We start from the raw sequence: 57,671 nt of genomic DNA, 5'->3' as shown, positions 1-57,671 counted from the left end.
CCGATTGGCCGTGTCTTTAAGCTGCTTCAGGCTTGCCTGTAAAGGATTAATTTCCAAACGATCCTGAAACGCATGTTTATAACTGAGAACAACAGGACGGATTTCGCCAAAGCGATGCGCCAAACAGCTTTCTAACAGATCAGCAGTTTCATGCATTAATCCTTTCAAATCGAGCCCCGGTCGATACCATTCCAGCATGGTAAATTCACTATTGTGCTTACGACCATGCTCATCATCGCGGAAAACTTTACAGATTTGATAGATCGGCCCACTGCCACTGGCCAATAAACGCTTCATTGGAAATTCGGGAGAGGTCTGTAAATACTGGGTATTTAATTTGCCATGAATATGGCGTTGCACCTGTACTGAAGCCAAATGCACATCGGTTACCCCTGCCTGTGACAAAACTGGTGTTTCAACCTCAAGGACTTGCCGCTCAGCGAAAAACTGGCGAATCTTACGATACATTTCTGCACGCGCTTTTAAAGCATCGATTGAACAGGTCGGTTGGTAGGTTTTCATTGCTTGACTCATGCTTTTGGCCCACCATGTGCAGCCCACTCACGGCGCAAAGGATAGTTTTTACGAAGTAAATCAAATGCTTTTTGCTCAACCTTTCCATTTTGGACATAGGCACGAAGTTGCTGATCATCAGCAGCGATATCATAAATCTGCGTCAAATACCGCTTAAGTACCGCTTTTAAATCCTGTCGCTCAAAATATTGTTCTACTGGCGGCAATTGACTTTCAAAACGCTTGGAGATGTCATATTTAAAGCTATGGCAAAAGGCTTCATAAATCATTTGCGTCCCTCTGGCCTTACCTTCCAAGCTATAACCTGCAATATGTGGAGTCGCCAAAGCCAGCATGTCTAAAAGCAGTTGCGAAATCTCTGGCTCAAACTCAAAGACATCCAGTACCACTTGGCGTTTCGTCTTTGCAATATCATCCATTAACGCAGTTTGTTGGATCACAGGACCACGTGCACTATTGATTAGAATCGCAGATGCCTTCATCTCAGCAAATGTGGCCGCATTAAATAAATGCTGTGTTGGATAATCACCCGATACAGTTAAAGGTACATGAATTGAAATGGCATCGGCACGTTTTAACAGCTCGTCAAAAGAGACATTTTCAATACCAGCCAACTGCACATAAGGATCATAGCCAATCACATGCCAGCCCAGTAATTGTGCCATCACAGCCAGACGGCTTCCGACATTGCCTAGCCCCACGATGGCTAAAGTAAACGCTTTATTCTGTTCTAAAAGATCGCAATCTAAATGGAGTAAGGCGGTAATTACATATTCTGCGACTGCCTGAGCATTACAGCCTGGTGCGTTGCTCCAAGCAATATGTTGTTGTTCTAATGCTTGCAAATCAAGATGATCTGTTCCAATGGTGGCACTGCCCACAAATTTTATTTTGCTCTGATCAATCAACGCATGATTCACTTTGGTCACCGACCGAACCAAAAGTGCATCGGCATCCTGCACATCACTGTGTGTTAGCGTTCGCCCTGCACGATGCTGTATTTCTGCAAATTCCGCAAAGAAATAATCGGTAAATGCCAAATTTTCATCTGCGATAATTTTCATACAGAAGCTTCCATCAATAAATCTCAGCCTATTATCCTTAGCAGACTCCCAATTGACAATTCATAAATACAACTCTGTAGTGATTAAATGACCGAAAAATGCTGCTCTTGCTACACGCATGCGACATATTGCCAATTTACTGCAACATCTTTGCTCTTATACTAGAACTTTCCCTAATTCCTCCATCGTAATGACGCAATACTCTCCTTATAAAGGCAAAAATGGCATTAAACGGATTCTCAATGCCACAGGCTATTCAGTTGCTGGTTTTAAAGCTGCTTTTCGCTATGAAGCTGCTTTCCGACAAATTCTATTACTCAATGTAATTTTGATCCCGCTCAGTTTCTTCTTGACTGTCACCGCAGTTGAGCAAGCGCTGATGGTCGCTGTCTGTTTACTGGCGATTATTGTAGAACTATTTAACTCAGCCATTGAAGCCGTAGTTGATCGCGTTTCCTTGGAAAAAAATCCACTGTCTAAAAATGCCAAAGATATGGGCAGTGCTGCACAATTTGTCTCTTTAGCCATTATCTTCTTTACATGGATGATTATTTTATTTCGATAGAAATTCGATCTTTTTACATAAAAAAATCCCTGCATATGCAGGGATTTTTTGATCTAGACGAAGATGTATTACATCATGCCGCCCATACCACCCATACCGCCCATATCTGGAGCAGCTGGTTTATCTTCTGGGATATCAGTAATCATACATTCAGTTGTCAACATCAAACCAGCCACAGAAGCTGCGTGCTCAAGTGCAGAACGTGTTACTTTCGCTGGGTCAAGAATACCCATTTCCAACATATCGCCATATTCGCCAGTAGCAGCGTTATAACCGAAGTTACCTTCGCCCGCTTTAACTGCATTGATCACAACTGAAGGCTCATCACCTGCATTCGAAACGATTTGACGAAGAGGCGCTTCGATTGCACGACGTAAAATGTTAATACCCGCAGTTTGATCTTCGTTAGCACCTTTTAAGTTATCTAACACATTCACTGCGCGTACCAGTGCAACACCACCACCAGCAACAACACCTTCTTCAACCGCAGCACGCGTTGCATGAAGTGCATCGTCTACACGGTCTTTCTTCTCTTTCATTTCAACTTCAGTTGCTGCACCAATTTTGATGACTGCAACGCCGCCTGCTAATTTAGCAACACGTTCTTGAAGTTTTTCTTTGTCATATTCAGAAGTAGATTCTTCAATTTGCGCACGGATCTGTTGAACACGTTCAGCGATTTGCGCTGCATTACCAGCACCATCAACAATCACTGTGTTTTCTTTAGAAACAGTGATCTTATGTGCAGTACCTAAATCTTGAAGAGAAGCCTGTTCTAAAGACATACCCACTTCTTCAGAAATCACAGTCGCGCCAGTCAAGATCGCGATGTCTTGAAGCATTGCTTTACGACGGTCACCAAAACCAGGTGCTTTTACCGCACATACTTTGATGATACCGCGCATGTTGTTCACAACAAGTGTCGCAAGCGCTTCACCTTCAACATCTTCAGCGATGATAAGAAGTGGTTTACCTGTTTTAGCAACGGCTTCTAGTACAGCGATCAATTCACGAATGTTGCTGATTTTTTTGTCAACAAGAAGGATGAATGGATTTTCAAGTTCCGCAGTCAATGTATCTTGCTTGTTCGCGAAATATGGAGAGATATAACCACGGTCGAACTGCATACCCTCTACAACGTCTAAAGCGTCTTCGAAGCCAGAACCTTCTTCTACAGTAATTACACCTTCTTTACCCACTTTTTCCATTGCTTGTGCAATCAACTTACCAACAGTGGTGTCAGAGTTTGCAGAAATCGAACCGACTTGTTCAATTGCCTTGAAGTCATCTGCAGGTTTTGCATTGGTACGGATATTTTCAACAACCGTTTTCACTGCGATGTCGATACCACGTTTTAAATCCATTGGGTTCATACCTGCAGTTACAGATTTGATCCCTTCGTTCAAGATTGCTTGAGCAAGTACAGTTGCCGTTGTTGTACCGTCACCCGCGATGTCATTGGTCTTAGAAGAAACTTCACGAACAAGTTGAGCACCCATGTTTTCAAACTTGTCTTTTAATGAAATTTCTTTTGCAACGGTTACACCATCTTTAGTGATGTGTGGAGCACCGAAAGAACGGTCGATCACAACGTTACGGCCTTTAGGACCTAAAGTTACTTTTACCGCATCTGCAAGTACGTTGACGCCTGCAATCATTTTTGAGCGAGCTGAATCACCAAATTTTACGTCTTTAGCTGACATGTTAAACTCCGAATCTTTTTAAATACTGAATCTGATAATAAATTTGAGTTAGGTATCGATTAGCCTTCAAGTACCGCTAAGATGTCTGACTCTTTCATGATCAAGAGCTCTTCACCACTTACTTTTACTGTTGTACCGGCATAAGTACCAAACAATACTTTATCGCCAACTTTAACGTCTAAAGCACGAACGCCATTGTCAGTGATCTGACCATTACCCACTGCGATTACTTCACCTTGAGATGGTTTTTCAGCAGCAGAACCTGGAAGTAAAATACCACCAGCCGTTTTAGTTTCTTCTTCTACGCGACGAATCACAACACGATCATGTAATGGACGAATGTTGCTCATAGTTAACTCCATCAGACTTAGTCTTTTTGATTAATGTGTACCGCCAGTTCTTGGCAATACATAAAATTTTGATATGCCACTTTTGTGGGGTTGAAAAAAATGGCTTCAAGGGGGAAATGAAAAAAAACTCGACTTTTTTAGTATTTTTTCTGCAAACTGATTTTGATTGAACAAATTGTCTACAGCTAACAAAAAAAGCTGTCATTGACAGCTCTTCATTTTGATAAAAAAGACGTTTAAAAAATAATTTGATGATTACCCAATAATTCACTCAATGTTGTGTTGACATTGTTGAGTGCTACCAAATGAACACTGTTCTCAACAGAGGCTTCACCATCTCGATCAATACTAACGATCGTATTATCACCCTCTTGATTCACATGAATGAATTTTTCCAGAGAGGTAACCGAGCCGTCTCCAGCATAATCTGTCAATAATTGACTGAGATCAATCTTGTCCGCTTGTGAATCTGTCCAGACATTACCAACATGAAAATCTTGCCAGCGATCCACAAGCCCATCGCTACAATTCAATAGGGTATAAACCACCGTATCTGAACCAATGCCTCCAACATAGGTGTCGTGACCACCACGACCATCTAGACTATTATTTCCAGCATTGCCTGTAATCAGATTATCTAATCCATTGCCCGTGGCATTGAGATTTGCATACCCAATTAGCTCTAGATCCTCAACATATTTACCACTTTGAAGGTATTGCTGTTCCGATCCTAAAACATTTATTTCAGCAAAATCGTCACTTAAATTATAGCTTACAGAACTAAATATCTTATCGTGTCCACCGAAATCTACATCCCGATAGCCTAATTCAACTATTTGATTTTCCCAATAGCCACTGCTTATTAAAATATTTTCATAACCACTGGTGTCAATCCATTCCTTTTCATAATGACTTGTATCGACCCATTGATCCTCATAGTGACTTGTATCAACCCATATTGTTTTTTGATAATGATTGGTCTCAATCCATTGTTCTTGATAATAACTGGTGTCAATCCAAACAGTTTTCGACTCAATCCAATCTAACGCGTACCCATCCTGCCAAGTCTTTGTTTTAGCATCATAATATTGAGCCAAATATTGATAATAATGACCGCTAGGTGAATTGTCATCTATATAAACCTTTCCAGCTTGATCTTTATAAACTTTTTGTGTTTCAAAATAACCTTGCTCCACTAAAACTTGCTCTGTACGCCCCTCCACTACCTCAACTTGATCGTAATATCCACTTTCAACCCATATAGATTCATTATATCCATCAACAATCAGGTTTTGATGTTCATAGCCACTCTCGACCCATTGTGATTCATAGTAGCTATTATCAACCCAGACATCCCCAAATATTTCATAATATTCAGTACTATACTCTTGTACAAAATCAGAAGAGTGATTGACATAATAAATGTTATCTCCACTATTCCCCTTAAACTGATCAATAGACATAGCATCTAAAGTTTTAAAAAAATCAGCATCAAAAAGGCTATAAGCCTTTGATACGACCTTATGCAAAGCTGTATTCAAAAAGCTAAAAAAATAGCCTCCGTCGTAACTCTTTGTAATATTTCCAGCGATATCATGATCAATGAAACCAACTGGTTTTTCACTATTCACCCCAATATTTATATTCGTTTTTTTATCAATAAGTATGTTATTTAATTGAATTGCAGCTTGCTCAAAAAGATTCACCTTATTCAAATCAAACAGCTCATATCCTATATGATTATTTAACACTTTATATGGAATTAAAGAGTCACTCTGACTTTGCTTTTTTTTCATTTCCCCATCCTTCATTAAATTAAATATTTTTATTTTCTTAAAATTTAAGAGCCTTGAATATATTTCAAAATCAATAAAAGTTCAAACAAAACAAACTGTTAAGAAATTAATAATTATATTTTTATTTCAATATAAAAATCTTATCAATTATAAAGCCTTTAATACGGCTAGAATCTGGAAGGCTTAAAAAGCCTCTCTTGTTCATCTAACCAATAATGTTCCACCGTTCCATCCTTCAAAATCACATTAAAACTATTGGTTAATCCAAAACGTAATCGATTCGAAGTTGCTGTACCTGCATGGATATCTAAAATCGGATGATTAAATCCCAACTGAAAAATCTGATTTAAATCATGCACGGCTACGTTATGTAGATGCCCATGCAATAAACCTGATAAGCCCCGTTCCCCCCAGCGCTTTAATGCAATTTTCGCAAGTACAGGACAGTCCTTATCCCCATGCTGATTGGGAAAAGTATAAAAAGGCTGATGGAAGGTCACCAACTTAAGTTTATTTGGCGGAGCATTGTTTAGCTTTTCGTCAGTTTCGTGGATTTGCTCCAGCGAAATATGTCCACGCGTATGGTATCTACGGCGAATGCTATTCATCCCTACAATATAAAAATGCTCTGTTTCCAATGTGGTTTCCAAGCGACCAAAGAACGCCTGATAACGAACAAAGGGCGAGAAAAAACGGTTCCAGATATGGAAGAGTGGAATATCATGATTGCCAGGAACCACCAGATAAGGAATCGACAAGGCATCTAAAAATTGACGACATGCATAGAATTGCTTAAAACGTGCACGTTGGGTGAGATCACCACTGACAACCACAGCTTCTGGCTGATGCTCTAAACAAAACCGCTTGATCGCCTGAATACAAACTTCGCGTTCCGTTCCAAAATGTAGGTCAGACAGATGTAATAGCATTAGGAACCATCACTTTTAATGCAGATTTTTCAACTGAAAATTTTAATGGGGTTTGCATTTCCATAAGCTCTCCATCTACAGCTACCGTTAATTTTGGCTTTTTACAGTCAACCTGTATATGCTCGGCACAAAATGAATACACATCAGCAGCTTGATCAATTTTGCCCTGAATGAGTTTCCATAACATTTTCAATAAACTGAGACGATCACTTTTCGCAACGACAACACCTGCCAGTTTGCCATCTGCCGCACATTTCGCAATTCTTAATTTCATATCACTGAGCTGCAGTTGATTATTACCAAAGAAAATCAATGGGGTCGCAACTGGATATTTTTGACCATCTACAGTGACAGCTAATTTCAATGACTTATATTCACGCAGCAATACATCTAAACCCGATGTATAGGCATTTAAGGGAAAACGCCCTAACCGTTGATTATAAAGTTCACGTTTCTTAATAAATAAAGGATAGAGCCCCAAACTCGCATTATTCAAATAAATCTGGTCATTGATCGCTGCCACATGAACATCTTGTATTTTCCCCGTTGCGATCACCTCTGCCGCTTGAGCAACATCAATGGGGATGTTTAATGCCCGAGCCACATAATTAAACGTTCCCAACGGTATAATTCCCATCGGGATATCGGTATGAATTAGCTTCTTGGCAACCGCATTCAGAGTCCCATCCCCACCTGCAGCAACCACAACACCACGAAAATCAGCCTGTCGATGCCGAAGTAAAACATCTTGCATCATCTCATCAAAGTTGACCTGCTGATTTAACTCAAATACCTGGATTTCGAATCCATATTGCGTCCAGAAGGTCATGAGACGCTCATATTCTTCATCCTGCTGCGCTGCATGAAAACCTGATTTTTGATTATAAATAATAGATAAAGGCTGTAAATTCTGAGTCATTAACATCCACCTTAAGGGCGAGAATAATCATATTTTTGTTTACAAAATCAACAAATAAAAGCTTGTTTATGTAAATTTTGAATGAGCTTCATTCATATAATCAATAACAATTCTCAAAAAAGCAAAAAATAAATTAAATCATTGTTTTAAAATATGATTTATAACAAAAATAACATATATAAATAAACAAAATACCAAAATATAAAATAATAAAGTCATTTAAAAACAATAAAATAAAAGGAATACCCCCTAAGCACCTCAATCCCCCCACCCATTCTTTAGTCTTATATTTTTTATGATTTTATGCTTTAATACAGCCACTTTTTTTACTTCCTCTGTCTTACTGCCATCCAGTAGATAGAACTTGTACGTTGTACACACTTTAAAAAGGCATCACCATGACCCAAGTGAACGCACCAGAATTCGTTCGTCACCCTAAGCTAATTGCATGGGTGGAAGAAATTGCAAAATTAACCAAACCAGCAAAAATCGAATGGTGTGACGGCAGCGAAGAAGAATATCAACGTCTTATGGACTTGATGATCGCTAACGGCACCATGCAGAAACTCAACCAAGAAAAACATCCTGGTTCTTATCTTGCAAATTCTGACCCTTCTGACGTTGCTCGTGTTGAAGATCGCACTTATATCTGCTCTCAAAATCAAGAAGATGCTGGCGCAACCAATAACTGGGTTGCTCCTGCTGAGATGCGTGCAAAATTAAATGGATTATTTGACGGTGCAATGGAAGGCCGTACCATGTATGTGGTTCCCTTCTCGATGGGTCCTTTAGGAAGCCACATTGCTCATATCGGTATTGAGTTAACAGATTCTCCTTACGTTGCCGTCAGCATGACAAAAATGGCACGTATGGGCAAAGCAGTTTATGACGTGTTAGGCACCGATGGCGAGTTTATCCCATGTGTACACACTGTTGCTGCACCGCTTAAAGATGGCGAGAAAGATGTTGCTTGGCCATGTAATAATGAAAAATATATCGTTCACTACCCAGAAACACGTGAAATCTGGTCTTACGGTTCTGGCTACGGCGGTAATGCACTACTAGGCAAAAAATGCTTGGCATTACGTATTGCGTCTGCAATGGGTCGTGAGCAAGGCTGGTTAGCTGAACACATGCTTATTTTAGGCGTGACCAACCCACAAGGTGAAAAACACTACATCGCAGCAGCATTCCCTTCTGCTTGTGGTAAAACCAACTTTGCAATGTTGATTCCACCAGCAGGCTACGAAGGCTGGAAGATCGAGACTGTAGGTGACGATATTGCTTGGATCAAACCAGGTGAAGATGGTCGCTTATATGCCATCAACCCAGAAGCTGGTTTCTTCGGTGTTGCGCCTGGTACAAATACCAAGACTAACCCGAACTGTATCGCAACGATGCATAAAGATGTGATTTATACCAACGTTGCTGTAACCAAAGACGGCGAAGTATGGTGGGAAGGTCTAACTAAAGAAGTTCCAGCAGACCTGATTACTTGGAAAGGTCAACCTTACGTTGAAGGCGAAAAAGCAGCGCATCCAAACTCACGCTTTACTGTTTCTGCGGGTCAATGCCCTTCGATTGATGCTGACTGGGAAAATCCAGCAGGTGTACCAATCTCTGCATTCATCTTTGGCGGTCGTCGTGCAGACACAGTGCCTTTAGTTTCTGAAGCATTTGACTGGGTGGATGGCGTTTATAAAGCTGCAACCATGGGTTCTGAAACTACTGCTGCGGCTGTTGGCCAACAAGGTATCGTTCGTCGTGACCCATTCGCAATGCTTCCATTTGCGGGCTACAACATGGCTGATTACTTCGGTCACTGGTTAGACATGGGCAAAAAAGTCGGCGCGAAAGCTGAAGCTGCGGGTAATAAATTACCAAAAATCTTCAACGTAAACTGGTTCCGTCGTGATGCCGAAGGTAACTTCGTATGGCCTGGTTTCGGTCAAAACATGCGTGTTCTTGAGTGGATCATTGATCGTTGTGAAGGTCGTGCAGAAGCAACTGAAACACCAATTGGCTATGTTCCAACTTACGAACAATTGAACTGGACTGGTATTGATTTCTCTAAAGAGCAATTCAACACTGTTACTGCTCAAGACAAAGATCAATGGATCAAAGAGCTTGAAAGCCACACTGAGCTATTTACTAAACTTGGTGCTCGCTTACCTCAAGCGCTTAAAGATCGTCAAAATGAATTATTAGCAGCTGTTAAATCTGCTTAATCACCTTAATTCCCCTCTTTATTAAAGAGGGACTCAGGGAGATTATAAAAAAGGTCGCTTCGGCGGCCTTTTTTATTGTCGCCTCTTCGAAAAATTCTATTAAATTCGCCTATCAATACAACTATTCCCATCAACCCCACAGTGAAATAAATTGCAAACTCAATAAACATTAATAATAATTGTAATAATAATATTTCTCATTTACATGGTTGTAAACATGGGCCTCTCCCCCTTTTTTAAACGTACCCCTCTCTTTTTGGCAATCTCAGGATTAATCTCCATTAGCTCATATAGTCATGCGCTAGACGAGGGATCACAACAACTCCCAAGCATCAAAGTGCAAGCTACACATGACGATGATAATAGTGAAAAAACTCAGGCATACAAGATTAAAAACAGCGCCAGCGCCACTAAACTCAATATTGAAGCCAAAGAAACACCTCAAACCATTAATGTGGTGACACGTCAACAAATTGAAGATTTTGGCTTAACCAGCTCTAGAGATATTTTAAATAACACGCCTGGTGTTATCGTCAACTCTGCCGAAACTGACCGCTCAGTGTATATGGCACGGGGTTTCGAAATTTCAAATATTTTGGTCGATGGGGTTGGATTTCCTGCGAGTGGCTGGAACTATAATGACACCAATCCAGATAGTTACTTCTATGACCGCATAGAAGTCATCAAAGGTGCAGATGCACTGACCAATGCATTTGGTGATCCAAGTGCGACCATCAACTATATTCGCAAACGCCCAACCAAAGAATTCCAAGCCAATGCAGGTTTAAGCTATGGTTCATGGGATACCCAACGCTACGAGGCCGATGTCTCTGGCAGCCTCTCTTCAAATATTCGTGGCCGTCTGTCTGGATTCGAGCAAACAGGTCATTCCTATTTAGACCGTTATTCATCTGAGAAAAATGGGATTGCAGGGGTTATAGAAGCTGATATTACGGACCAGACACTATTGACCATCGGCGCCAGTCAAGAAAAAAACAAGCCTAATGCCAACAATTGGGGTGCGCTCCCGCTCATGGATGCTTCAGGCAAACAAATCAGTTATGACCGCTCTTATAACCCAAATCCAGATTGGGCTTACTGGGACAACACGTCACGCAATGCCTTCATTGAGTTAAAGCAAAAATTCTTAGAAACATGGTCTGCCAATCTAAGCTATAACTATAACGAAAAAGATCGCCAAAGCCAGCTACTCTACTATTATGGCTACCCTAAAGCAGATGGTTCAGGTATTTCACTCACTCCAAGTGGCTTTCTGGAAAACAATAAACTACATACCGCCGATTTTAATTTGCAAGGTAAATTCGACCTATTCAATCGCGAACATGAAGCAATTGTTGGCTATACCTTCTCCAAAAGTCATCAAAATGACCATGAGAAAAAAGGAACACTTCTGGATAGCAATATCAGCTATGTTGACAATAGCCCCTATACAACCGATTGGGCGAGTTGGACACCCAGCAGCGTAAGTTGGTCTAATTTTTCTCAAACAGCTGACTATACGCAACGCAACCAATCGGTTTATGCAGCCACACGCCTTCATCTGAATGACGACCTCAAATTAACCTTAGGCGCAAACTATGTTCAGGCCAAAAGTGAAGGCTCAAGCTATAATGCACCAATGAATTATAGTGAAAGTAAAGTTTCACCTTATGCAGGCCTTACCTATAACTTCACTCCTGAATATACAGGTTATATGAGTTATACCTCTATTTTTAGACCACAGACCTCAGTTGATGAAGCGACGGGCAAAGTCGCAGATCCAATCAAAGGAAAAAGTTACGAACTTGGATTCAAAAGCTCATGGCTAGATGACAAGTTAACGGGAACACTGGCCATTTTCAGAACGGAAGAAAATAACTATCCGCTACGCGCTACGGATGGCAATCCACTTAACCGTAAAGTCGCAATCAGCGACCTACGCTCACAGGGTGTAGAAGTTGGTTTGGCTGGTCAGTTAACCGATCAAGTCAATGTTTCTCTGGGTTACACTCAATTTAGCTTACAAGATTTAAAAAATGGCGGTGCAGCCAGAACCTACAACCCGACACAAAGCTTTAACCTCCTCACCACCTACTCTCCAACACAGTTACCAAAACTGAAAGTTGGTGCCGGTTTAAAATGGCAAAGTAAAATCAGTCGTTTAGACCCTACCTATGCCACTTATCTTCAACAAAGCGATTATGCACTGATCAATTTAATGGCAAGCTATGAAGTTAACCCGCGTTTCAGCATTCAAGCCAATGCCGACAATGTGACCAATAAAAAATATCTAAATAGCTTTACCGATGGTCAATCCTTTTATGGTGAGCCAGCAAACTACACCGTTGCACTCAAGTTTAAATACTAAACTGTAAAGGTTTAGCCCAAACAAAAAATAAAAAAGCCCCTTGTCTATGCATGGACAAGGGGCTTTTTTATCAATAACTTTTAAGCAGCAACCGTAGTGTTTGGTTTATTTGCCAAATAAGCATCTAGGTTTTCAATTTCATTTTGCGCAAAGTTCAAACCGAGTTTAGAACGTCTCCACAAGATATCCTGACTGTTCGTTACCCATTCAGAACCACACAAATAGTCGACTTCTTTTGCATATAAGCCTTGGCCAAAATACTGACCCAGCTGTTCAACCGAGGTTGCTTCGCCCAAAATATTCCAGATACGTGAGCCATAAGCAGATGCCCAACGTTTCGCTAAAGCTTCTGAAGCATCTGTAACTTGTGCGCGAATTTCTTTTGCCAGCTGCTCAGCCGACTCCATATTTTCACCGCCAGGCAATGCTTCTGTTGCCGTCCAGCTCCCCTTCATTTCAGGGAAGAATGGCTTTAATTGCTGCATTGCAGATTCTGCCAGCTTACGATACGTGGTTAACTTACCACCAAAAACCGAAAGTAATGGCGCTTGCTCATCACCCTCTTTTGACAGCGCTAAAGTATAGTCACGCGTAATCGCAGATGGATTATCCGACTCATCATCACACAGTGGACGCACGCCTGCAAAAGTCGAAATAATATCCGCTTGCGTCAATTGATTCTTAAAGTGTGCATTACTCACTTCAATTAAGTAATCAATTTCTTCTTGCGTAATTTTCACTTGTGCTGGATCACCTTGGTATTCACGATCCGTCGTACCAATCATGGTGTATTGGTCTAAATACGGAATTGCGAACACAATACGACGGTCATCATTCTGCATAATAAAGGCTTTATCACCTTCATACAGCTTCGGCACAATAATATGGCTACCTTGAATCAAGCGAATGCCATAGGGTGATTTAAGCTGCAAATCTTGCTTAATAAACTGTGCAACCCACGGACCCGCCGCATTCACCAAAGCCTTGGCTTTAATCTGGAACTGGCCTTGTGCATTTTCCAAGTCAACAACCCAGTACTGCCCTTCGCGTTGTGCCGATAAACAGCGGGTACGCGTCACAATGTCAGCACCCTTTTCACGGGCATGCATTGCATTGAGCACCACTAAACGAGAGTCATCAACAGCACAATCTGAGTATTCAAAACCACGCGTAATCGCCGAGTTTAATGGGCTGTCTTCTTTAAAATAGACATTATTTGAACCCAATAACTTTTCACGTTTACCCAAATGATCGTAGAAGAACAATCCTGTACGAATTAGCCAAGCTGGACGCAAGTGTGGACGATGCGGCATGATAAAACGCATTGGTCGAATAATATGCGGTGCTTTTGCCAATAACACTTCACGCTCGGCCAAGGCTTCGCGTACAAGACGGAACTCTTTATGTTCAAGATAACGTAAACCACCATGAATCAACTTACTGCTTGCAGAAGAGGTATGGCTGGCTAGATCATCTTTTTCACATAGGAATACAGATAAGCCTCGACCCGAAGCATCTGCGGCAATACCAACACCGTTGATACCACCACCAATCACAGCTAGGTCGTAAATTTTGTCATTTGACTGAGGAGAAGTTTGCATAAGTCACCGCAAATTTTCATTATTGTTCAATAACGAACATTAAAGCATGCAAAATGAAAATAAACAACAAAAAACAGTCAAAAAAATGCCAATTTATAGGCATTTTTAGATAAATAATCAAAACTGAAAATAGATGTATTCAAAAAGATCACAATTGAGCAATGTAAAGACTGCTCAAGCTTACAACATTATTTTGATTTAAATATGCCTGAGCCAAATACACTCGGCTCAAGAAAAGTAACAATTTTTCGAAAGTGAAAATCTATTCGGCAACAACCAGAGCAACCTCTAATTCACGGATTGTTTTCATAAATTCTTCGTTCGGCTGTTGATCGGTAAAAATACAATTAACCTGTTTTAAAGAACCCAAACGAATCATGGCATTACGGCCAAATTTACTGCTATCTGCCGCAAGAAACACCTGACGTGCGCTTGATACAATTTCCTGAGACACACACACTTCCTGAAAATCAAAATCGAGTAACGTACCGTCTTCCTCAATTCCACTAATCCCGACCAGTGCATAGTCTGCTTTAAACTGTTTAAAGAAGTCCGCAGTCGCCTGACCAATGACTCCGCCATCTGGACGAACACGCCCACTGGCAATCAAGACTTCAAAATCTTCTTTGGTACTGAGGATTTTGGCGACATTAAGATTATTGGTAATAATCCTTAAACCCGTGTGATTCAACAAAGCATGTGCAATGGCTTCAGTTGTGGTCCCAATATTAATAAATAAAGAGGCATAATCAGGAACGGCAGCAGCCACTGCGGCTGCAATCATTCTTTTTTGTTCCAGCATATGCCCAACACGCATTGTATATTCAGTGTTTTCTACACTCGAATCATGCGCCGCCCCACCATGATAGCGACGGAGCAAACCCTCATCTGCCAATTGATTGATATCACGGCGAATCGTCTGTGGGGTAACATCAAAATGTTGAGCAAGTTCTTCAATACTGATATAGCCACGTTCTCTCACTAACTCGAGGGTTTTCTGTTGGCGTAGTATCAAGCTCATGCTCATCCATCCTGTGTTGTTTTAAGTCCGCTTAAATTGGGGCTATTTTAGCTTAATCTTCCGCCCAATCACGAGTGCGTCCGACTGCTTTTAACCAACCTTTATAAAGTTTCTCAGTCACATCTTGACTGCACTCTGGCACAAAGGTGTTTTCGATCGTCATTCTACTCTTCAATTCATTCAAATCCGACCAGAAACCGACCGCCAAACCTGCCAAGAATGCCGCACCCATCCCCGTGGTTTCTTTCATTGCAGGACGTTCTACTGAAGTTCCCATAATGTCAGCTTGGAATTGCATCAAGAAATTATTGGCAGTGACACCACCATCAACACGTAAGGTACGTAACTTTTCACCCGAATCCTGCTGCATGGCATCCAGAACATCACGGGTTTGATAAGCAATCGACTCAAGCGTTGCACGAATAATGTGTTCGATGCTGACACCGCGAGTAATCCCCAAGATTGCACCACGTGCGGTAGGATCCCAATAAGGTGCACCTAAACCAGTAAATGCAGGTACTACATAGACCGCATTGCTGTCTTTGACTTTGGTTGCATAGTATTCAGAATCATGCGAATCATTAATCGCCTTGAGTTCATCACGCAACCACTGTACACAAGAACCACCATTGAATACCGCACCTTCCAATGCATAGTTCACTTCACCGCGTGGACCACACGCGATTGTGGTCAATAAACCATGATCAGACTGAACAATACGTTTGCCTGTGTTCATCAGCAAGAAGCAACCCGTACCATAGGTATTTTTTGCTTGGCCCACTTCCACACACATTTGCCCAAATAGCGCAGCTTGTTGATCACCTGCAATACCTGCAATCGGAATTCCGATCTCTTGTCCGCTAATGGTATGGGTATAACCATAGATTTCGGAAGAACTACGTACCTCTGGTAACATCGCTTTTGGAATGTTTAACGCTTCAAGAAGTTTGTCATCCCACTGCAAAGTCTCGATATTGAATAACATCGTACGTGAAGCATTGGTATAGTCAGTGACATGCACTTGACCATTAGTCAATTTCCAAAGTAACCAGGTATCAATCGTACCAAATAGCAACTCACCACGTTCTGCACGTTCACGGCTACCTTCCACACGGTCTAAAATCCACTTGATTTTAGTTGCCGAGAAATACGGATCAAGCACCAGACCTGTTACTTTATGCACGTAATCCTGCCAACCGTCTTGACGCAGTTGATTACAAATTTCATTGCTTTGACGACTTTGCCATACAATTGCATTATAAATAGGCTTGCCGGTCTGCTTATCCCAAATCACCGTGGTTTCACGTTGATTAGTGATCCCAATTGCTGCAATTTGCTCGCTAGAAATACCTGCTTGCGCCAAAGCTTCAACCCATACGGCGCTTTGAGTCGCCCAGATTTCCATTGGATCATGCTCAACCCAACCTGGCTGCGGGTAAATTTGCGTAAACTCACGCTGAGCAATACTGATGACATTCGCATCGTGATCCAACACGATCGCACGTGAACTCGTTGTACCTTGGTCAAATGCAACCACGTATTTCTTTTGACTATCTGTAGAGATCATGACATACCTATCCAGACTTGCTTAATTGAGGGCTAAGTAACATTTCAACAAACCCTGTGCTGCAATAAATTAAATGCCCGTTAAAAAACGGGCTCCAATACTGCAAAAAAGCAATGACTTCTGTATTAAATAAAAAACTTGGCAGATTATATGCAAAATTGTTCGAAAACGAAAATTCTTTCTTTATATTTGAAGCTAAAAAACGATGAATAGCCTGTGTTTTAAAGATTCCTCACAATAAAAAACTTATTTTATGCGATACTAAAAGCAGAAATAACAGGATCATTGATATGAAAAAAACCAATTTATTGTTAATTATGAGCGGTGCTCTTGTTCTTGCAGCCTGTCAAAGTAGTCCACATCAATACAATGGCACAACGGGCTATCAAATTGAAAATAAAACTGCCACTTCCGCGACTGTTGCTTATACCCTTGCGGCACGTAGTAATAGCGATCTAGATGAGAAAAAACTACAACATGCCTGCAAGCAAATTTTAGGTGCAGACAAAACCTATAAACTTGCAGTATTGAGTGTCAATGAAATCGTCAATCCAACCCAACAAGAGCAATATGGTGTAAAAATCGGTAATAGCCGCACAACATTTGGCTTATCTAATTCGCCAGATTTGAATAATACTGAAGGCTATGCAACACGTCAGGCACTTGAAACGCGTCCAAGCACACTTAAAGTAGTTCGTTATACTTGTTCTTGATTGTTTTGTTCAATCTAAGTGGATGTATCCAAAACTGAATACATCCATACTTATTTTTATACTTTTAACACATCACGAATCGATGGATCCTTATCAAATACAGATTTAGCAAAAGGACATAAGGGAATTACTTTCACCTGACGCTCACGCACAAAAGTGATCAATTCATCAAGAAGCTTACGCACCACTCCCTGACCGCGAAAATCCTCATTCACATCGGTGTGATCAATAATCAACATCTCATCGCCAGCCCAAGTATAGGCCATTTCTCCTGCCAACACTTCGCCTTCAAATAACTGAAATGTGCCGTGTTTACTATCATCAGACTGCTGAATAGTCATACCATGCTCCTTTTGCTTTTCGCCGTTTTCACTCAATAAAATTAAAACTTATCATGTCGCTCTTTCACTCAATGTTTTAACATGGTGTTTCAGATTGTTTTGTTAAGATTTTTATTGCTTGATCCAGTGATTTTCATCTTTCTCGGTGGTATGACCTGACTTATTTAGTCCGATAAAAACTGACATTTCGAAACTCTTTGGCTTCATCCAAATCAGGCCAAGTCGTTGCACTACGCTCATCAATTTTGAGATATTGTGGATGACTAAAGTTTTTGACACGGCTATCCGCCACCCATACTTCAGGTGCAAACTTTAAAAACTCATCCAGAAAGAAACGATTGGACTGGTCATACAGCACATCTGCTGCCAATAACACATCGACTGGCTCGGACTGATACAAATCATCCAGATATTCAAGTTCAACATCGTTTAACAATGCATTTTCACGGCATGATGCAAGACTGACTGGATCAATATCACAGCAAATCACCCGCTTGGCACCCGCCATTTTTGCGGCAATTGCCACCACACCAGAACCCGCTCCAAAATCCAACACCACCTTATCTTTGACATGATGCGGTTCTGCCAACAGCCATTGTGCCATCGCCAAACCTGAGGCCCAGCAAAAGATCCAGTATGGCGTTTCATTCCAGATTCTTCGGATGACTTCATCATCTAAGCGATCGGTTGGGAAGACGGGTGGAATCAGCCAGAGTGAAATCGGCGTTTCAGGTAATTGTTGTGCCAGCAAATCGGTGTTTGGAATCACCTCATGCAATGCTTTAAGCAATTGCTCAGGTGCTTTTGCAAATTGAAAAGTACAGCTCATATTTGTTTAGTTCTAAAAAACCCCTCTTCGCGAGGGGTTATTAATCATTTTTACGCTAATGCTTTTTCAGCAGCTTCTACAGTTTGACGAATCAAGGTGGTGATCGTCATTGGACCTACACCACCTGGAACAGGCGTATAAGCAGAAGCAACCACTTCGATACCAACTAATTGGATATCACCAACGCCACCACCATCACGTGGATGGAAACCTGCATCAACCACAACCGCACCTTGCTTGATCCAGTCTTTTTGAATCAATTCAGCCTTACCCACTGCGCCAACAATAATATCGGCTTGTTTTACAAAGTCGGCAAGATTTTGCGTACGTGAGTGGCAAATCGTGACGGTTGCATTGGCTTGTAACAACATCATCGCCATTGGTTTACCCAGAATTGCTGAACGACCAACAACAACAGCATGTTTACCTGCAATTTCAATCTTGTTTTCTTGCAAGATGGTCATAATACCTGCTGGCGTCGCAGAGCCATAAGCAGCTTCGCCCATTGCCATACGACCAAAACCTAAACAAGTCACACCATCTACATCTTTTTCCAGTGCAATCGCATCAAAACATGCTCTTTCATCAATTTGTTCAGGCACTGGATGTTGCAACAAAATGCCGTGTACATCTGGATTGGCATTTAATTTTTCAATTTCAGCCAATAACTGCTCAGTTGTAGTTTCTTTTGGCAACTCAACTTTCAGCGAGTCCATACCAACACGACGACACGCATTACCTTTCATACGCACATACGTTGCAGATGCACCATCATCACCCACCAAGATCGTTGCCAAGATTGGGGTACGCCCCGATTTTGCTTTTAAAGCTTCTACACGTACCAACAAATCCGTTTCAATTTGTTTTGCTAATGCACGACCGTCTAAAACCAATGCCACAGCGCATCTCCAAAGTGGGTATGAATCAATTGCGTAAATAATACATGATAATTTGAGCAATATTCTTTTAGATGTTGTTTTTATGTGCATATTCGCGAAAAACACTATTGTTTTTTTTTTAAAGATTGCTAATATGTGCATCACCAAGAGATGGCGGGGTGGCAGAGTGGTCATGCAGCGGACTGCAACTCCGTGTACGCCGGTTCGATTCCGACCTCCGCCTCCATTGGTAAAGCCCGAGTGGTGAAATCGGTAGACACAGGGGATTTAAAATCCCCCGCCCACAAAGCGTGCCAGTTCGAGTCTGGCCTCGGGCACCATTTTTCAGAAAATGGAATATGGTGCAAATAAAAATCCAGCGTAAGCTGGTTTTTTTATGCCTAAAATTTAGATCAAAATAAAAAAGCCAAGTACATTGACTTGGCCTTCCCTCGCTTTTTTAACTTTAAGCCACTTGCTGCCCCGTTTTTACTGGCAGTAAGTTTTTATCTAAAACCAACTGATAACCACGGCTTGTATCAATCACATATTCAGGTTTTTTGATCGAATCGACATAAATCCATTGTGATTGCACTTGTGCAGCATCAAATTGAACAATCAAATAGCCTCTCTGATTTAAGTTGCAGTAATTCAACTCATCAATCAAGGTCGTGAATGCAAATTCAAACTGCTGTAATTGTGCAAGTGGAATATTTAAATACTTTTCCAGACCCGGTGAAGACACTGAACTGGTTGCCAACTCCACCCCAACAAATACCCCGTCTTTGCTGTATAAGTTTGACGACCAAGCATTATGAGTATCCCCCGCCAGCACCACCACCTTTTTCTTTAACTGTGCCAAGGCACCATACACAATCTCACGCTCAGCAAAATAACCATCCCACGCATCCAGATTATAAGGTGCAACAGTCAATACACGCGCTTTTTCTTGTGCTGTTAAATTCGGATCACCTTGTAATAATCGAATTTTCAATTTTACTAATTCAGTGATTTGGTCATTCATTTTATTTAAAGTGTCCGTACTCGGATTACCCGCAGTAATTTCAGCCAAAGCCAGTAGCAATTCCGCTGGAACCAACATCTTGGTCATCAGAATCTGCTGACCGAGTACATTCCATGCTGCATTTGACTGCTGTAACTTACCAATCAACCAGTCTCGTTGGGTATACCCCATTAAAGTACGTGCTGGGTTGGTTAGATCAGCCTGAAATCTGGCAATATCCAAACCTGTAGCCGTCATATAATTGGCATAGTCCAACTGTTCATCACGCGCAATAATACGCGTATCCAGCATGGTCAATTGAACCAGATTACCGAAATCGAACTGGCGATAAATCTTGGTGTGTTGTTCATCCACAGGACGGATTGGCATCCATTCGAAATAAGCCTGTAAAGCAGCGAGCTTACGATCAAGGAATGGCCCTTCGTTTGGCTGATGGTTTTCAGCCCCATCGCGCCAAGCATCATTGGCTAACTCATGATCATCCCAAATCACAATAAATGGGTGACGATGATGCAATGCTTGCAAGTCTTTATCTTTACGATACAGCGCATAACGTTTGCGATAATCATCTAGTTTGATGATTTCCTTATTGTTGTCAGCTGCAAGTGTACGCCCCAATTTAGCCGCATCTTCTGCTGCATAGCCATCTGCACCATATTCATAAATATAGTCTCCCAGATGAATAACCACATCAACATTTTGCTTGGCCATTTCACGATACACATAGAAATAGCCTGCTGGATAGTTGGAACATGAACACACCGCAAAACTTACCTTTGAGGTACTGGTTGGTAAGGTCTTGGTCTGTCCAATGGGTGAAAACTTATCGCCAAAGCTAAAGCGATAGAAATAACTTTGATCCGGTTTTAAACCTGTCGCATCTACTTTCACAGTAAAATCTTGGGCTGCCGCAGTCGTAACTTTATCAGTTTTAATAATTTGCTTGAATTGCAAGTCTAGCGCAATTTCCCAAGTCACTTGTAAACGCGCACTACTGTCACTTGGTGTTAAACGTGTCCATAAGATCACTCGATCTTGCAAAGGATCCCCACTAGCCACTCCGTGTTCAAAGTTCACTTGTAATACTGCTGTTTCTTTATCCGAACTGTCATTACAGCCTGTAAATCCCGCAGATATAGATAACGCCCCGAAACCGAATAGACTTTTTTGAATGAGTTCCCGTCGTGAAATTTTTGCTGTCATTTGGATAGCTACCTTAACTTTTATCACTATAAATAAATGACTTAAATTAATCCGTGTAGATGAAACTTTGATCTCAGTTTGATGAAAGAATCATGAAAGTTATATGACAGTGCTTAATTTTCATCAGATAAACACATGAATTGATTGAAAAGAAAGCAAATAGTCTGTTTTACACTTGCCAAGTTTTAATGTGTCCTCTATCATTGCGCACATGCCCGAGTGGTGAAATCGGTAGACACAGGGGATTTAAAATCCCCCGCCCACAAAGCGTGCCAGTTCGAGTCTGGCCTCGGGCACCATTTTTCAGCAAATGAAATATGGTGCAAATAAAAATCCAGCGTAAGCTGGTTTTTTTATACCTAAAATTTAACAATCATGCATAAAAAAATGCCTTAATAAATATTAAGGCATTCGATATTTTTTGATTTAAATCAATCAACTTATTCTACGCGAATAATCTTACCATTCTCATCATGATGCACGATGCTAACTTTCTGCTGACGTCCTACCTGAATCTCTTGCTCAGGCAATTCAAAATAACGCGCATAATCGGGTAAGGTTTTTTCTACTGCATGCTTTTGGTGTACACGTTTTGCAGGCAAAAAACTCCATAATAATAATGCAATTGCACACATGAATAGTGCGGTAACACCATGTTCAATCCCATCACCAAAGGCTGTCATTAAACGCTGCGCGATATGCGTTTTTTGTAACTCAACCAACACCCACACCAAAATAAATGGACGCCACAACAACAACCAACCCGCCCACATCATTGCGGTTGTTGTCGTTGAAAAATAACGTTTATGCCATGGCAGCTGGCGGCGTACATCAATAATCAAACTGTCTGCTTTCATTGCTTTTTACTCAGCAAAATGAATCTTTCGATTCAACGAATTCCACGATCTGGGCTAATCCAACGGGCACGCTTCTCATCATTACGCAACAGCACCTTTGGAAAGGCGACGATTGTAGCAGTAATCGTGATCAACCAAAACACAAAAGGGTACCAAATCATCCAATAATAATTTTTCCCGAGGTTTGGTTCATAACGACTATCCATCCATTTGCTTAAAGCAAACTGAATTAAACAGGTCGCACCTAATAAAATTCCACTACCATATGGTAAAAATGGTGAACTCACCACGGCAAGGGCTGGAATCGCAAAGATAAAATGCAATAACCAGATCACAGCCATTATAAGCATTAAATATGACCAAACGAGCGTTAAACACAACTCAAACATCAATGGCCATAAAAAATTAAGTTTGGGTTTAAGGAAAACATCAATATTCTTAATCAGTACCTGTGCCCCACCCATAGCCCAGCGCAAACGCTGCTTCCACAAACCATTTAAGGTTTCAGGCATTAAGATCCACACCAAGGCATTTGGTTCAAAGCGTACATCCCAACCTGCACGTTGTAGTTTCCAGGTAATATCAATGTCTTCAGTCAGCATATTCGGCGACCAATAATCGACCTGATGCACGGCGCTTTTACGGAAGGCCGTAATTACACCAGAAACTGTAAATAGACGACCAAAGGTTCGCTGAGCACGCTTAATCATGCCGACAATTGAAGAAAACTCCCCAACCTGAATTCGCCCCAATAAGGTCGAACGTGTACGAATACGTGGATTACCCGTGACTGCCGCGACTGTTGGGTCTTCCAAAAAGTGGCGCATCATCCATTTAGCAGCATAGGGATCCAGTAACGCATCCCCATCAATTCCAATCAAAAATTCAGCATCTGTCATCAAGCTACCCGCTTGTAGCCCCATCGCCTTGCCTTGGTTTTGCGCCAAATGTACAACTCGTAATTTTTCATACTGAGTGGCTAAGCGGTCAAGCACCTCACCTGTATTGTCAGAGCTGCCATCATTAATCGCAATCACTTCAAAATTTGGATAGTCCAACTTAAGTGCATGACTAATGGTTTCTTCTGCATTATCACCTTCATTAAAGCACGGTACCAATACCGCAACTTTCGGATACTCAGGCAACGCCGCAGGTTGCTGATATGGCGGGTCTTGGCGCTCTTTCCAGTAAAAAATGATTGCCCCGACCATCCATAAATACGACATAAATAATGGATAGTAAAAAACAAACTTAATGGCGTATGACCACAATAAAGCAATCCAACTCATCTACATTACTCGACTATGGTACTAATTGAGATGATTTTAGACTAAAAGCCTTATGCATGGTTTCTACATCTGGATGTCCTTTGATCGGATCGTCTGGATAATACGCCACGTGCATTGCACCTTGCTCATATAAAGACTTGATCGTCGCAGCCATTTCTTCAGATGGAACTTTTTGATCATTGCGCCAGTTTACTGCCTGCAACTCCATCACGGTCTTTTTAATGCCGTTCGGATATTGCTTCACACGATTGAGAATATCTGTATAAAACTTGGTTGGATTATCCGATTGTTCCATATATGGCATTGCCATAATCGCAGTAAAGTCATAACGATTTAAGGATTGTTCCAGAGATTGTGCATACCAGTTTTCTGCATAAGCATTTAAAGCCACCTGTGCATAGAGATTACGTGCTGTCATGAGGAAGGGTTGATATTGACGTACTTCCCCTGCCAGCTCCATGGCAAAGTCATCGAGATAACGGGTTTTATAGGCTGTCCATTTCTGTAAATCTGCATCGTTGTCACGAATCTTGGCCAAATCTGTTGGCAAACCTTGTTTGGCATAGGCCGCTAAGGCTTCTGGGCTCGCATCTTCATAATCAGACAAAGTCACATCATCATGGAATAACAAACCATCAAACGGTGTCGATTTCGCTAAGTCCTGATAAATCTCTTTAATGGTTTGACGCGCTTCTGGTGAGAATGGACTTAAGCGAATATAGCCCATATTCAAATGCTCACCTGCTTTGGCTTGCTGGGTTTCGACCAAATCTTTAGATACAGGATCCGATTTTGGTAGTTCCCATGCCAACAGTGGCATCCAGGCATATAAACGCTGTACAGGTGTACGTGTTTGAATCTGCCAAGCGACACGGTTAAATAAGTCTGCACGCATTGGAATATGGCGATTCGGGAAATACACCATATCAGCAGAACCATTCGCATCAGGATCAGAAAAGGCTTGTAAATAAACGGTATTCACGCCCATGCCATTAATACGATCGATCAGATTACCTAAGTTACGCTCTTGCTGTTTTACATCTGGATCATAAATATAGTCCAAATCGACATGCATAATTTTTTGCGGTCGATTATTGTCATTTAGATTCAGTTCACGGTTTTTAATCTCTTGTGCCAAGGCTGTAGTCGACATATTCCCTTGAATCAAAATACGACTCATATTTTGCAGCGATTGCTTGGCATGGTCTGCCCCATCATCCAAAGTAATGGTAATCGGCATCCCCAACTGTTTAGATATTTGTACCAGCTGCATATTATAGCGGCCATAAGGCCAGACCATGACACGTGGTGAACGTAAGCCATGTGCTTTTAGTAAGTCATTATTTTTTTTCAGATCCTGATAAACTCGAGCTTGGTAGGCAGCATCACTTTCATAGCTTTTGGTTTTAGGATCATAAATACGGGTGATCGCAGCAGGTTCTGAATTTCCTTGCGGATTACCATTCACCCCTTGATGTAAATGATAGCTATGGCTGGCGATTTCAACCAAGCCACTGCTTTGCATTTCCTTCAGCTCATCCCAACTCAGGATTTTATTCCGCTCGATCAGCTCGCCACCAAAATCAACTTTCTGCCCTGCTTTGGGCTCTAGCCACGAACCAACCACAGCCAAAACGACTGGGATCTTTTTTGCCCGAATAACTGGATAGGCATTTTGATAAAAAGACTGATAACCATCATCCACCGTCAATAACACAGGCTTAGTCGGCAACTTATATTTCCCTTGATGGGCCTTGATCAGCTGATCCACATTAATAAAGTGATAACCATTCTTTTTCAACCAATCAATATGCTCATCAAACTGTTTTGCTGTAACCGCATAACTTGGGATCAAGGCATCTTTTCGATCCGTGATTTCATGATATCCAATGACGGTTAATGTGGTTGCATCAATTTGCGAATTCGCCGCAACAGCCGTGGAGCAGGCAACTGCCCCAAATACGAGACCAAGAAAAACTTTTAAGGTCGGAGACACGAAACGTGTTGTCATAGAGATATCGTCTCAAGATTGGAATTCAATGATCGCAGATCATGCCTTTATCATCTTACAGTTTAATGGACTGATAAGATATTTTTGAATGGTCAGCTAGAACTAAGGATTGTATTTATAATTTTAAAAACTGAAAATAAACTTAAATATATTTTTTATGAAATCAATCACACTTTAACTGAATATATTTTAACGAGATGATTGGCCTCAAATCTATTTCATCAAGATTAGAGGCAAAACAAAGACAACGATCCATTAATACTGAATTGACTGAAAGTTGGGATGATCGGCGAGCTGCTGTAAATAATGACGCTCTTTTTGATAAAAATACTTATTCAAACGATTCACCCATTCTCCTCGACGAAAGGTTTGGATTCTTTTATGCACTCCATCATAGTCCAATAACACAACATTCGTGTCATTCTCACCCAAAGCTAAACGGGTGATTTTATAGTCATGGGGAGCATATTGATGTGATGGTTGCAATGACCTGAGAATTTCAACTTTATAATTCCCATCCATCCAATAATGTTTATCAGTCAATGCTTTTTCATTGACCCAAAAGCCTGTTTGCGCACCGTCATGGGTATCTATCAGAAAAAAATGATCCAACTCTCTTAATAATTCCGATGCCGTGATATCCAGATAATCATTCATATCAGCCTCTACTCACTCAATTTTTATCTTACTTATGTCACATTTTTATAATAGGTTGCTATCAAGGATTCACCCCAATCCACTTCTAGTCACCCAAAGAGCAATGTTCCAGACGCTTGAAATAGCACATGGCTGTTCAAAATTAAAGCTGATCGGAAAATTGCCCTTTCAACTCAAAGATATACAGGACTGTATGTAGAAGCAATATTTTTTTCATGGCCTGTAATAAAATTCAGATAAAAGAAATAGTTTTAAAATCAGAATCTTATTATACAATCTACAATATCAACTTATACTTATGATTTTAAAGTGATTTTGTTGACAAACTCAACCAAATCACTTGAATTTTAACCGGTGCGAAATGTTATTCGTCGCGTGTTTTTACATCAAAAAGCTCAATTTCAAAAGTCAAATTGGCATTGGCTGGAATGATCTTCCCCATTTTACGAGAACCATAAGCCAGATGAGCCGGTACAATCAGTTTACGCTTTCCACCCACACGCATGCCCATAATGCCCTGATCCCAGCCTTTAATCACACGACCAGTTCCGATCACGGTCTCAAAATAACTGCCACGATCTAAAGATGAGTCAAACTTGGTTCCATCTTCCAACCATCCCGTATAATGCGTGGTAATTAAAGCGCCACGAACCGCCTCTTTACCTTCACCCACTTTTAAATCAATGATTTCTAATTCTGTGCTCATCAATATCTCTCCAGATCACTCAAACTAAAATTATTGCAATTGCTGCCATTGAATGTCGACTTGGCCTTGGTCACTTAACAAGGTCCATTCACCATCCATAATATTAAGCTGTAACTGCATGGTTCGCTCACATAAGCCCTCAAGTGCTTGTGTCGTTTGTGGGGCCAATTGCCACACTTGCACATTACTCAAGGTTTTAATCTTGGTGTTTTTCTGCCACCAATCATCAGCTTGAGAGCCGTAGGTCACCACTGCAACCTGTTTACAACGTGCACTGGCCTTTTTCACTTTATCTTCAGACGGACAACCGACTTCAATCCATTTCTCTAACAGTCCAGTCAGGTCTTTTTGCCATAACGCTGGCTCATCTGTTTCAAATAAGTCTTTGGTAAATTCTAAACGCTCATCGGCATAACGTGCATAAGCCAGAATACGAACCATTAAACGTTCAATGGTTTCAGAAGGATGCTGAGCAAGTGTGAGCTGATAATCGGCATAGATGTGCTCATCCATATTGGCAATATTCAAATCTGCCTTATATATTGTTGCTTTTAACGCCATAAACGATACTCTTCAATACGGTGTACTCAAATTTGGCGCTAAGCATACTCTATTTTTTCAACAAGAATGTGTGCTTTGATCATCTTAGCCATTAATCTGATCAATCCGACAACTCAATAATTGTGTTTCAAATAACAGCCAATCCTGTGCTGATTGGCCAATAATCTCAATTCGGTTATCAATACCCTCTTCGGCAGACTGATAGTTAAATTGCTGCGGATTAAAGTTAAAACTTTTCCACCCCTGATCGGTATTAAATATACCTTTGATCCTTAGCCAGTCCTGCTGAGCACATAGCAGATCCAACAGATCATAAAAGTTGAATTGCCAACGCTTAGGTAACTTCCAGCCTGCTACCGTATACCCTTGAGCCATTTCAACATAATGATAAGGAAGCTGCTTTATCTCTGGCAGTTGCTCAGCAGCGAGCTGTGCTTGTTGCAACTTGAGTAATGGTTGAATCTTGCGTTGCAACGGTTGCTGGACAATATCAATCTGCTGCATCTGCACTTGCCCATGTTCAGCTTCGATCCAGTGTTGGACATACGTTTCATATTCTTGTTTTAAGGCTGTATAGGCCTGATGGTCTGCTGCTGTCATGCAGTCCGTATGTGACAACACCACAATTTGTGCAGCTTTTAATTGATCACGATATAAATTCTGCGCTACCCAGTCCTGATCATGTAAGCGGCTGCCATCGACCACAATCACCAATGCCCGCATCGCCAAGCTATTTTGCCAATGTGGTTCCGTCAGTTGTTCTAATAATTGTGCAGGATGCCCTAAACCCGTTGGTTCAATGAATAAACGATCAGGCTTAGTTTCACTCAGTAAACGAGCCAATGCGATTTGCATGGGCAGTTGACTACTGCAACACAAGCACCCACCTAATAACTCTTTTACTGCATAGCCGGGTCGTTGTGTAATCAGTTGTTGGTCCACCCCAATTTGCCCAAACTCGTTCATCAGGATTGCCCAGACTTCCTGCTCTGGTTTTTGGGTCAATAAATGCTGCAACAATGTGGTTTTACCCGCTCCTAAAAAGCCAGAAATAATATGGGTGGGAACTGTTTTGGGAGCAACAAACTTCACGGGCAACTCGCATTAAGAATTTATTTCATTCTAAAGAGAAAAATGAATGAAATAAAATAAAGTAGAAAATAGCGCACTCAACCCAACTAAAACGGCATTAAATACCAATAAAGAGACACCCATCACAAAGTAAATCTAAAAATCTTATTTATATTTTAAATATAAGTGATTTATTCAATTATTCGTTTTTAATAAAACTTAATTGAATGTTTAAACGCGTAAAAAATAAGGTTACTTTTTAATCGAAAAAACATATTTTCATACATTTTCATCCTTAATTTCTTCATGATGTTTTACATAGAAACTACATAAGGCGATTCAATATTTCATATTGTTAAGATTGACGTAATAGATTGTTAAGAATATTGCCGCATCAGCGTTTGGCACATAGCATGAACCTCATGCCGAATAAGCGATTTAGATGCTCTAAATCATTTTATTGAGGCTGTTATTTTAAATGAAATAAAGGATGCCAAACATGAAACTTATCAAAACACTTCTTGCGACGACGCTTACACTTGCAGCAGCATCGACATTTGCAGCACCTGTAGAGGCTCAAACTGAAGATAAAGTTGTTGTTTCAACTCAAGAACAACCTGAAACTCAAGCTGCAACTGATGCCACTGCGACTGAAGCACCAGCATCTACTCCTGCACCAACAAACTAAACCGATCTTAAGGTTCCTCCAGACCTTTAGACCCACATTTGTAATGACTTAACGCTTATTTCATTACAAATGTAAAAAAAGATCGAACCATGCTGCGGTTCGATCTTTATTTTTAGCGCATAGATAATTATTTAACACTGCGTCGATTTTTTAAACATACTGCATGAAGGTTGATGAACTTCTTGCAAACGCGTTGCCTTACGTTGCTCCGCGGCTTCAAAACGACAACGTTTCCATTCAGTATCCAGATTTAATGGCGGAACTTCTTTCGGCTTACGTTGCTCATCAACAGCAACCATGGTGAAATAACAGGTGTTGGTGTGTCGTATGGTTCTTTTTTGAATATTTTGTGCTTCTACACGGATACCAATTTCCATCGAGGTGCGCCCAACATGATTCACACTGGCAAGGAAAGTAACCAGTTCACCCACATAAATTGGCTCTTTAAAATTGACACGATCAACAGATAAAGTCACGACATAACTGCCCGAGTATCTGCTTGCGCAGGCATAAGCGACTTGATCAAGTAACTTCAAAATTGTTCCACCATGAACATTACCTGAAAAATTAGCCATATCAGGTGTCATCAAAACAGTCATCGTCAACGCTGACTGATCGTCAGGTGCTTGGTTAGCTTGATCTAATTGATACATGGAGAGAACTCATAGAGACTGTAACGTCTTTATTATCCTTTATTCACGCGTATAAAAATATGCGTAAAGCGCTAAAACATCATCAATTATTTTTATGATCTTTCTATGATTTTATTCAAAATAATGACATTGAAGTGCTTTTATCTGATAGAAATGCGCTGATGAAAAGCACAAATCGAATAAAAGCTGATCCAATCTCTTCAGTGCAACGAGAAAATGTCTCCTAACCAAGATTAGCTGAGCGAATCAAACCCACAATACCATTCACAATCATATCAATGGCAATTGTACCAATCAGCAGTGCTGATAAACGCCCAACAATATCAAAATAGCGGTCAATGTATTTTGCATGCTTATAGCGCAAATGATCATGACCAAATTTCATCAGAATCAAAATACTACAAGTCAAAATCAGGGTAAGTGCAATAACCGCCATTGCACCAGTAAAAGGTACACTCACCCCAGTCACAACGGCCGCACTAATGGTACCTGGGCCAATCATAAAAGGCATGGCAATCGTCCCAGCTAAATGCTCAGGCGCGCCGCGCATCTCACCAATCGTTTCAGCACCTTGGAACACATAGCGATAACCAATGACCAAGAAAATTAAACCACCAAAAATCTGGAAAGATTCAAAACGGACATTCAAATAGCGACTAAAGATATTCTCCCCACCCCAAGCAAAGAGAATAAATACCCCGAAAGCAATCAGACTTCCCTGAATCAAGGCCCTACTAAATATCTTCGCATCTGTATTACGAATCATCCCCACCATATAGACGCTCATCAGGAAGGGATTGAGCAATGAGAAAAATAATGCAAACGCATGAATATAAGGAGAAAACATAACGGTCTCTTTAATCTGCGGAAAATGTTAACTGCCTGCAATCACAGGCAAGGTCTAGAATCGCAATACAAAATTAATTTAGGGCTTGCTTACAACCTACAGTGGCATTCTTTAACGAATCATCTTTATTCAGATCAAGATTAACCCCTAATCCCAATAGGCTCATGTGAATGTTGGCCTTACTGTTGTTCAACTCTTTGACTTTAAACTTGACCCCTTTATCACTGTATAGGGTGTTATCAACCAACTTTACCTGATAAGACATGACTTCCTTACGGTCATCCATGCACAGCATCCCACTGCCTTGACGGTTCAGACTTAACGCAACTGATGCAGCACCCGCTTCACCAGTCCAACTTCCTGAAAATGGAATCTGTGTTGTACTGAGTTGGTTAAATTGAGCAGGAGACATCGTCGTGATCGAAGTACAACCAACCAAACCCAATACTAAAATCGCGGGTAATAAAATATTCTTCACAACCATCACCTAAAACGATCAAAATCAAATAATTGTTACCATTTTCCCATATTAAGGACTTTTTTGATTTGTACCGCATGTATATGACTAGTATCGGAAATGTAAAAAACATTAAATAAATCTGTGAGATCACCGTTATATTCAAGTTTTGTACAGAGATAAAACTAAAACCGCTAACAAAGTATTTAATTCTTTAAAGCAAAATAATCTGAATCATTGCATAAACAATTCATCATCAAAAATAATAAATTTTCCTTGATTTTTAGTTCAATCATCTGTAGATTTTCTTTTTGAGCGAGTAATTCAAATGAATTTCCAATCTATATTTGAAACGTTTCAAACTCTTCCAAATGGAACGGATGCCTACCAACAATTAAAACATCAATGTGAACAAGTCATTGTAGCTGCTGATCATCCACTTGAACACAACGCTTTGTTTCTCATTTATGGTTTTGCAAAAAACTATGTCCTACTCTATGAAGATCAAGCTGTGACGCCAGTTTTCGCAGACAAAGTAAAAGCACAAATTTTAACGTATATGCGTGAGCTGAATGAAGCATTAAGCACGAAAGATACTAGCCGTATATTAACCGCCTTAAATAATGTCTCTAAACAATATATTGGAAGCTCTAGAATTTTCTAAGCATTGTCGTCCAATATAATATTTAGGCTTGTTTTAGTTTTGACATTACTTCTAAACATTTATTAGGTTTCATTTCGCCAATTAAACGTTTTAGAAGTAATGTTAGCTCATGCATTTAAAATCTTACTCTATACATGATATAATATTTTTTATTGTTATTCTCTCATCTCAGGCCAAAATTAATCGAGCATGATTTACAATATGCTCAGTAAGAAGCTGCAAAGGTTTCGATTGTTGAGTCCAGTGATGCCAATATAATGGAATTTCGATTTTTGCTTCAGGCAATAACTCCTCTAGTCCATCTTCTTTATTTTCAGCATTCAGCTGCAATTCAGGCACCATGCCATAGCCGAGCCCAAACTTAATCGCAGTAACAAAAGACTCTGATGATGGAATCAAGTGACAAGGATAGGTTCCTTTCATCAAACCATATCTTTTTTCCAAGATATCGAAATGCATACGGTCTTTCTCATTAAAGATAATGGCTGGCGTCATCCGGAGGTTCTCTCTATGCACCCCTTCAGCAAACCATTTTTTTCGAAAGTGTTTAGTTGAAACCATTCTATAGCGCATCACACCGAGATATTCAGCATTGCAGCCCCGCATCGGTTTATCCTCAATCGAAATACAGGCACTGACCGTTCCCCTCTCCAATAATGAATAAGTATGAGACTGATCATCGGTTCTAAGCTCAATCACAATTTTTTCTTTCAATAAAACTTCTTTTAGTGCTGGAAGTAACCATGTTGCTAAAGAATCTTCATTTGAACCAATCACCGTCTTAAAAAAATTCGACTCGGCACTCCCCGTCAAACCGTGTAATAAATTTTGTTCCAAACGTCTTATATGCTGCAAATGTTCAAACAATTGCTGCCCCGCTTGCGTGAGTACACAGGGACGACCACGAATCAGCAATAATTGCCCCAGTTCCTTTTCAAGTGCTTGTACCCGCAAGGTTACGGCTGAAGCAGTAATATAAAGTTTCACGCCAGCCTGTTCGAAGCTTCCATTTTCTGCAACCGCAAAAAAGGCCTCACATTGTTTATTATCCAGCATATAAACCTTAGAAAAATTTAGGAAATCCCCAGCACCTTTAATTTTACTAAATTTCCAAAATAAAAAAAGATAACCCTAACAGTTAAATTTTCTATCTGAAAAATTTCCCATTCCTTCGACAATGGTTCTAGCTACTTTCAGTTCGAATTCTGGTTACCTTGGCGTTACTAGTTTCTCAAGATCGTTGCCGATTTCCCCCTAATCCTGACTAGCACAAAGGACTTGGTCCTGATTGATGTAGATCAGCCCAATCTCTTTCTCAAATAAATAATACTGAGTAAGGCAAATGCCAAACCTATAAACGACGGCGCATAACCAAAAGGTGTTGCCAACAACCCAACGATGACCGCACCTGCGACTGCGCCGCCATAATTAAAAATATTCACACGAGCAATAATTTCATCCCGTCGGCTTTCATCTAAACGGCCTACAGCAGAATAGGTAAGTGGAACCAATGCGCCTACAGCGACACCAGCCAGTGCAAAACCTAAAATAACGGGCATTAATGAATGGCTTATTCCAGCTAATACACAACCTAATGCGCCGATCAGGAGTGTGACCAAAGCAACCCAGGTCGCTGTTTTAAATTGCAACAAATAATCAAGACTTAAGCGTGTGAGTAAAATTCCTATTTGATACGCTGCATAACCTAAGGGAGCAATTGTTGCAGGGCTTGCTAAAACATCTTTGAGATAAATTGAACTCCATGTCCTGATTGCGGAATCGACCGTAAATACAATCAAAATAATCACCCCAAAAATGAGAAGTTGCTGATATGGAATTGCTGGTTTCTCTTGCGGATGTAATTCTGAGCCTTGTTTCTGCTGAAATAACCAGTGTCTAGAGAGTTGCGAGGTGAGCAATGCAATCAATACCGCAATACATAATGCTGTCGTTGCTCCAAATGTAGTTGAAACAGTGGCTGACATCATTAATGCACCTAAGAATGCAGCCGCTGTATAGCAAGCAAAGAATCCACCAAAGACACTTTTACCAAGCCGCTGTTCCATCATAACAGCTTGCATATTCAGTGCTGCATCTAAGCAGCCGAGTCCAAGCCCATAAAGTAAAAAGCTAGCAATCATCAGGATCACATTGGGACTCAATGCAGCAATTGCGATTCCGATGGCTTCAAAAATAAAACCCGTCACAACAGCAAGTCGTGATCCAAGTTTGACTGCTATCCGATCAGCTAAAATTGAACCGAGTGCCGCTGCAATGCATACCCCCAGAATAATCAGTGATAACTGATCATCCGAAAGCTTGAATCGGCCTTTTATCGTGGGGAGTGCGGTCATCACAGTAGCGTAGCCAAGTCCTTGTGTTGCAAAACCAAGCGCAATCACTTTTCGTGTTTTGCTGAGCATTAGATTGTTTACACTCTGGATACTATGATTGAGGTCCATGCCTGACTCACTGACTTATTTTTTTAAATGTTTGCTTGGTTATTGCCTCGAACACTTCCTGTGCCGACTGTTTTTAATTTTTATTTAAAATGATTCCAAAAATAAGGGGGAATAATGGAAAAATAAGGGGGGAAATTCGGACAACACTATTTTAAGTCGATTTGTTACACAAAGCTGTCTCTATACGCTTATTCAGCACTATAAATCTCAGACGAGTAAACCTGCAAGCACGATCTATCGCACACGCCATTGGCTTTCTTACAACGTCAAAACACCTCCTCTTCAGCGACCACAAAAGAATATGTCACATTGTTTTCTTATCCAGGATATAATCCTTAAAAAAATTTAGCCAAACTCAAACAATCTTAATTTTACTGACTTTTAAAAATAAAAAAAGATAATAGCCAAGAGTAAATTTCAACAGGAAAAGCCTCTAACACTTGATCCAAGCGTTAGACGGACTGCTTTTGCCTAAATTCATCTGTAAATGACACTGTGATTCTTTTCAATCCAAAGCCAGTACAGACTACCGACATGATTGAGGAGCTAAAATATGACTGCATTTTTCTATGGGCTTGGCATCGGCTTTTCTTTAATTTTAGCGATTGGGGCACAAAATGCTTTTGTCCTGAAACAGGGCTTGAAGCAGCAACATGTTTTCTGGGTCTGCTTAATCTGCGCACTTTCAGATTCTATTTTGATTTATCTCGGGGTTACAGGTTTTTCTAAAATCGTGGTCGACTTTCCTTTGATTGTTACGATCGCCAAATATTTCGGTGCTGCTTTTTTATTTTTCTATGGACTTAGAAATTTTTATTCAGCCATAAAAAATAGTTCTGCACTCAACCCAAGTGACATTGAAAAAGATTCATTGCTTAAAATTATCGGGATGTGTCTTGCCTTTACTTGGCTCAATCCACATGTCTATTTAGATACCGTGATTCTGGTCGGCTCGATTTCGGTACAGTTTGTGGATCAGCTCTATTTATTTGCGGCAGGTACAATCCTGGCCTCATGGATGTTCTTTTTTGCACTCGGCTATGGTGCAAGAGTTTTATTGCCTTTGTTTAAAAAGGCCAGCTCGTGGAGAGTTTTAGATGTGTTGGTTGGCCTGATGATGTGGGCGATTGCAACCAAATTAATTATCTAAACCATCAAACCATAAAAAGCCCTTATTTCAACAAGGGCTTTTTTATTTTTGGCAGAAATAGTGTGCGTGTAGCAACTGGCTGAAGATAGCCAAAAATACTATTAACATATATTTTTCGAACACTTAAAATATTAGTCAGTCACCCGCCTTGTCTAATCTAGCTGTCTCTAATTTTTTGTAGAAGCAACGTAGCCTATGCAGCACTTATTGACAAAAACTCAAAACTTGACCCGCGATAAAATAGTGATCATCCAATTAAATAAGAGCAGCTCAATCATTCTGTTGGGTAAGTTTTTACGGTCAGAATAAAGCCTTCCTTCAGTACACGATCTTAGAACTCTACCTGAATAGTAACAGTATCCCGATACGTTCCAGCGGGTAAATTATCTGGATTACTCTCTAAAATTTTTGCAGTGAATGCATATCCTTGTTGTGTTTTGCCGTCATAATTACCAGCATTGGTAGTCGCTGAAGCGCTAGACCAGCGTTCGCTGTTACTCCCCCAACGTTCAGTAGTGGAGTTTTTATAAATATCATAAGTTAAATAATGATTACTGGATTCTGATTTCATGGCACGTTGATTACCACTTCTTGGATACAGACCATTATTCAGACTGACATAATATGGTGTTTTTGCTGAACAGCGCACGCCCATGGAGGTCTTAACTGGCTCAAAGGCAGCTGCAAAAGCCGCGGTACCAAAATTGACATCACTGGTTGAAATCCGGCAGTCCGATTTTACTTCTATTTTTAAATTAATCGAGGAGTCTCGGCCACTACCCCAGTTCAGACTTGAGAAGATACCAGGCCGCTTAAAACCTGGACTTTCATAAAAAGAACCAAAACCAATAATAGCCAAGGCTGGTACAGAATAATACCATTTTACTTTAAAGGGTGTTTCTGCCAAATAAGTACCAGGTGACACTGTCTGACCCGCGGGTATTCTGACATAAAAGGGAATAGAGCCATCCGGACCATTAAAAAAGTTAATTAAAGAGGTCTGGCTCATATCCACTTCCCGACCCCGAGTGATAGGCTTATTGTCCGTATCTAGATAGTTGGCCGTCAGAGTATCGCCTGTCTGACTGTTGACATAATTGACTGGCATTTGGTCAACTCTATATTTGAGATAGGTTTTGTTTCCTACTCCCAAACTAAAACCAGTACATTGCAGACCAGCACTGAATTGAGAAGACTGTATCCCACTTTCAGTCAGTGCAATTGACGGAATCTGAGCAATCGTAACGTTACCACTTGAGCTGACATTACAGTCTGCATGAGCCCAGCTACCCAATGACATTAAACTTAGGAACAGTGAACTCCCCAGCAGTGTCTTATAAAAATATGGGATCATGGTTGTTTTACCTCATGACAGGTGACTGATTTAATTACAGCAATCTGGTTCTGAGCTTTCTGTAAATCGACGGGGAAAGTGGCTTCACACAGCGTTTGATCAGGGAGCTTAACCTTAATGCTATTCTCGGCATTCAAATCTTCCAGATAAGCAATACCATCCATCCCAACATAGCTTGACTCGTAGTCAGCCCGGTGGACCACAGCACCGACTGGAACTGGCTCCCCATCGTTCTTCACTAAATAAACATTAGCAGCAAATGACTGTCTGATTGGGAACTTTACAACGATCCCCGACCCCAGTTTGACCGCCATGCGGTTCTCAACCTGAGTTGCATTATAATTTGAAGGCAGATCAATCGGGTCAATACTGTATTTGGCTGCATAATAAGGGGTAACTGAAGGCACAAAAATATACCCCTTACGATTACTGCGTCCAATCAGGCTATTTTCATAACTGACAGGTACATCTGCAACCTTATTGGTGTCAATCAGGGCAAAGGACTCACCTAAACGATTTGATGCAAACATACCTTTGGACATAACAACGACTGAACCGGATAATCCAAGCCAGTAATTGTAATCGCTGGCGCCAGAAACTCCGACATCGGTATTAAAATACTGATTACGATAGTTTAGACGTGCCTGATTAAAGCTATCACTGTTTTCATTGAAGCGATGTGTCAGGTCAACACCAAAACCGCCTTGCAGAGGAACCGCCTTGTTAAAATTGACATAGCCATAATCTCCACTAGATTGCCAGCTATAACCAGAATTGACTGTAGAATAGCTTCTTGATGAAAAAGGAATAGACAATTGAAATGCTGCACTCCAGTCTTTTTCAACAAAATCCCGGTTAGCACTCAGGGAAATAGTCGCACCTCGCATATAAGCAGGCAAAATAGGAGCCCATGACAGATTCATTAACTTATTTTCAATGCTATTGGATTTGGTCTGAATATAGGCAACCCCAAAAGTACCCGACTTTTCCGTAGCAAAATAAGTATTGGCAATCGTACTTTTATTGCTGTTTACAGAAATTAAATCGGTATATTGTAGCCTGGAAAGATCATAATAATTCTGATCACGCTGCGTATGGTTGATACTAAATCCCAAACGGCTCTGATTATAACTATATCCAGCTGTATACTGATTTCCTTTCAGATTCTGACTACTAGCCCTGTTAAATGTCCTATCAGCCCAACTCTGACTGGCTGAACCACTAAACACCCCCAGATTAGCAAGCTTGACCACAGACCCTAAACCAACCAGCTGAATTTGGTCTGAAAACTCTGTTCGGCCTTCAGCAGTAAACCAGTCACTTACCCCATAACGGGCATCAGCAGAAGCTGCAAACCGACCATAGGAAAAATCTTTGATCCCATAATTTTCACGAACTTGACCCAATGACAGGGAATAATCAAATAGCCCAGGTTTTAAAAGTGCGTTGGAAATATAGAATGGGACTGCAGTTGTAACCTGACGGCCTACTGCATCCGTCGTAACAATAACAGCCTCGCCTTTACCATTGATGAAAGGTACATTATTTAAAATGAAAGGTCCTGACTGTACATCGGTGGAATTCGCCTTCTGACCATTAATCATCAAGTCTACTGTGCTTGGTAAAGCGGCCTGCCCCCTGAACTGCGGTAATGGATAAGTGATCAAATCTGGACGTGTACTGAAATTCCGCTGAATCTGCAGTCCCCCTAAACGAACCGAACTACCCCAGTAATTTTTATTTCCAGTAATAACATCCCCCACTAAAAATGAGAGTGCACTTTTCTGATGATCATATTGCCAAGTCGTATCATAACGACGATAGCCATCCTGACTCGGAGTGTTATCTTCACTTGTCGCCTTATAATCCGCTTTACTATAGATGCCCGAGTTTTTTAACACACCATAAGGCGAAAAAAAACGCTGCTCAGTAAAAAGCGTACTATTATAACCACCAGTTTCAGGGCGATAACTGTAGAAATCATAGTTATTTAGCAATCCAATACCAGATTCTGCTGTTTCTGGTTTATACCAGGAATCTCGCCCCAGCATCTGCACGGGCATCCACTCAGCAGGTATATCGAGGCTAAAATGCTGCTGAGCTGAATTATAGTTATATTTGAGTCCTGCCACCTGCCCCAGATCAATCCAGTCAGACGCTGTTCCAGAAAAGCCTAACGTCAGTACGTCCAAATCAGTCAGTGTTTTTTCCTGCTGTGGCTGTTGAGCGGCCTTAGGTATACTAATCTGTAATTCTTTAATCTTAAACTGCTGTATAAAATAATGATCCCCTTTCACAATAACTGGCACGACCTGCTGTGTCGGATACTGATTCACGATTAAATCCAGATAAAGTTTAAACAGCTGATCAACTTCAGCTACACTTCTTGGGGGAGGAGGTAAACCATTTGCGTAAACATCAGAAACAAACACAGACGTGCCTGACACCAGAAGCAACACCAAACTACGGTGTAATGCATTATGCCGGAACTCAGGTAAATGACTCACTAAACTTACCCTTCTTTCCTAATCTCAATCAACTCCTGCTTAACCCCTGAACTGTCTACCCCGTATAAGGTACTTTGACTATTCAGGCTTTTCAGAAGATTGGCATCCAGATCAAACTTCATCGTGCTCTGTGCCAATATATAACCAAAAGCAGCATTCCCTAAAGCCATCTGCTGTGAAGCAGGGCTCAATTTAATACCAGAAAGTCGGGAAAATTTTAAACCTGAATTTTTAATATAAAGTTCAGGCTTACCCTGTGCATTATTTTTCACCCACCAGCTTAGTACTGGTTTTGCCAGCGGATTCTTCAGATTGGTTTTCTGAGAGGCTTCTGTTAAACCGCTTCCCAAACCCTTACCGTAGGCAAAGAGTGGAATAGAATAGCGCATCTGAAAACTGACTTTGGATGCTTCCTTATCCGCATCTGGGTTAAGCTTAACAGGTAATTCATCCACAATAATCCGGTAAGCTTGCTCCTTTCCATCAACAACAGTGGCTGCTTTAGTCAAACGTAGCATGTGTTTTTCACCTGCTTTAATTCTGGCAACTGGTGGACTTGGAATAATTTCAGTCTGCTCATCATAGGCATCCTGCTGATTGTTCTGATTCCACTTAAACACTCGAATCTGTACCATGGCATCAGATTTACCAGTATTTTGCAGCCATACAGCAGCAGCTTTTTCATTTTCTTCAATTTTTGGATAAATTGGCCAAATGAGAAAAGTAGCCTGTGCAAATGCAGTGGAACTGGCAAACAGTGTACTAACCATCAACAGCGAACCGTGGAGACCCATTTTGAGCGGGTTTAAATTTAGCTTCATAGACATCACCATGTAATCGTAATTGCGACAGTATCTTTATATAGGCCAGCTGATCTTGGTTGATTATTGTTATTCAGATCGGCAACACCATATACAGAAAAATTCAGAATCGGATTTGAATCAGTTGCAGGTGTCATTGAGTACGTATTGCCACTAATATATTCATCTTTCAAATCATTTTTTTGATAAAGACGATATGAAACAAATTCATTCAGCGAGTTATGCTTCATACGCCGGATATTAGCAGAAAAATTATCCCCCCCATTCAGCATCACCTTCACTGGCAAGTGCTGGGTACAATGAAGATTCCAGCTTTGGGCCGTATTAATCACCTGACCATTCACTCTGTCCTGAGATGTCACTGGGTGACGACCAAAATCAAGGACCTGTTCAATATTGCTCAGACTACATCCATTTTCTATAGTCGCCTGTACTTTAAAATTTGCACTCGTTTGTGGATCAGCCGCATATACAAAAGGAATCATCTGCAATAGCAGAACACTCAGGCCTAATTTTTTCATGGTTTTATTTTTCAAAACTCAATAGTGACTGGAATGGTGTCAGTGTAATGACCAAGTGAAACAGGCTGACCGTTATTTACAGTCTGTCCAAAAATATCCAGAGTCTGTACTTGTCCATTATTATTCAGGGTAATAGACTGATTTGGACCTAGGATCTGCTTATTCGTACCATACAGCAGGTTATAAGCTAAAAAGTCCTTACCATTACTCACTGCACGAAAATAATTTGCAACGAATGCTGCGGGGACTTTATTATCATGCTGCCCAGCACCGAAAGTAACTTTAATAGAAGAATTTCCTGAGCACTGAATTTTCAGGCCAGATGATGTCCCATTACTTAAATTAGTATTAATCACACCATTGAAGGAAGCTGTAGTTTCACCAAAATCCAGCTGACCGAAGTTCAAACTAGTAGTGCCATTCTGTACAGTCTGGTTATTTACAACACATGAGGGTAAAAGTTCAATTTGAGTATTCAGTTTTGCCGCCAGTTGCCCAGCCCAAACTGATGAAGAGATAAGACCACAAACCAGCAATCCAAAGCTTTGTTTAAGCCACAGATGCATGCTGTTCTCCTATATAAAAACAGGTTTGTTACACAGAACAAACCTGTCAATTGTCACATACAGTGATTAGAAGTTGACGGTTACCAATAATGTATCTGTATAATCCCCTTGGGCTTTCGCTTCGCCAGTATTTGCGGCAATCGCACCAAAGATCGGAACTTCCTGAGCCTGACCATTTGCAACAGTAAATGTCTGCGGCGCATTGATTGCATATAAATTCGTACGTGCTGCGTCACGGTATACATTGTACGGAACCAGATCATCAGCGCTTGTATTCTTCAAGCTACGATCACTACGCTCACCGCCATCAATGGCAACAGTGAAATCTACTGGATTTGCGCTGTCACATTTTACAGACAAATGGCCACCTGTACCAGATGAAGCAACCTGAGCAGTTAATACGTTATCCCAGTTACCAGCAGTCTTACCAAAATCCAAGGTACCAAATTTGTTCATGTTGCCATCGATTTTGGAACCTTCAACAGTACAACCTGTTGAAATATTTAATTTTACATCAACCTGACCTGTAACTGCAGCCTGAGCAGAGCCAATAAATCCACAAAGCGCTAGAGTAGTCAGCGCAGTTTTAGAGATTATTTTCATAACACCACCAAAAAAACAAAAAAATTGACAAACATTAGTTAAAATGTGATTAATATCACAATTATTACACTTTTTTTCACCATTCGCCAACTTACCATTACGAAAAATATTTACCGAACGGTAAAATATAGAAATAAAATAAAAATAAAATACTGATTTAAATAGACTTATAAAAATAAAAATAAAATGTAATTTTTATGTAAATCCCAGAGTAAAACGGGTATCTCATTAGCTTATTTTCAGTTGAGTTATTCACATTAATATCGATTTTATAAATATCGAACCATTTCTTAGGTCAGTTTTTAATTATCATTTGTTATTTTAGTTGGCTCCAGAATTGATTTGATTCTTTGATAATTGAACATAAGTTTAAAATTAAAGAAAACAAAAATAATTCATCGAATTTCAGAAACGTTAAAATATAAGAAAGGGGGACTCAGTTTTCTGCACAAACAGAATAATCATTACAAGTGAAGAAAAAGCTTATGCTAATGAAGCACCAAATCACTTTTTGAAAAGCTGTATCATAATTTTTTAAGAAAAGCGTCATCAACGTTTAGAAAATATAGGAGAACAAGAAGTGTATACAAAGATGATTAAAATCAATATTAACTCATCTCAATCAAATAAGTTTTCTGAGAAAATTAAAACAAAAAATAGATGAAATATTATCTCTGACAGAAAATCTGGATTTACACCATTTAGGTAAAATAAAAACAGACAATTAAATCGAATCCCAATTTATTCTCGTTCAATTCAATCTGAAACTTGATGCTGCTTATTATATGGGACAAAAGTGTAGTCAAGAAAAAAGCCCTTATATATAAGGGCTTTTTCGTATTTGGCGGAAGCGGTGGCAGTCACATTAGAATGGTAGTTTACTGATAAATATATATAAAATATTTTAAATTTAATTTTTTACTACTATTTTTACTACAAAAAATTCAACTTATAATTTTGGCATTTAATCCATCAAAATTATTTTTATGAATTGACTTGATGATTGTACATTAAAAACTCATCACTTGCCTCTTAACTTGTTCTAAGATCATTTGGCCATAAAGTACAGTATAAGTTCATCTAGGCTATATTGAGCCTAAACAAAGTCCTGCAAACACTAGACACAGTTTAAGTTCAGCATTTCGCGACTGGTCAGCTGATAAAACTGATTACCCTCGTGAAGTCTGTGAGGTACTTGCACATAAATTACCAGATGAGGTTGAAGCTGCTTATCTACGTGGGGCATATCTTGAAAAACGGAAAGGTCTGATGGCTGATTGGGCTGGATATTGTTGTTTACCTTAAAGAATGATGCAATACGTAAGACTTGTATTTAATAAGCTCAAATAATAATCTTATCTTTTAAAATATTTATAGTAGAGAGAACATGTCGATACAAACTATTAGCAGCACCATAACTAGACTAAACAAAGAGTTAGCTGATATTACTCATCGAATGAGCTTAGAACAGAAAAAGGCAGCGGATAGCACTTCCAAAATTTTACAAATTCAAAATTCTATAGGTAAAACAACTAGTCCTAGCACCCTCAAATTAAAGCTATCTGAAATTAATAGAAAAGAACAAGAAAATGCTCGTATACAATCGAAACTTTCAGAATTACAAAAAAAGAAAACTGATATTGACAATAAGCTACTGAAAGAAAAACAGAACCTTATAAAAGAAGAAATACTGGAAAGAAAAAAAATTAGAGGCTCTGACTAAAAAACATCAGAAAGACGAAATTGAACATCAAAAGAAACTGAAACGTGAAATTGATGCTATTAAGGCTTCTACCCAATACATTACTGATGTTTCAATACCATCTTACAACAATACAATACCTGAGATTGAACCAGAATATGATTTGTTTATTTCACACGCTTCAGAAGATAAAGAAGATTTTGTCAGACCACTTGCAGAGACATTACAGCAACTTGGAGTAAAAGTTTGGTACGACGAATTCACGTTAAAAGTTGGGGATAGTTTGCGTCGTAAAATTGATAGTGGTCTCCGAAACTCTAAATACGGTACCGTTGTTCTTTCAACTGACTTTATAAAAAAAGACTGGACCAACTATGAACTTGATGGCTTAGTAGCCCGTGAAATGAATGGTCACAAAATGATTCTACCGATTTGGCACAGAATTACTAAAAATGATGTTTTAGATTATAGTCCGAATTTAGCTGATAAAGTCGCCTTAAATACTTCTGTAAATAGTATTGAGGAAATTGCCCATCAATTAGCTGATGTCATCTTAAATCGATAAGCACCTTCTAAGAGTTAAAATTTTGACTGAGATTTACAAAGAACCTAATTCTCAGTCAACTTTTGCACACCCTGCAATTTAAACAATTTTTTTGATAAGTAGTACTAAACTCACAAATATTGAAGTGTGCTGAAACAATATATAACCAAATAATTTATATAAAATCATAAACTTAAAAAACAACTGCTCTTTAGTCATTTCCGCACTTTAATATTTCTTCTGATATAAGAAATCACTTCTTTGTATTTGCCCTTTAATTTTTTATATGTAATATATTAAACAAATAAGTTGAGTATATTACATGAAAATATCCTTACTCATATCCTCATTGCCTACGCAGAACACAACCACTCGTATGAGAGTCTGGCGATCTCTCAAAGCAAGTGGCGCAGCAATTCTAAGAGATGGGGTCTACTTACTCCCTATTTCGCATAGTGAAAAGTTTGACCCTATTGCTAATGATGTTATTTCAGAACAAGGAACTGCTTATGTGTTTCATGCTGAGCAACCCTTAAATCTTGAACTTGCTCCTTTCTTCAATCGAAAAGAAGAATACGACACTCTCTATAAACAACTTTCTGAGTTAAGAGATCGACAGACTAAAGATGAAAAGAAAGAGCTACTCAAGCAAGTTCGTAAACTGAGAAAAAGTATCGATGCGCTTGTAGAAATTGACTTCTACCCCGATGAGACTCAAGCACAGGTTTTAAATGAGCTATCTTCATTAGAACTTTCAATTGCACGTCTTGGTGAAGTGAATGAGCCTCAAGCGATACAAGCTCATATTCAACTTCTAGATAAAGCTAGTTATCAAAACAGAATTTGGGCAACACGTAAAAGACCTTGGATTGATCGTCTAGCCTCTGCATGGCTAATAAAGACATTTATTGATACCTCACCAACATTCATTTGGTTAGAAATGCCAAGTGACTGCCCAGAAGCAGCATTAGGATTCGATTTTGATGGTGCAACTTTCAGTCATGTCAATCATTGGGTGACCTTCGAAGTTCTTTTACATAGTTTTAATTTAGAAACACCTGCATTAAAGAAAATTGCTGAAATTGTTCATTACTTAGATGTCGGTGGAATTGAGCCTCCCGAAGCAATCGGTATTGAAAAGGTTATTCAAGGAATTAGAAGCCAGATAAGTGACGATGACCACCTATTTGCCTTATCAAATCACATTTTCGATGGCTTATATGCCAACCTATAAAGAGAATAATCATGGAACAAGAACAAGCCGCTGTACATGAAGAACCAGCACAGCCAGTTCATTTTTGGCAAGCTTTCTTATTTTGGCTTAAATTGGGGTTTATTAGTTTTGGTGGACCAGCGGGGCAAATCGCTGTTATGCACCAAGAACTCGTTGAACAAAAACGTTGGATTTCTGAAAAGCGTTTTTTACATGCTCTCAACTACTGCATGTTACTGCCTGGGCCTGAAGCACAACAATTAGCAACCTATATCGGTTGGTTGATGCATAGAACCGTTGGTGGATTAGTTGCAGGAATCCTTTTTGTATTACCCTCTCTATTTATCCTGATTGGTCTGTCATGGGTCTATGTAAAATTTGGTGATGTTCCTATTATTGCAGGTCTTTTTTATGGGATTAAACCAGCTGTTGTTGCTATCGTTTTTCATGCGACATATCGGATTGGTAGCCGATCGTTGAAAAATAAGTTTTTATGGGCAATCGCTGCGCTTGCATTCATCTCTATATTTTTCTTTAACTTGCCATTCCCCTTAATCGTTCTAACGGCTGCGATCATTGGATATTTAGCAAGTAAAAAATATCCAAGCGTTTTTACAGGCGGAGGTTCACATCAGCAAGGTAAAAAAGATTATGGTCCCGCATTAATTGATGATGATACACCTACCCCAGAACATGCCATATTTAGTTGGAAACATTTAGCTAAGATACTTTTGATTGGAGCAATCCTATGGCTTGCCCCAATTTTCAGTTTGGTTTTAACGCTTGGTTGGGATCATGCTTATACTCAAATGGCTTGGTTCTTTACAAAAGCTGCTTTGCTCACATTTGGTGGTGCTTATGCAGTATTACCTTATGTTTATCAAGGTGCTGTTAATTTTTATGGTTGGTTGAGTCCAACACAAATGATCGATGGTTTAGCCCTTGGAGAAAGCACCCCAGGTCCTCTGATCATGGTTGTTGCGTTTGTAGGATTCTTAGGTGGCTTTAATCATGCTCTGTTAGGCAATGATCATCTGTTCTTGGCAGGTGCGTTGGGTGCTGTGATTGTGACTTGGTTTACTTTCCTGTTTTCTTTCATTTTTATTCTAGCTGGTGCTCCAGTGATTGAATCAACCCACAATGAATTAAAATTTACTGCACCTTTGACGGCAATCACTGCCGCTGTTGTTGGTGTAATTTTAAATCTTGCACTTTTCTTCAGTTACCACGTTTTATGGCCAAATGGATTCGATCATCCATTCAACTATGAAGCAATGGTTATTGCGATTGCAGCATTCATCGCCTTGTTCCATTTTGAAGTCAAAGTCATGTATGTCATTTTAGCTTCGGCATTCTGTGGTTTGATTTTGTACATTGGTGCGTAAACTTATAATTTTTAATAAAAAAGGAAGCTTAGCTTCCTTTTTTTATACCATTAGTGGCAGTGACGATCCCCTGTTTTACTATTCGTGTGGCATCCTGAAGAATCAGTACCACCTGAATGAGCAAAAGCATTTGTTACCGCAAGCCCCATTAAACATACCAAGATTAGTTTTTTCATATTGTTTCCCTTTTTATTGAACGATAAAACAAGTTTGAAATTGTACAACAAACAAACGATTTACTTCTAAGCCATTAGTCGAAAAGAATTATTTAGGCCATTTTTGATGATGGTCATCAATCACATACTCATGCACATGTACACCATTAATTTGATGCTGAATCACATGTTCGTGGTCTGCGGGTAAATCATCATGGCTATGTGCTAGAAAATCTTCATCTTTAGTTGTCCATAAGCATAATGCAAGAATGAGAGCAATAATCGCAATAACAGCCATCGGAATAAAAGTCTGTAATGTGCCTATATTCGTACTCAACCATCCAACCAATGGATAAGTGATCAGCCAACAAGCATGAGAGAAAGCAAATTGGGCGGCAAACAATGATGTTCTATTCTCACTTGATGCAGACTTACGAATCAAGCGACCTGTAGGTGTTTGTGAAACTGAATATCCAATACCAAGGACAAACCAAAGTGCTAACAAACCATTATAAGATGCAATCAAAGAACCACTGAATAGTCCAATGACAAGAATTGTTGTTCCCGTCAACATGACTGATCTATCAGGAAATTTATCCAATATCTTTGGTAAAACAAAAGCAGATAACATTGACCCAAGTCCAAAAAGACCAAATGCCCATGTCGTTGCATTTTCGGTAAGTTTAAATGTCGATTGAACCAATACAACAGTATTTACAATCACAACAGCACTCGCCGAAGCAATAGCTAAATTTAAAGCAAGCAACGCCTTAAGTCTCGGCGTATTAAAATAAATTTTAGCTCCCTGCTTTATACGGCTATAAACACCTCTAAACTCAGGCACTTTGGCGACTGGTAATTTTGCACTTACCACAAACAAAGCAGAACCGATAAAACCTAATACTGTTCCTAAAAACAGATTATGGTAGCTCATGACAGTGAGTAAGAAACCTGCCAACATTGGGCTGATAATGTTTTCTAAATCATAGGCTAGTCGAGACAATGACAAAGCATTGGTATAGTCTTTTTCTTCAGGCAGAACATCTGGAATCATTGCCTGAAATGTTGGCGTAAATGCAGCAGATGCAGATTGCAGAATAAAAATGAGAATATAGATTTGCCAGATTTGTGTCACAAATGGTAGGCACAAAGCTGTTAATGCTCGGATAATATCTAATCCAACCAATACCTGTTTTCTTGGTAAGCGCTCTGCAAATGCTGATGCTATAGGTGCTACACCGATATAAGCAATCATCTTAATTGCCAAAGCAATACCAAGAACTTGAGCAGCTTCTCCCTTGGCAATATCGTATGCCTGTAAAGCTAGGGCGATCGTGATTAACCCTGTTCCAATGAGTGCAATCACTTGGGCCAAGAACAAATGCCGATATGTGGTATTTTTTAGTACTTCTAGCATTTTATGGATTCCTTTTTAGAATCTGACATCTATAACGATTAAATCTCCTTGGAAGACTATTCCAAGGAGATTGATTAAAGCTTAAAAGACTTTCTTCATTTCACTAAACTGTCCTTCTACAAGTAGAGTTACAGTCACTGGATTTTCTGTACGGTTACGCCAGAACCAACCATGTTTACCATCAAAAGCTGCTTTTAAGACACCTTGTTGAGTTGTCTCATTCTTGCCTTTTCCATAGCCATGATAGAACCCTTTAGGGGCATTTACGGGATCACCATGAGTATCATAGTTAAGACCACCTCCTACAGCTTTCCAATCAAAGTTGACACTTGCACTTTGTGGCATTGTTAGTTTTACCTCTGTTGCCTGCCCAGGTTTTAACTCAATACTAATGCTCTCTTTATTAATCGCAGGCATGGTCATCTGAACAGTATCAATTGCCGTTTGAGTCGGAGTTTCTACTGACATTTCTTCAGCACTATTCACTACCTGTTGAGCATTGAGACCATTCACTGATTCTTGAGCGAGTGATTGTTTGATTTCACCCATTTTCGTTAAGCCAAGCACTTTACCTATACCCGTCGGATCAATCGCATACTCCGCAGGCATGACACAGGTAACCAACACGACCACAGCACTAACGGCAGCTATCGCTGTTGATTTAATTAACTTTCTTGATGAAGGTAATTCGATATCTTTTGGAATTTCAGCGTTATACATAATTTAGATCCTTATTGAGTAATGAAGCCAGTAAGTTGATAGCCAACAAGTAAAAAACCGAGGAACATGAGGAAGACATTGCTTTGATAGGCTGTTTTAAAGAAATACGATGTCTTTCTCCAAAACGTCATCAATAACATGATGATGCACAGAGCCATAAACTGACCTAATTCAACCCCAATATTGAATGAGATTAAATTTGCCAACAGTCCATCACTCGGAACTTCATACTCCTGAATTTTTACTGCGAGTCCAAAACCATGAATCAGACCAAAAATTAAAGTCGCTACTTTCGTGTTTGGTTGAAAACCAAACCAACGCTGATAAGCCCCCAAGTTATCAAGAGCCTTATAAACAATTGAAAAACCAATGATTGCATCAATGATGTAAGCATTTATCGAGATATTGTAATAAACACCCACGAGCATGGTAATCGAATGCCCAAGTGCAAATAGGCTGACGTACAAGCCGATATCTTTCATTCGATATAAAAAGAAGATAATGCCAACAAGAAATAATAAATGGTCATATCCAGTGACCATATGCTTAGCACCCAAATAGATGAATGGAATCACATGAACGCCATAAATTTCTTGAATGTAGCCCTTATCACCTTCTGCTACACCATGAGCAAAAAGTGTAGGACTTGCCAATGTAATGAATAAAGTAAGTAATCGCTTTATGTAAGCACTTAATTTCACAATGTGTGAATCAATAATTTGCATGTATATCAAACTCCAAAATTTAAAATGAATTGAAAATCCATTCACTTTTTGGGCGGTTTAAAAATACGGCTTATCATCAAAAAAACATATTCTTTACACCAATCTAGAATCGATATCCCCTTTAATAGATGAGCTAAAGCAATCGATTTAAGTACGTCATAACCAACAAAATGTTCATAGTAGTTATCCTGATGACCATGTGAATGTTGTTGGCTGACCTCATGATGATGAGAATGAATTGCGTCAATTGAAACGTGTCTCTGAAATTCATTTTCAGTTACATGCTCATTAAAGTGCAAACATAAAGCGAGACTGATCATGCAGACTAGCCACATCATCACAAATTTGCTTTGTTTATCTCGCAATATATTTGTCATTAAAGATGCCCCTAAACAACCTGTTCAGTAGCATCGTTTGATTTTCTTGACCAACCTTGGTTAAACCACACATATAAGGTCGGCAAAATAATCAAAGTCAGTAAGGTTGATGAAATAATCCCACCAATAACGACAGTTGCAATTGGACGTTGAACTTCAGAACCAATACCTACGTTTAAAGCCATTGGGATAAAGCCTAGAGAAGCCACTAAGGCTGTAATCAACACAGGGCGAAGTCGTTCCATTGCACCATGTCTCACCGCATCAATGACACTTTCCCCTTGCACTCGAAGCCTTTGAATGGCAGAAACAAGAACTAAGCCATTCAGCACAGCCACACCTGACAATGCGATAAAGCCGACGGCAGCAGAAATTGAGAATGGAATATCCCGTAAAGCTAAAGCGATCACACCACCTGTTAATGCAAATGGTACGCCTGTGAATACCAAGACACTGTTTCTAACATTACCTAAAGCCATGTAGATCATGGCAAAGATCAGAATTAAAGCAATTGGAACAACAACCATGAGTCGATTCGATGCAGACTCCATTTGTTCAAATGTACCCCCCCAAGTCAGCCAGTAGCCTTCTGGTAATTTAAAATCTGCATTCAGCTTAGATTGTGCTTCTGCAATGTAACTACCAATATCTGTACCACGGACATTTGCTGTGATGACGATACGACGCTTACCATTCTCACGAGAAATTTGGTTTGGTCCTTGAACATTTTTTAACTCGATCAATTCTGATAAAAGTACACTTGAACCATCAGGCAGATTCACAGGAACTTGATAGAGTTTTTCTAAGTCTGTGACAGAGTTTTGATCCATTCGAACAACAATATCGAACTTTCGATCACCTTCAAATACCTTACCTGCTGTCTCACCAGTGATGAGGCTAGAAACCTGTTGCTGTACATCCTCAGCATCAAGCCCATAGTTGGCAATCATGTCTTTTTTCAGCTCGACAGATACCATGGGTAAACCCGTCATCTGTTCAACTTTCAAGTCAGCAGTACCATTCACTCCCTCTAAAATTTTAGCGGCAGCGTTTGCTGATTCAAGTAGTTGACCTAGATCATCACCATATATTTTCACAGCAACATCGGTACGGACACCTGAAATAAGTTCGTTAAAGCGCATTTGAATCGGCTGAGTGAACTCGTAATTATTTCCATAAACACCTTTAGCTACTCGTTCAATATCTGCAACGACTTCCGCTTTTGGTTTCTTTGGATTTGGCCACTCGCTACGTGGCTTCAACATGACAAAGTTATCAGCCACATTGGGTGGAACTGGGTCAGTGGCGATTTCTGCTGTTCCAACTTTGGCAAACATGGTCTGAACTTCAGAAATTTTCACAATTTCTTTTTCAAGCGTGTATTGCATTTCAACGGCTTGAGTTAATGAAGTACCTGGGATACGCAAAGCATGTAATGCCACATCCCCCTCATCTAAAGAAGGTATAAATTCTGAACCTAAACGAGTTGAAAGACTTGCACTGAATATAAAGAATATTGAGACAAAGGCGATCAGTAAATATCTGTGATTTAAAGACCAATCTAAAATTGGGCTATACAATTTCTTAATAAAATGAACAATCTTTGACTCTTCTTCTTTAATTTCACCTGTAGTAACTAATGCCACCATTGCAGGGACAAACGTAATTGACAGAATCATTGCACCAACTAAAGCCATAACTACCGTTGCAGCCATTGGTGTAAACATCTTGCCTTCAACACCAGTCAAAGTCATCACAGGCAGATAAACCAAAATAATGATCAATTGACCATAAAGAATCGCTTTTCGAGATTCCTTTGTTGCTTCAAACACAGTCGTAAAACGTTCTTTTTGAGTCAGAATACGTCCTAACTCTTTTTGCTTCATGGCTAATTTAGCGAGAGATGCCTCGACAATAACCACCGCACCATCAACAATAATTCCGAAATCGAGTGCACCTAAACTCATTAAATTGGCACTGATCTTTTGGTTAACCATGCCTGTAATTGTCATCAACATGGATAATGGAATCACCATCGCCGTAATCAAGGCTGCTCGGAAATGTCCAAGAAAAAGAAAAAGTACCACAATGACCAGAATTGCACCTTCAAGTAAATTCTTCTTCACTGTCTGAATCGTTGCATCAACTAAAGTTGTTCGGTTGTAGACTGCTTTCGCTTCAACACCTTCAGGTAGCGACTTTTGAACCTGTTGTAGCTTTTGATCTACAGCATGAGCAACATTTCGAGAGTTTTCGCCAATAAGCATGAACGCTGTACCCAGTACAATTTCTTGCCCATCTTTGGTCGCAGCACCTGTCCGTAATTCATGACCAATCGATATTTTTGCAACGTCTTTCAATCTGAGGATATAACCATTGCTCGTCGTGATCGGAATATTTTGGATTTGTTCAATCGAGTTAATTTGAGAATCAGAACGGATTAAATACTGCTCACCATTTTTCTCAATGTACCCTGAACCTTTGTTCATGCTGTTCTTAGAGATCGCCTCTAAAATAGCTTTCTGATCCAGCCCTATACTACGCAAATAAGCATAATCAGGTTGAACAACAAATTGTTTTAGATAGCCACCAATAGTATTGATTTCATTCACACCCTCTACATTTCGAAGCTGAGGTTTAATGACCCAATCTTGCAAGGTTCTTAATTCAGTGGGTGAAAGTGGGTTTAGACTATTCTTGGCATTCTCAACTGTATACATGAAGATCTCGCCAAGCCCTGTAGAAACAGGTCCCATTGAAGTCGATATGCCGCTTGGTAGTGTTGGTGTCACGCCTTGCAATTTTTCATTGACAATTTGACGGGCAAAATAGATGTCCGTCCCCTCCTTGAATATCGCCGTGACCTGAGATAAACCGTATCTCGACACAGAACGTGTATATTCAAGATTAGGGATACCTGCCAAAGCTGTTTCAATCGGGTAAGTGACTTGTGACTCCATCTCCATAGGAGACAAGCCTTGTGCTTCACTGTTGATTTGGACTTGTACATTTGTGATATCAGGAACAGCATCAATAGGTAGTTTAAAATAGTTATAAACACCCAATGCAGCTACGAATAGGAAGACGATCAGTACAAGCCAACGATTCTTAATCGAAAGCTTAACAATTTGGTCAAACATAGTACTACCCCTTAATGATCATGAGTAGCGCCAGATTTACCTAGCTCTGCTTTTAATAAATAAGAATTGCCTGCCGCATAAACCTGACCTGCTTTTAAGCCTGACTTAACTTCAACAAACCCGTTATATTTTTCACCCAACTCTAATGGACGTGCTTCAAAATCATTGCCTACACGAATGAACACCACATCCCAATCACGGAAGTTTTGTAAAGCATCTTCACGAACCACCATAGGCTTCAAGCTTTGATTTTCAAAAATATGTGCGGTGATCAATTGACCTGAACGCCATTTAAATTGGTTGGCAATTTCAACAAAGACTTGAGCAGTACGTGTTTTTGGATCAATGATATCACTGATGTATTTGATCGTCCCCAATGCTTCTTCTGTGCCTGATTGAATTTGAGGTTTTACAGTCACCTTAGCATTCGGGTTAATTGTATTCAGCTTATCCGCAGGAACATTGACTACTGCAAGTAACTGAGATGTATTGGCAATTTTAAACATTGGCGAAGCTGGTGTGACATTTGATCCAACTGCCCCTAGCACTTGTAAGACTGTGCCAGACATCGCAGCCCGAACTTCAATTGTACCGTTGCCTGAACCACCATAAGAGCTGATTAAATTGTTCAGTTCATTGGCACGAATCTGAGCATTATCAAATTCACGCTTTGCATTAATGTAGTCAATTTCAGGCGATACTCGTTTTTGAAATAACGTTCGCTCTTGCTCCATCTTTTTACGTGCAAATTGCAAATTATCTACTGCAATAGAACGCTCAGCATTTAAGCGGATCAAGTCTTGGCTTTGTACTGTAGCTAATAAATCACCTTGACTTACTTTATCGCCAATCGTGCGATATGTTTTGATGAGTGTTCCACTTGCTTTCGGTGTGATAAAACTTTCAAAATTATCAGGGAACTTCAATTCTCCCTTTAACTCTAAAGCATTTTCAAACATCATGGATTCAACTTTTAGGAGCTCTAAACCACTGCTCTTGATACTACTGTCCAACATGGTGACACGACCTTCTTTGGTGTCCCATTTCCACGTATGTTTTTTACCTTGATAATCAACGTTGACAATCATTAAAAATGAATGTGGTTCATAGACAATTTCATTACCGATCAAGTAATCACTCTCTGGTTTAAATTGAATATTTTGCTCTGCATCCAAACGTTTGATGTAGACATTTGCCGTTAATGCTTCAGGTTTAAGCGGTTTATCTTTGAAATACCCATAAACACGGAGATGTGGTTCTACGCCCTGCTCAAAGATTTTCACTTCCGCTGAGAAATCGCCATCACGATATAAACGTCCACCATGAGGTCCTTTCTCGTCACCTGCTACTGCAACTTTTACTTCTGTTGCTTCCCCATGTGCTGAAGAAGACTGAGTCTTTTGACCTGTCTTGTACCATGCCACAGCACATAACACGACAAGCAAGGCAATAATGCCCGTAGCCATTAAAGTATTGGTTGGTTTATTCATATTCTTGCCCTTATTCTTGATCTAAATGAGTAATGTAGTTGCGCTCGACTTCTGCAATTTCTGTCTGCAAAGCCAACCACAAATCGAATCGAGCAAGATGTTTGTCTAACCAAATTTGCTTAATGCTATTGAACTCAAGTAACGAGTTTTTCCCTGCTTGGTATCCCATCTCTGCAATGCGAAGACTTTCATTGGTTGCGGGCAAAACGGTTTGATCATATTGGTGGATCACATCGATTAAGTTAGAAACCTCAATGGACTTGTTTTCCAGTTCAATTTTAGAATTACGGCTAACCCATACAGACTGCGTTTCAGCTTTCATCTGTTCCGCTTGGGCAATCGCAATATTGCCTTTATTTCGGTTGAAGATATTGAGTGGTATTGAGGTTGAAACTTGGAATACCTTGTCATTGGTTTCTTGATAGTTTTTGACCCCAACACCCAAAGTGATATCAGGTATTGCTTCTTTACGAGCGAGTTCAAATTGTGTCTTTTTCAATTTTGAACTCAGAAACGCTTCTTGCTCAGCCAAACTAATTTTGTCTGTGAAATTAAAACTTAGAGGAACTTCTAAAGCGTTACTTGGTAGATTCGATGTGAACTTAGAGCACAGATTCTTCTGAAACTGCCCCTTTTTCACTTCATTTTGATAACGTAGTTTTGATTCAGATGAAAGTGCTGCACTGAGCTGAGCATCCGAAGGAATGACTCGCCCAAACTTGAGCCTTTCCGAAAGAACATTGGCTTGTCTTGCATTAAACTTGCTTTCTGTTGAATAAACTTCAGCACGTTGAGTTGCCACATACCAGTTCGCCATACAGATTCTTAAATCTGCTTTGAGTTCAGCCTGACGCTTTGCTATTTCGAACTGATTACGATCACCTTGAAAACTCGCAATTTGCTTTCTCAAGGAGAGTTTATTACTAAGAGGAATCTCTTGTGACAACCCTAACAAGGTTGTTGAGCCATCCAAACCCTTCAATTTGGAATTACCAAGATTATCCAACTCCACATTGAAAGTAGGATTATTTAATCTGCCAGCAAACTTTTGGTTGATTTCATAAGCTTGCTCGGACTGCTGTAGGCTATTGAGTACAGCATCACTTGCGATAACCTGCTTTTGTAGTTCAGCATAATTCGTTTCCGCAAATGCGTTTGCTGCCGTTACTACAAAACCACAGCTAAGGAATAGCTGATAAATTTTAGACATGACTTTACCTATACAAAAAAATGAATAATTATTTTTTGTATATAAAAATCAATTTCTTAGAACAATAAGAGCTTTTGTATAGGTATAAGAATTACGTAAAATAAATATTCTTTTTCTAAAGTCAAATACCCGAATCTGATGTTCAGATAACTTTAGGAACAGAAAAATAAGAGCAGTGATAAAACTTAGAATAAACACAGGGTCTATGCTTAGATCACTATCAGAAGAAATAGGCTTCACCGAGTGATGGTAGATTGGCTCATCAAAATTCTTCCAAGTGTGTGTTTCTACATCATGATCAGTCATACTTGTAAAAGAATCACCTGAGTGCTGCAAAGACCAATGACTTGATGCATCATCTTCCACAACAATACTTAATTCATGTTGGTGTTCAATATTTTCAAGTAAAACAGGTGCCCACGCATGAACTCCCGTAATTGTTATCGTAAACAAAAACAGGATAAATGCGAGTATAAGCTTAGACAACCTACTTGAACGCATGACGATGGACATACTTCTGATTTGCTAACAAAATACTAAAAAGCGTTATTAAAGTAAATCCATCTCTCAGATATTCTAGAAGTGAATATCTTCTTATCTACAGACCAAAATCTGCAAAAAAAGAGTACGAGTACTCTTTTCTAATTAAATTCATTTCAATTCAAAGCCTGCACCGACTGCTGCAACCCTTTCTGAATATCCTGAACATGAGTGAGATCATAAGATTGTTGATGCTGCTCTGGCTTCGTTTCATCCGTATAAAACTCCTCAACAATATCCAAGCCCTCTTCACCACCCACCTCAAAACTGGCATTGCCATAGCCCTGCCGTGCCACATGATCTAAAGCTTCCTGATAAAACCCTGCTGCCTTACTTTGCTCATCTATCTGTTTGGCTGAGCTAATTGCATCTTTCAGGTTTATGCCATCCCTTAAGGTTAAATCCACGTAGTAGATCGGCGTGCGATAGCTTTGCGTGGTGCTCTTGCCTCGTAAAGTGAGTTGCAATGGCAGGCACGAAAGCAAATCACCCGATGCGGCATGGTAATAACGCAACCGTGCCGCCAAAGTGCGGATACTGTTAAAGCCTGTGGTTCTAAAGATGAATGTGCCAAACTCATCCGATTCATCCAGATTGACGTAAAGTCGTCCGTAGGGCTTGCACAATCCACCTTGTGCCAATGGGCATAAATCTGGAGATGGACATGGATGTTGCTCAATCCCATGTTGTCCAAGTCGCTGACAGCTTTCACCGTTGCCTGAGCAAATTAAACGTCCAGTTTGGCGGTCAAATAGGCTGTACTCTGCTCTTAAGTTGAGATCAGGATCATTGAAGATCATCCGTACAGGTATGGTTCTGAGTTTTTGGTTTTGTGCTTTAGCTCGTAGTTGTTCATCCAGTGGATGCTTAATCCATCCGTCTGAACCGTACCGGGTTTGTCGGAGAGTCAATATTCTGAGAGACTATCCCGATGACAAAACCAAACTATACCCCCGAAATTAGAGAAAGAGCGGT

General features: G+C 40.0%; 50 protein-coding genes, 3 tRNA genes and 3 pseudogenes (1 of these 56 cut by a window edge). 14 read left to right on the top strand and 42 right to left on the bottom strand.

The window, feature by feature from the left end:
• Both epmA and F907_RS12695 read right to left on the bottom strand, forming a co-directional pair.
• On the bottom strand, positions 1–534 hold the 5' portion of the coding sequence (epmA, locus tag F907_RS12690) for an EF-P lysine aminoacylase EpmA (RefSeq protein ID WP_032861891.1). 450 nt of this gene lie to the left of the window's left edge; only the first 534 of its 984 coding nucleotides appear in the window; it begins with the start codon at positions 532–534; its stop codon lies beyond the left edge, outside the window.
• On the bottom strand, positions 531–1,598 hold the full coding sequence (locus F907_RS12695) for a 4-phosphoerythronate dehydrogenase (RefSeq protein ID WP_016651643.1): 1,068 nt from the start codon (positions 1,596–1,598) through the stop codon (positions 531–533). The genes epmA and F907_RS12695 overlap by 4 nt, the downstream gene beginning before the upstream one ends.
• 190 nt (positions 1,599–1,788) lie before the next feature.
• Between F907_RS12695 and F907_RS12700 the strand changes: the two genes are divergently transcribed.
• Positions 1,789–2,163, top strand: coding sequence for a diacylglycerol kinase (locus F907_RS12700; RefSeq protein WP_005269785.1), 375 nt, complete (start codon positions 1,789–1,791; stop codon positions 2,161–2,163).
• Between the two features lie 68 nt (positions 2,164–2,231).
• On the opposite strand, the gene groL is transcribed toward F907_RS12700, so the two are convergent.
• The 5 genes from groL to F907_RS12725 form a co-directional block, all read right to left on the bottom strand.
• Positions 2,232–3,866, bottom strand: a complete 1,635-nt coding sequence (gene groL, locus F907_RS12705; RefSeq protein ID WP_016651642.1) for a chaperonin GroEL — start codon at positions 3,864–3,866, stop codon at positions 2,232–2,234.
• 59 nt (positions 3,867–3,925) lie between these two features.
• Entirely contained in the window at positions 3,926–4,216 is a 291-nt protein-coding gene (locus F907_RS12710; RefSeq protein ID WP_004652030.1) for a co-chaperone GroES, read from the bottom strand.
• A gap of 236 nt (positions 4,217–4,452) precedes the next feature.
• Entirely contained in the window at positions 4,453–6,012 is a 1,560-nt protein-coding gene (locus F907_RS12715) for a type I secretion C-terminal target domain-containing protein (RefSeq protein ID WP_016651641.1), read from the bottom strand.
• Positions 6,013–6,179: 167 nt separating this feature from the next.
• Positions 6,180–6,941 carry a metallophosphoesterase family protein gene (locus tag F907_RS12720; protein ID WP_016651640.1) on the bottom strand — a complete coding sequence of 254 codons (762 nt, stop codon included), beginning with the start codon at positions 6,939–6,941 and terminating at the stop codon, positions 6,180–6,182.
• A complete protein-coding gene (locus F907_RS12725; protein ID WP_005269762.1) occupies positions 6,922–7,860 on the bottom strand; it encodes a diacylglycerol/lipid kinase family protein in 939 nt (312 codons plus the stop codon). The genes F907_RS12720 and F907_RS12725 overlap by 20 nt, the downstream gene beginning before the upstream one ends.
• A 398-nt stretch (positions 7,861–8,258) precedes the next feature.
• On the opposite strand from F907_RS12725, the gene F907_RS12730 reads away from it, so the two are divergent.
• Together F907_RS12730 and F907_RS12735 are read left to right on the top strand one after the other, a co-directional pair.
• Entirely contained in the window at positions 8,259–10,088 is a 1,830-nt protein-coding gene (locus F907_RS12730; protein WP_005269761.1) for a phosphoenolpyruvate carboxykinase (GTP), read from the top strand.
• Between the two features lie 205 nt (positions 10,089–10,293).
• A complete protein-coding gene (locus F907_RS12735; protein ID WP_016651639.1) occupies positions 10,294–12,456 on the top strand; it encodes a TonB-dependent siderophore receptor in 2,163 nt (720 codons plus the stop codon).
• Positions 12,457–12,536: 80 nt separating this feature from the next.
• Here F907_RS12735 and glpD read toward each other — a convergent pair whose 3' ends face one another.
• From glpD to glpK, 3 genes are all read right to left on the bottom strand, one after another.
• On the bottom strand, positions 12,537–14,057 hold the full coding sequence (gene glpD / locus F907_RS12740; RefSeq protein ID WP_005269759.1) for a glycerol-3-phosphate dehydrogenase: 1,521 nt from the start codon (positions 14,055–14,057) through the stop codon (positions 12,537–12,539).
• 262 nt (positions 14,058–14,319) lie between these two features.
• A complete protein-coding gene (locus F907_RS12745; RefSeq protein WP_016651638.1) occupies positions 14,320–15,078 on the bottom strand; it encodes a DeoR family transcriptional regulator in 759 nt (252 codons plus the stop codon).
• Between the two features lie 52 nt (positions 15,079–15,130).
• Positions 15,131–16,645, bottom strand: coding sequence for a glycerol kinase GlpK (gene glpK, locus F907_RS12750; protein ID WP_016651637.1), 1,515 nt, complete (start codon positions 16,643–16,645; stop codon positions 15,131–15,133).
• 290 nt (positions 16,646–16,935) lie between these two features.
• On the opposite strand from glpK, the gene F907_RS12755 reads away from it, so the two are divergent.
• Positions 16,936–17,358, top strand: coding sequence for a hypothetical protein (locus F907_RS12755; protein ID WP_016651636.1), 423 nt, complete (start codon positions 16,936–16,938; stop codon positions 17,356–17,358).
• A gap of 56 nt (positions 17,359–17,414) precedes the next feature.
• Here F907_RS12755 and F907_RS12760 read toward each other — a convergent pair whose 3' ends face one another.
• From F907_RS12760 to folD, 3 genes are all read right to left on the bottom strand, one after another.
• Positions 17,415–17,699, bottom strand: a complete 285-nt coding sequence (locus F907_RS12760; protein ID WP_016651635.1) for a GNAT family N-acetyltransferase — start codon at positions 17,697–17,699, stop codon at positions 17,415–17,417.
• A gap of 160 nt (positions 17,700–17,859) precedes the next feature.
• The gene (locus F907_RS12765; RefSeq protein WP_016651634.1) at positions 17,860–18,528 is read right to left on the bottom strand and encodes a class I SAM-dependent methyltransferase; all 669 of its coding nucleotides are present in this window, start codon (positions 18,526–18,528) and stop codon (positions 17,860–17,862) included.
• 50 nt (positions 18,529–18,578) lie between these two features.
• Positions 18,579–19,427 carry a bifunctional methylenetetrahydrofolate dehydrogenase/methenyltetrahydrofolate cyclohydrolase FolD gene (folD, locus tag F907_RS12770; protein WP_016651633.1) on the bottom strand — a complete coding sequence of 283 codons (849 nt, stop codon included), beginning with the start codon at positions 19,425–19,427 and terminating at the stop codon, positions 18,579–18,581.
• Between the two features lie 152 nt (positions 19,428–19,579).
• Here folD and F907_RS12775 point away from each other — a divergent pair.
• Positions 19,580–19,653, top strand: a tRNA-Cys gene (locus F907_RS12775).
• A gap of 8 nt (positions 19,654–19,661) precedes the next feature.
• Positions 19,662–19,747, top strand: a tRNA-Leu gene (locus tag F907_RS12780).
• A gap of 125 nt (positions 19,748–19,872) precedes the next feature.
• Here F907_RS12780 and F907_RS12785 read toward each other — a convergent pair.
• The gene (locus F907_RS12785) at positions 19,873–21,633 is read right to left on the bottom strand and encodes an alkaline phosphatase D family protein (protein ID WP_016651632.1); all 1,761 of its coding nucleotides are present in this window, start codon (positions 21,631–21,633) and stop codon (positions 19,873–19,875) included.
• A 213-nt stretch (positions 21,634–21,846) separates the two neighbouring features.
• On the opposite strand from F907_RS12785, the gene F907_RS12790 reads away from it, so the two are divergent.
• Positions 21,847–21,932: transfer RNA gene (locus F907_RS12790), tRNA-Leu, on the top strand.
• A 141-nt stretch (positions 21,933–22,073) separates the two neighbouring features.
• Here the strand turns inward: F907_RS12790 and pgaD are convergent.
• From pgaD to F907_RS12825, 7 genes are all read right to left on the bottom strand, one after another.
• On the bottom strand, positions 22,074–22,490 hold the full coding sequence (pgaD, locus tag F907_RS12795; protein ID WP_005269747.1) for a poly-beta-1,6-N-acetyl-D-glucosamine biosynthesis protein PgaD: 417 nt from the start codon (positions 22,488–22,490) through the stop codon (positions 22,074–22,076).
• 32 nt (positions 22,491–22,522) lie between these two features.
• Positions 22,523–23,779 carry a poly-beta-1,6-N-acetyl-D-glucosamine synthase gene (gene pgaC, locus F907_RS12800; protein ID WP_016651631.1) on the bottom strand — a complete coding sequence of 419 codons (1,257 nt, stop codon included), beginning with the start codon at positions 23,777–23,779 and terminating at the stop codon, positions 22,523–22,525.
• 13 nt (positions 23,780–23,792) lie between these two features.
• Complete coding sequence (gene pgaB, locus F907_RS12805) at positions 23,793–25,790, bottom strand: poly-beta-1,6-N-acetyl-D-glucosamine N-deacetylase PgaB (RefSeq protein ID WP_016651630.1); 1,998 nt, start codon at positions 25,788–25,790, stop codon at positions 23,793–23,795.
• Positions 25,791–26,045: 255 nt separating this feature from the next.
• Positions 26,046–26,447, bottom strand: a complete 402-nt coding sequence (locus tag F907_RS12810; protein WP_005243540.1) for a hypothetical protein — start codon at positions 26,445–26,447, stop codon at positions 26,046–26,048.
• 364 nt (positions 26,448–26,811) lie between these two features.
• Positions 26,812–27,153: an FKBP-type peptidyl-prolyl cis-trans isomerase gene (locus tag F907_RS12815; protein WP_005269739.1), complete on the bottom strand. Its 342-nt coding sequence runs from the start codon at positions 27,151–27,153 to the stop codon at positions 26,812–26,814.
• 30 nt (positions 27,154–27,183) lie between these two features.
• A complete protein-coding gene (locus tag F907_RS12820; protein WP_016651629.1) occupies positions 27,184–27,714 on the bottom strand; it encodes a YaeQ family protein in 531 nt (176 codons plus the stop codon).
• 84 nt (positions 27,715–27,798) lie between these two features.
• A complete protein-coding gene (locus tag F907_RS12825) occupies positions 27,799–28,806 on the bottom strand; it encodes a CobW family GTP-binding protein (protein ID WP_016651628.1) in 1,008 nt (335 codons plus the stop codon).
• A 478-nt stretch (positions 28,807–29,284) separates the two neighbouring features.
• On the opposite strand from F907_RS12825, the gene F907_RS12830 reads away from it, so the two are divergent.
• Positions 29,285–29,473 (top strand): hypothetical protein, encoded by a 189-nt coding sequence (locus F907_RS12830; protein ID WP_005243545.1) that lies wholly within the window; start codon positions 29,285–29,287, stop codon positions 29,471–29,473.
• A 131-nt stretch (positions 29,474–29,604) separates the two neighbouring features.
• On the opposite strand, the gene F907_RS12835 is transcribed toward F907_RS12830, so the two are convergent.
• From F907_RS12835 to F907_RS12845, 3 genes are all read right to left on the bottom strand, one after another.
• Positions 29,605–30,126 (bottom strand): acyl-CoA thioesterase, encoded by a 522-nt coding sequence (locus F907_RS12835; protein WP_016651627.1) that lies wholly within the window; start codon positions 30,124–30,126, stop codon positions 29,605–29,607.
• A gap of 223 nt (positions 30,127–30,349) precedes the next feature.
• The gene (locus tag F907_RS12840) at positions 30,350–30,973 is read right to left on the bottom strand and encodes a MarC family protein (RefSeq protein ID WP_016651626.1); all 624 of its coding nucleotides are present in this window, start codon (positions 30,971–30,973) and stop codon (positions 30,350–30,352) included.
• A 73-nt stretch (positions 30,974–31,046) separates the two neighbouring features.
• Positions 31,047–31,457, bottom strand: coding sequence for a J517_1871 family lipoprotein (locus F907_RS12845; RefSeq protein WP_016651625.1), 411 nt, complete (start codon positions 31,455–31,457; stop codon positions 31,047–31,049).
• Between the two features lie 301 nt (positions 31,458–31,758).
• Here F907_RS12845 and F907_RS12850 point away from each other — a divergent pair, with 301 nt between their 5' ends.
• Entirely contained in the window at positions 31,759–32,094 is a 336-nt protein-coding gene (locus F907_RS12850; RefSeq protein WP_016651624.1) for a hypothetical protein, read from the top strand.
• A gap of 168 nt (positions 32,095–32,262) precedes the next feature.
• Here F907_RS12850 and F907_RS12855 read toward each other — a convergent pair whose 3' ends face one another.
• Both F907_RS12855 and F907_RS12860 read right to left on the bottom strand, forming a co-directional pair.
• On the bottom strand, positions 32,263–33,150 hold the full coding sequence (locus tag F907_RS12855) for an ArgP/LysG family DNA-binding transcriptional regulator (protein WP_005269720.1): 888 nt from the start codon (positions 33,148–33,150) through the stop codon (positions 32,263–32,265).
• A 242-nt stretch (positions 33,151–33,392) separates the two neighbouring features.
• Positions 33,393–34,556, bottom strand: a complete 1,164-nt coding sequence (locus F907_RS12860; protein WP_016651623.1) for an MFS transporter — start codon at positions 34,554–34,556, stop codon at positions 33,393–33,395.
• A gap of 553 nt (positions 34,557–35,109) precedes the next feature.
• Here F907_RS12860 and F907_RS12865 point away from each other — a divergent pair.
• A complete protein-coding gene (locus F907_RS12865; RefSeq protein WP_016651622.1) occupies positions 35,110–35,706 on the top strand; it encodes a LysE/ArgO family amino acid transporter in 597 nt (198 codons plus the stop codon).
• Positions 35,707–36,037: 331 nt separating this feature from the next.
• Here F907_RS12865 and F907_RS12870 read toward each other — a convergent pair whose 3' ends face one another.
• From F907_RS12870 to F907_RS12895, 6 genes are all read right to left on the bottom strand, one after another.
• Positions 36,038–37,060: a Csu type fimbrial protein gene (locus F907_RS12870; RefSeq protein WP_016651621.1), complete on the bottom strand. Its 1,023-nt coding sequence runs from the start codon at positions 37,058–37,060 to the stop codon at positions 36,038–36,040.
• Positions 37,057–39,567, bottom strand: coding sequence for a fimbria/pilus outer membrane usher protein (locus F907_RS12875; protein ID WP_016651620.1), 2,511 nt, complete (start codon positions 39,565–39,567; stop codon positions 37,057–37,059). Before F907_RS12875 ends, F907_RS12870 begins: the two co-directional genes overlap by 4 nt.
• Before the next feature lie 5 nt (positions 39,568–39,572).
• The gene (locus tag F907_RS12880; RefSeq protein ID WP_081402435.1) at positions 39,573–40,400 is read right to left on the bottom strand and encodes a fimbrial biogenesis chaperone; all 828 of its coding nucleotides are present in this window, start codon (positions 40,398–40,400) and stop codon (positions 39,573–39,575) included.
• Complete coding sequence (locus F907_RS12885) at positions 40,394–40,909, bottom strand: Csu type fimbrial protein (protein WP_016651618.1); 516 nt, start codon at positions 40,907–40,909, stop codon at positions 40,394–40,396. Before F907_RS12885 ends, F907_RS12880 begins: the two co-directional genes overlap by 7 nt.
• A gap of 11 nt (positions 40,910–40,920) precedes the next feature.
• Positions 40,921–41,475, bottom strand: coding sequence for a spore coat protein U domain-containing protein (locus F907_RS12890; RefSeq protein WP_016651617.1), 555 nt, complete (start codon positions 41,473–41,475; stop codon positions 40,921–40,923).
• 66 nt (positions 41,476–41,541) lie between these two features.
• On the bottom strand, positions 41,542–42,078 hold the full coding sequence (locus F907_RS12895; protein ID WP_016651616.1) for a Csu type fimbrial protein: 537 nt from the start codon (positions 42,076–42,078) through the stop codon (positions 41,542–41,544).
• Positions 42,079–43,158: 1,080 nt separating this feature from the next.
• On the opposite strand from F907_RS12895, the pseudogene F907_RS19200 reads away from it, so the two are divergent.
• The 4 genes and pseudogenes from F907_RS19200 to chrA all read left to right on the top strand — a co-directional run.
• Positions 43,159–43,383: pseudogene (locus tag F907_RS19200) on the top strand (integrase); the annotation flags it as partial.
• A gap of 82 nt (positions 43,384–43,465) precedes the next feature.
• Positions 43,466–44,345: pseudogene (locus F907_RS19385) on the top strand (TIR domain-containing protein).
• Between the two features lie 301 nt (positions 44,346–44,646).
• Positions 44,647–45,558: a chromate resistance protein ChrB domain-containing protein gene (locus tag F907_RS12900; RefSeq protein WP_005150545.1), complete on the top strand. Its 912-nt coding sequence runs from the start codon at positions 44,647–44,649 to the stop codon at positions 45,556–45,558.
• Between the two features lie 11 nt (positions 45,559–45,569).
• On the top strand, positions 45,570–46,922 hold the full coding sequence (chrA, locus tag F907_RS12905) for a chromate efflux transporter (RefSeq protein WP_005058256.1): 1,353 nt from the start codon (positions 45,570–45,572) through the stop codon (positions 46,920–46,922).
• Positions 46,923–46,972: 50 nt separating this feature from the next.
• Here the strand turns inward: chrA and F907_RS18755 are convergent, their stop codons facing one another.
• From F907_RS18755 to F907_RS12950, 10 genes and pseudogenes are all read right to left on the bottom strand, one after another.
• Positions 46,973–47,098, bottom strand: coding sequence for a YHYH domain-containing protein (locus F907_RS18755; protein ID WP_000733641.1), 126 nt, complete (start codon positions 47,096–47,098; stop codon positions 46,973–46,975).
• A gap of 88 nt (positions 47,099–47,186) precedes the next feature.
• The gene (locus tag F907_RS12910) at positions 47,187–48,494 is read right to left on the bottom strand and encodes an MFS transporter (RefSeq protein ID WP_005058254.1); all 1,308 of its coding nucleotides are present in this window, start codon (positions 48,492–48,494) and stop codon (positions 47,187–47,189) included.
• An 81-nt stretch (positions 48,495–48,575) separates the two neighbouring features.
• Positions 48,576–49,214, bottom strand: a complete 639-nt coding sequence (locus tag F907_RS12915; protein ID WP_005058253.1) for a hypothetical protein — start codon at positions 49,212–49,214, stop codon at positions 48,576–48,578.
• An 11-nt stretch (positions 49,215–49,225) separates the two neighbouring features.
• Positions 49,226–49,939 (bottom strand): HupE/UreJ family protein, encoded by a 714-nt coding sequence (locus F907_RS12920; protein ID WP_005058251.1) that lies wholly within the window; start codon positions 49,937–49,939, stop codon positions 49,226–49,228.
• 41 nt (positions 49,940–49,980) lie between these two features.
• Positions 49,981–50,316: a hypothetical protein gene (locus F907_RS12925; protein WP_005058248.1), complete on the bottom strand. Its 336-nt coding sequence runs from the start codon at positions 50,314–50,316 to the stop codon at positions 49,981–49,983.
• Positions 50,317–50,327: 11 nt separating this feature from the next.
• The gene (locus F907_RS12930) at positions 50,328–53,456 is read right to left on the bottom strand and encodes an efflux RND transporter permease subunit (protein ID WP_005058246.1); all 3,129 of its coding nucleotides are present in this window, start codon (positions 53,454–53,456) and stop codon (positions 50,328–50,330) included.
• Between the two features lie 11 nt (positions 53,457–53,467).
• Positions 53,468–54,946: an efflux RND transporter periplasmic adaptor subunit gene (locus tag F907_RS12935; protein ID WP_016651613.1), complete on the bottom strand. Its 1,479-nt coding sequence runs from the start codon at positions 54,944–54,946 to the stop codon at positions 53,468–53,470.
• Between the two features lie 10 nt (positions 54,947–54,956).
• Positions 54,957–56,156 carry a TolC family protein gene (locus F907_RS12940; RefSeq protein WP_005150543.1) on the bottom strand — a complete coding sequence of 400 codons (1,200 nt, stop codon included), beginning with the start codon at positions 56,154–56,156 and terminating at the stop codon, positions 54,957–54,959.
• Positions 56,157–56,204: 48 nt separating this feature from the next.
• Positions 56,205–56,657, bottom strand: a complete 453-nt coding sequence (locus F907_RS12945; RefSeq protein ID WP_005058242.1) for a hypothetical protein — start codon at positions 56,655–56,657, stop codon at positions 56,205–56,207.
• Between the two features lie 155 nt (positions 56,658–56,812).
• A pseudogene (locus F907_RS12950) lies at positions 56,813–57,580 on the bottom strand (recombination directionality factor); the annotation flags it as partial.
• Positions 57,581–57,671: the final 91 nt, after the last annotated feature.

This window comes from Acinetobacter colistiniresistens, assembly GCF_000413935.1.
In the GTDB taxonomy this organism is placed as follows: Bacteria; Pseudomonadota; Gammaproteobacteria; order Pseudomonadales; family Moraxellaceae; genus Acinetobacter; species Acinetobacter colistiniresistens.
The sequence above is the reverse complement of the archived record's forward strand: the minus strand, read 5'-3'. Positions and strand labels throughout refer to the sequence as shown.

Bases quoted from the DNA above. Each gene is read 5' to 3' on its own strand.
- F907_RS12695 (WP_016651643.1), bottom strand. From the start codon at position 1,598: ATGAAAATTATCGCAGATGAAAATTTGGCATTTACCGATTATTTCTTT.
- F907_RS12700 (WP_005269785.1), top strand. From the start codon at position 1,789: ATGACGCAATACTCTCCTTATAAAGGCAAAAATGGCATTAAACGGATT.
- groL (WP_016651642.1), bottom strand. From the start codon at position 3,866: ATGTCAGCTAAAGACGTAAAATTTGGTGATTCAGCTCGCTCAAAAATG.
- F907_RS12710 (WP_004652030.1), bottom strand. From the start codon at position 4,216: ATGAGCAACATTCGTCCATTACATGATCGTGTTGTGATTCGTCGCGTA.
- F907_RS12715 (WP_016651641.1), bottom strand. From the start codon at position 6,012: ATGAAAAAAAAGCAAAGTCAGAGTGACTCTTTAATTCCATATAAAGTG.
- F907_RS12720 (WP_016651640.1), bottom strand. From the start codon at position 6,941: ATGCTATTACATCTGTCTGACCTACATTTTGGAACGGAACGCGAAGTT.
- F907_RS12725 (WP_005269762.1), bottom strand. From the start codon at position 7,860: ATGACTCAGAATTTACAGCCTTTATCTATTATTTATAATCAAAAATCA.
- F907_RS12730 (WP_005269761.1), top strand. From the start codon at position 8,259: ATGACCCAAGTGAACGCACCAGAATTCGTTCGTCACCCTAAGCTAATT.
- F907_RS12735 (WP_016651639.1), top strand. From the start codon at position 10,294: ATGGTTGTAAACATGGGCCTCTCCCCCTTTTTTAAACGTACCCCTCTC.
- glpD (WP_005269759.1), bottom strand. From the start codon at position 14,057: ATGCAAACTTCTCCTCAGTCAAATGACAAAATTTACGACCTAGCTGTG.
- F907_RS12745 (WP_016651638.1), bottom strand. From the start codon at position 15,078: ATGAGCTTGATACTACGCCAACAGAAAACCCTCGAGTTAGTGAGAGAA.
- glpK (WP_016651637.1), bottom strand. From the start codon at position 16,645: ATGATCTCTACAGATAGTCAAAAGAAATACGTGGTTGCATTTGACCAA.
- F907_RS12755 (WP_016651636.1), top strand. From the start codon at position 16,936: ATGAAAAAAACCAATTTATTGTTAATTATGAGCGGTGCTCTTGTTCTT.
- F907_RS12760 (WP_016651635.1), bottom strand. From the start codon at position 17,699: ATGACTATTCAGCAGTCTGATGATAGTAAACACGGCACATTTCAGTTA.
- F907_RS12765 (WP_016651634.1), bottom strand. From the start codon at position 18,528: ATGAGCTGTACTTTTCAATTTGCAAAAGCACCTGAGCAATTGCTTAAA.
- F907_RS12785 (WP_016651632.1), bottom strand. From the start codon at position 21,633: ATGACAGCAAAAATTTCACGACGGGAACTCATTCAAAAAAGTCTATTC.
- pgaD (WP_005269747.1), bottom strand. From the start codon at position 22,490: ATGAAAGCAGACAGTTTGATTATTGATGTACGCCGCCAGCTGCCATGG.
- pgaC (WP_016651631.1), bottom strand. From the start codon at position 23,779: ATGAGTTGGATTGCTTTATTGTGGTCATACGCCATTAAGTTTGTTTTT.
- pgaB (WP_016651630.1), bottom strand. From the start codon at position 25,790: ATGACAACACGTTTCGTGTCTCCGACCTTAAAAGTTTTTCTTGGTCTC.
- F907_RS12810 (WP_005243540.1), bottom strand. From the start codon at position 26,447: ATGAATGATTATCTGGATATCACGGCATCGGAATTATTAAGAGAGTTG.
- F907_RS12815 (WP_005269739.1), bottom strand. From the start codon at position 27,153: ATGAGCACAGAATTAGAAATCATTGATTTAAAAGTGGGTGAAGGTAAA.
- F907_RS12820 (WP_016651629.1), bottom strand. From the start codon at position 27,714: ATGGCGTTAAAAGCAACAATATATAAGGCAGATTTGAATATTGCCAAT.
- F907_RS12830 (WP_005243545.1), top strand. From the start codon at position 29,285: ATGAAACTTATCAAAACACTTCTTGCGACGACGCTTACACTTGCAGCA.
- F907_RS12835 (WP_016651627.1), bottom strand. From the start codon at position 30,126: ATGTATCAATTAGATCAAGCTAACCAAGCACCTGACGATCAGTCAGCG.
- F907_RS12840 (WP_016651626.1), bottom strand. From the start codon at position 30,973: ATGTTTTCTCCTTATATTCATGCGTTTGCATTATTTTTCTCATTGCTC.
- F907_RS12845 (WP_016651625.1), bottom strand. From the start codon at position 31,457: ATGGTTGTGAAGAATATTTTATTACCCGCGATTTTAGTATTGGGTTTG.
- F907_RS12850 (WP_016651624.1), top strand. From the start codon at position 31,759: ATGAATTTCCAATCTATATTTGAAACGTTTCAAACTCTTCCAAATGGA.
- F907_RS12855 (WP_005269720.1), bottom strand. From the start codon at position 33,150: ATGCTGGATAATAAACAATGTGAGGCCTTTTTTGCGGTTGCAGAAAAT.
- F907_RS12860 (WP_016651623.1), bottom strand. From the start codon at position 34,556: ATGGACCTCAATCATAGTATCCAGAGTGTAAACAATCTAATGCTCAGC.
- F907_RS12865 (WP_016651622.1), top strand. From the start codon at position 35,110: ATGACTGCATTTTTCTATGGGCTTGGCATCGGCTTTTCTTTAATTTTA.
- F907_RS12870 (WP_016651621.1), bottom strand. From the start codon at position 37,060: ATGATCCCATATTTTTATAAGACACTGCTGGGGAGTTCACTGTTCCTA.
- F907_RS12880 (WP_081402435.1), bottom strand. From the start codon at position 40,400: ATGGTGATGTCTATGAAGCTAAATTTAAACCCGCTCAAAATGGGTCTC.
- F907_RS12885 (WP_016651618.1), bottom strand. From the start codon at position 40,909: ATGAAAAAATTAGGCCTGAGTGTTCTGCTATTGCAGATGATTCCTTTT.
- F907_RS12890 (WP_016651617.1), bottom strand. From the start codon at position 41,475: ATGCATCTGTGGCTTAAACAAAGCTTTGGATTGCTGGTTTGTGGTCTT.
- F907_RS12895 (WP_016651616.1), bottom strand. From the start codon at position 42,078: ATGAAAATAATCTCTAAAACTGCGCTGACTACTCTAGCGCTTTGTGGA.
- F907_RS12900 (WP_005150545.1), top strand. From the start codon at position 44,647: ATGAAAATATCCTTACTCATATCCTCATTGCCTACGCAGAACACAACC.
- chrA (WP_005058256.1), top strand. From the start codon at position 45,570: ATGGAACAAGAACAAGCCGCTGTACATGAAGAACCAGCACAGCCAGTT.
- F907_RS18755 (WP_000733641.1), bottom strand. From the start codon at position 47,098: ATGAAAAAACTAATCTTGGTATGTTTAATGGGGCTTGCGGTAACAAAT.
- F907_RS12910 (WP_005058254.1), bottom strand. From the start codon at position 48,494: ATGCTAGAAGTACTAAAAAATACCACATATCGGCATTTGTTCTTGGCC.
- F907_RS12915 (WP_005058253.1), bottom strand. From the start codon at position 49,214: ATGTATAACGCTGAAATTCCAAAAGATATCGAATTACCTTCATCAAGA.
- F907_RS12920 (WP_005058251.1), bottom strand. From the start codon at position 49,939: ATGCAAATTATTGATTCACACATTGTGAAATTAAGTGCTTACATAAAG.
- F907_RS12925 (WP_005058248.1), bottom strand. From the start codon at position 50,316: ATGACAAATATATTGCGAGATAAACAAAGCAAATTTGTGATGATGTGG.
- F907_RS12930 (WP_005058246.1), bottom strand. From the start codon at position 53,456: ATGTTTGACCAAATTGTTAAGCTTTCGATTAAGAATCGTTGGCTTGTA.
- F907_RS12935 (WP_016651613.1), bottom strand. From the start codon at position 54,946: ATGAATAAACCAACCAATACTTTAATGGCTACGGGCATTATTGCCTTG.
- F907_RS12940 (WP_005150543.1), bottom strand. From the start codon at position 56,156: ATGTCTAAAATTTATCAGCTATTCCTTAGCTGTGGTTTTGTAGTAACG.
- F907_RS12945 (WP_005058242.1), bottom strand. From the start codon at position 56,657: ATGCGTTCAAGTAGGTTGTCTAAGCTTATACTCGCATTTATCCTGTTT.